We start from the raw sequence: 54,860 nt of genomic DNA on the forward strand, positions 1-54,860 counted from the left end.
TCAGCGCCGACCAGGGGGCAACCCTGGAAGAGGCGCTGGAGATCTTTTTGCGCTCCGGCTTCTCCCGCATCCCCGTGATCCGGGACAGCAGCGACCACATTCTGGGCGTGCTGTACCTCAAGGACGTCGTGGCCACACTGCACCGGCTGTCGGACCGCGACGAGCGGCCCACAGTCGAGCAGCTGGCCCGCAGCGTCCGCTACGTGCCCGAGTCCAAGACCGTCGCAGACCTGCTGAAGGAACTGCAACGCGAGTCCACGCACTTTGCGATCGTTGTGGACGAATACGGAGGAACGGCAGGGCTGGTCACGCTGGAGGACCTCATCGAGGAAATCGTCGGTGAAATTGCCGACGAGTACGACCAGGTGTCCCCGGACGCCCAGCTGCTCGCCGACGGAAGCTACCGCGTCAAGGCCCGCATGGCCATCGACGAACTGGGCGAACTGTTCGGCAAGGACATAGAAGACGACGAGGTGGACACGGCCGGCGGCCTGTTGGCCAAGCACCTGGGCAAGATACCCGCCGTCGGCAACAGCGTGGAGGTCAGCGGCATCCTGCTCGTGGCCGAAAGGATCGAGGGCTCACCCAACCGGGTCAGCCACCTCATTGCCAGCGCCGTGGAACCGGCCGAGAATGACACTACGGCCATCACGGCCCCCACCGAACAGCAACACAGGAGCGATTCATGAGCAAGAACAAGGGCAAGTCCGGCCTGGTTGAAACCAAGGGCGAGGGCTTCCGTGCCGGTTTTGCGGTTCTTGCCGGGCGCCCCAACGCCGGCAAGTCCACACTGACCAACGCACTGGTGGGGCAGAAGGTGGCCATCACCTCCGCCAAGCCGCAGACCACCCGGCACACCATCCGGGGGATTGTCCACCGCGACACCTTCCAGCTGGTCCTCGTGGACACTCCCGGGCTGCACCGGCCCCGGACCCTGCTGGGCAAGCGGCTCAACGATCTCGTGGCCGACACCCTGTCCGAGGTGGACGTGATCGGCTTCTGCCTGCCGGCCAACGAGAAGATCGGCCCCGGCGACCGCTACATTGCCGCCCAGCTGGGCAACGTCGGCAACAAGCCGGTCGTAGCCATCGTGACCAAGACCGACACCGTGGACCGCCAGGCCGTGACCGACCAGCTCATCGCCGTCGAGGCGCTGGGGCGCGAGGTCATCGGCGAAAAGGGGTTTGCCGCCGTCGTGCCGGTCTCCGCCGTGGAGGACTTCCAGGTGGAGACCCTGGCCAAGGTGTTTGCAGGGTACCTGCCGCTCTCGCCGGCGCTGTACCCCGACGGCGAACTGACGGATGAGCCGGAAGCCGTCATGGTTGCCGAACTGATCCGCGAGGCCGCACTGGAGGGCGTCCGCGACGAACTGCCGCACTCGCTCGCCGTGGTGGTGGAGGAGATTGTGCCGCGCGAGGGGCGCAGCGACGACAACCCGCTCCTTGACGTGCGCGTGAACCTTTACGTGGAGCGGCCTTCCCAGAAGGCCATCATCATTGGCAAGGGCGGGGCCAGGCTCCGCGAGGTGGGCACCAACGCCCGCAAGGGCATCGAGGCGCTGCTTGGCACCAAGATATACCTGGACCTGCACGTGAAGGTGGCCAAGGACTGGCAGCGCGATCCCAAGCAGCTGGTGAAGCTGGGATTCTAGGGCGGCTCCCCTGCGGCCAGCGCGCCGTGGGGGAACTTCCCAGTTTTGCTCGCTACACTCTTGAAAGTCATTATCCGCTGCGAAAGGTACGTTTATGGGGAGTCGTCGTGTCGACCACGGCATGGAGAACATCTCCGGCGTCCCCGGCAGCGGACCCCTTGGCACTTCTGAACCGGCAGGCCGGCACTTCAAGACCGCCAAGAAGGCGCCGCTGTGGCTGCGGATTGCGGCGTTGACCCTCACCACTGCGCTGGTACTGGGGGTGGGCACCGCCGGGCTGCTGTTTTTCAAGCTGCAGTCCAACGTCAGCACCGCCAAGCTGAACGTCGGTGTGGGCAAGACCGGCGCCAGCCAGGGCCCCGCCGAGCAGACGGGCTCGCTGCAGATTCTCATCATCGGCACCGACACCCGAGACGGGGCGAACAGCGAATACGGCACCGCCGAGGATTCCACGGGCGAGGGCAACGCGGACGTGATGCTCCTGATGGACATCTCATCAGACAACAGCCACGTGTCCGTTACCAGCTTCCCGCGCGACCTGATGGTGCCCATCCCTGACTGCGAAACACCCAGCGGCATTGTCTACGGAGCGCCGGCGGGCCAGCTCAACGCAACGCTGCAGGCCGGCCCCGGCTGCACGGTGGCGGCCATCAACGACATCACCGGGCTCACCATCGACCACTTCATGCTGGCCGACTTCACGGCCGTGAAGGAACTGTCCACGGCCTTGGGCGGGGTGGAGGTCTGCATTGACCACGACCTCAACGACAACCCCGGCTCCGGGCTGATCCTGCCCGCCGGCACCAGCTGGATCTCGGGTGAACAGGCCCTGCAGTTCCTGCGCACCAGGCATTCCTTCGGCGACGCCAGCGACCTCGCCCGCATCCAGGCACAGCAGTATTTCCTCGGGTCCATGATTCGCAAGATCAAGAGCGAAGGCACCCTGACGAATCTCCCGAAGCTGTACACGCTGGCGGATGTTGTCACCAAGAACCTCACGATCGACGAGGGCCTGGCCAACATTCCTTCCATGGTGGGCATCGCCACGAGGCTGGCAAAGATTGACCTGGGCCAGGTGGCATTCGTCACTGTGCCCAACACCCAGTACGTTGGCAACGACAGCAAGGTGCAGCTGCTGGAACCGGATGCGGGGCAGTTCTTTGCCGCCCTGCGCAACGGCACCTCGCTGACGCCCGAGCCGGCGCCCGCGCCGACCGGGACGCCCACGCCCGGCGACACACCGTCGCCGGAAGAAAGCACCGGCGAAGCTGCCGGTCCGGAAACCACGGACCCCGAAGCTGCGCCGTCGGCGTACGACAAGGGGATCCAGCCGATTTCCGTGGCGAACGCATCCACGCTGGCGGGCCGGACCACCGAGCTCATCCAGGCGCTGGCCGCCGACGGCTTCGCCAGCACCTGGCCCGCCGGAGACCTGGCAGCCCAGACGGAGACGAAGGTGCTGTACGGCACCAACATGGCTGACGTGGCGCACGACGTCGCGGCCCTCTTCAAGCTGCCGGACACGGCGCTCGTCGAGGACCCTGCCATCACCGGGGTGCAGCTGGTTGTCGGCACCGACTGGGTGTCCGGCACGGACTACGGCACCGTGGTGGTTCCGGACAACATCGTGCAGAGCACCGCCGACCAAACCGGCCAGTGCCTGACTGTCAACCCCGACATGTACCTGCGGTAGGCGGCACGCAAAAGGCGGCCCGGACAATGTCCGGGCCGCCTTTTGCGGCTTTACCTGCAGCTCTACCAGATGCTCACGCGCTCTGCGGGCTCGCGCCACATCGCGTCGCTGGGCTGCGTGCCGAAGGCCTCATGGAAGGCGTCGAGGTTGCTGACCACGGCGTTGCAACGCAACTCGGCGGGGGAGTGCGGGTCCACCGTGAGGCGCCGCAGGGCCTCCTCGGGCCGGATTTTGGTGCGCCAGCACTCTGCCCATGAGTAGAAGAACCGCTGTGCGCCGGTGAGGCCGTCAATGACGGGCGGTTCTGCGCCGTCGAGGCTCAGCAGGTAGGCCTTGTAGCCGATCGCCAGGCCGCCGAGGTCTCCAATGTTCTCGCCGAGGGTCAGTTCGCCGTTGACAAACTCACCCGGGGCCGCCGTGGGGGAGAGGGCGTTGTACTGGTCCACCAGCTTCGCCGTCAGGGATTCAAAGGCGGCTCGGTCGTCGTCGCTCCACCAATTGCGCAGGGCGCCGGTTCCGTCGAATTGGGATCCCTGGTCGTCAAAGCCGTGGCCGATCTCGTGCCCGATCACGGCGCCGATGCCGCCGTAATTGGCGGCGTCGTCGGCCTCGGCGTCGAAGAAGGGCGGCTGCAGGATCGCCGCCGGGAAGACCACCTCGTTCATGGTGGGGTTGTAGTACGCGTTGACCGTCTGCGGGGTCATGAGCCATTCGTCGCGGTCGATCGGGGCGCCGATCTTGGCAAGCTGGCGCGCAAGTTCAAACTCGTTGCTGCGTTCAATGTTGCCGAGCAGGTCGCCGGCCAGGATCTCAAGGGAGGAGTAGTCCCGCCATTTGGCCGGGTAGCCGATTTTTGGGATGAAGGCGGCCAGCTTCTCCAGGGCCTTCTCCTTGGTGTCGGCTCCCATCCAGTCCAGCTCGGTGATGCTGTTGCGGTAGGCCTCAATCAGCTTGGCCACGAGGGCCTCCATGCGGGCTTTGTGGGTTTCCGGGAAGTGTTCGGCAACATAGAGCTGCCCCACGGCCTCGCCGAGCACGCCCTCAACCAGCGCAACGCCGCGCTTCCAGCGTTCCCGGATGGCGGGGGTGCCGCTGAGCGTGGTCCCGTAGAAGGCAAAGTTGGTGTCGACAAAGTCCTTGGAGAGGTAGGCGGCGAGGCTGGAGATGGTGCGCATGGCCAGCCACGCCTGCCAGTCCGCGCAGCGTTCCTGCACCAACAGCGCCCGCTGGCCGCTGAAGAACTCCGGCGTTGCCACCACAAGTTCCGCGCCCTGCGCCTCCGTGACGCCCAGGGCGTCGAGCCAGGTGCCCACCTCGGGCAGGAGTGCCTGGGCCTCGGCCCGGCCCATGAGGTTGTACGTCTTCTGCGGGTCCCTCAGGGACACCTTGTCCAGGTGGGTTGCGGCAATTTCGGTTTCCAGGGCCATGATGCGCGGCGCCTTGGCGGCTGCGTCGGGAACCCCTGCCAGCTCAAGCATTGCCTGCACATGCGCCACGTAGGCGGTGCGCACCGCGTCGAACTTATCCTCGCGGTAGTACGACTCGTCGGGGAGCCCCAGCCCGGACTGGAAAAGGTGCAGCAGCGCGCGGTCCGGATTGCCGGCGTCGTTGTTGACATACGCGCCAAACAGGGTGCTGCCGCCCGTTCGGTCAAGATCGCCCATCAGGCGCACCAGGGCGTCGATGCTGTCCGCGGCGTCGATGGCGGCCAGCTTGTCGGCCAGCGGGCCTGCTCCGGCCGCCTCGATGGAATCCTCGTCCATGAAGTCCGCGTAGAGTGCGCCGATCTTTGCGGAGAGCACGGGGTTGGCGGCCCCGGGGTTCTGCGCCTCCGTTGCGGCGTGTTCGATGATGGCCCGGACGGCGGCCTCTGAATCGTCCCGCAGGGTGATGAAGGAACCCGTCACGGCGCGGTCCTCCGGAATCACCTCCGCCTCCAGCCAGGCTCCGTTGACATGGTCAAACAGGTTGTCCTGCGGCCGGGTGCTCGGGTCGATGTAGCTGAGATTGATACCGGAATGGCTCAAGTGAATCAGGTCCCCTTCTTGGGTCGGCGGTCGATGGCTCACCCTGCACAAACACACGCCAGGTGAGTTGGTTCACCATCATCCTACGTGCCGTGCTAGGGTAAAAATGTGCGCACTGGAATGCTTCTTCTTAGCTGCCGCGGCGAGGCCTAGCCCCTGTTGAACTGTTCGACACGGACCATGGCCGCCCTCGCTGCGGTGTTTGTGTTGCCCGGCCGGCCTCCCATCGTTGAACAAAAGTAAGGTCACACTTCCATGCGAAATGCGCAACAGCCCTCCGGTATGCCCGTCGAGCGCTACATCCCCTTCCAGGACCAGATCACCGTCAGCCTGCCGGACCGCACCTGGCCGGACAAGGTCATCACCGAGGCCCCGCGCTGGTGCGCCGTGGACCTGCGCGACGGCAACCAGGCACTGATCGACCCCATGAGCCCGGGCCGGAAGATGAAAATGTTCCAGCTGCTCGTCAAGATGGGCTTCAAGGAGATCGAGGTGGGTTTCCCCTCGGCATCGCAGACCGACTTCGACTTTGTGCGCCAGCTGATCGAAGGCGGCCACATCCCCGACGACGTCACGATCCAGGTCCTGACCCAGGCCCGCGAACACCTGATTGAGCGGACCTACGAGTCCCTGGTCGGGGCCAAGCAGGCCATCGTCCACCTGTACAACTCAACCTCCGTGCTGCAGCGCCGCGTCGTGTTCAACCAGGACGAGGACGGCATCCTGGACATCGCCCTGCAGGGTGCGCGGCTGTGCAAGAAGTACGAGGAAACCCTGGTCGACACCAAGATCACCTACGAATACTCGCCGGAGTCGTTCACCGGCACCGAACCCGAGTATGCGCTGCGCGTCTGCAACGCCATCGCCGACATCTTTGAGGCCTCGGCCGAGAACCAGGTCATCATCAACCTGCCCGCCACGGTGGAAATGGCCACACCCAACGTGTACGCCGACTCCATTGAATGGATGAGCCGCAACCTGCACCCGCGCGAAGGCATCGCGCTGTCCCTACACCCGCACAACGACCGCGGCACCGGTGTTGCCGCCGCCGAGCTGGGCTACCTGGCCGGCGCGGACCGCATCGAGGGCTGCCTGTTCGGCAACGGTGAGCGCACCGGCAACGTGGACCTGGTCACCCTGGGCCTGAACCTGTTCACCCAGGGCATCGACCCCATGCTCGACTTCTCAGACATCGATGAGATCCGCCGCACGGTGGAGTACTGCAACCAGCTGCCCGTCCCCGAGCGTTCCCCCTACGGTGGCGACCTCGTGTTCACCGCCTTCTCCGGCTCGCACCAGGACGCCATCAAGAAGGGCTTCGAGGCCATGGAGGCTGACGCGGCCGCCGCCGGGGTTGAGGTCGACGCACACACCTGGGCCGTCCCCTACCTGCCCATCGACCCCAAGGACCTCGGCCGCAGCTACGAGGCCGTCATCCGCGTCAACTCCCAGTCCGGCAAGGGCGGAGTGGCCTACCTGCTCAAGAACGAGCACAGCCTGGACCTGCCGCGACGCGCCCAGATCGAGTTCTCCGGCGTCATCCAGCAGCGCACCGACACCGTGGGCGGCGAGGTCAGCGCGGCCGAGCTGTGGACCATCTTCAAGGACGAGTACCTGCCGGCCGAGGAGTCCGGGGAGCAGTGGGGCCGCTACCGTGTCGGCGCGTTCACCACGTCCACGGACGACGACGGCGAGCTCACCCTGACTGCCAAGCTGACGATCGACGGCACGGCACACACCCGCACCGGCACCGGGAACGGGCCCATTGCGGCGCTGCTGGCGATCCTGGCCGAGGACGGCATGGACGTCCGGGTCCTGGACTACTCCGAGCACGCACTGTCCGAGGGCGGCGACGCCCGCGCCGCCGCATTCGTGGAATGCGCCGTGGGCGAGCGCGTCCTGTGGGGTGTGGGGATTGACCCCAACACCTCAACCTCGTCACTGAAGGCCGTCATCTCCGCAGTGAACCGGGCCATCAGGGACGCGCAGGCCGCTTAGCCGGCACGGTCCGGGGCCGCCTGCCCGCGACGTGCCCTGCCTGTTCCATCACGAACACCCCGGCAGCGTTCCATCACTGGTCCGCCGCCGGGGTGTTCGGCGTCACGGGCCAATTCCTGCGGTGTGCCAGCGCCGCACGCGCGGTCAAAGATGGGACAATGGAGGGGTGTCCAACCAATCCTTTGCCGCCCGCACCTTCCGTGACGATGCGGTGGTGCTGCGCACCCACAAGCTGGGTGAGGCTGACAGGATCATCATCCTGCTCTCCCGGCACCACGGGCAGCTGCGTGCCGTGGCCCGCGGCGTGCGCCGGACCAGCAGCAAGTTTGGCGCCCGCCTGGAACCGTTCATGGTCGCGGACCTGCAACTGCTGAAGGGCCGTTCGCTGGACATCGTCACGCAGGCGGTGGCCCGGGCCAGCTACGGCGGCGCCATTGCCGCCAACTACGACAAATACGTGGTGGCGGCTGCCATGACGGAAACGGCGGAGCGGCTGACGGATGTCGACGGGGAGACGTCCAACGCCCACTACCAGTTGCTGGTGGGTGCCCTGGCTGCGCTGAGCCGCGGTGCGCACGCCCCGGAACTGATACTCGATTCCTACCTGCTGCGCGCCGTCTCGATCGCGGGCTGGGCCCCCAGCTTCACCGAGTGCGCCCGCTGCGGCGAGCCCGGTCCCCACGGGGCATTCAACGCGGCCCTGGGCGGGGCGGTCTGCCACGACTGCCGGCCGCCGGGCTCACCCGCGCCGGCACCGGAAACCATGGCGCTGCTGGGCGCCCTGCTGAGCGGAAACTGGCCCGGTGCCGACGCCTCGGCGCCCCTCCACCGCCGGGAGGCCGCAGGATTGGTGGCAGGATATGTGCAATGGCATTTGGAGCGCACGGTGCGCTCCCTGAAACTCGTGGAGCGTGTGTAAACAACAATGGCCGTCAAACGCAGCAGTCGCAGCAAATCCAAGCCGCCCGTGGTGGCGCCCTGGCCGCACGCCTCGGGTGCCACCGTCCCCGCCATCCCGGGCGAGTTTGTTCCCCGGCACGTGGCCATCGTCATGGACGGCAACGGCAGGTGGGCCAACCAGCGCGGCCTGCCGCGGGTGGAGGGGCACAAGGCGGGCGAACCCGCACTGCTGGACGTCATGGCCGGGGCCATCGAGATGGGCATCAAGTACGTCAGCGTCTACGCTTTCTCCACCGAAAACTGGAAGCGCTCACCTGAGGAAATCCGCTTTCTCATGGGCTTCAACAAGGACGTGCTGCGCCGGCAGCGGGATCAGCTGGACGCCTGGGGCGTGCGCATCCGCTGGGCAGGGCGCCGTCCCAAGCTTTGGGGATCCGTCATCCGCGAGCTGGAGGAAGCGCAGGAACGCACCAAGGACAATGACGTCATCACCTTGACCATGTGCGTCAACTATGGCGGGAGGGCGGAGATTGCCGACGCCGTCACCGCCCTGGCTGCCGACGTCGCCGCCGGGCGCCTGAGCCCCAAGTCGGTTTCGGAGAAGACCATCCAAAAGTACCTCTACGTCTCCGAGGCTCCCGACGTCGACCTCTTCCTGCGCTCCAGCGGCGAGCAGCGGCTGTCCAACTTCCTGCTGTGGCAGTCCGCCTACGCAGAATTCGTCTTCATGGACACCCTGTGGCCCGACGTCGACCGGCGCACGCTGTGGCAGGCAGTGGAGGAATATGCCAGCCGCGACCGCCGATACGGCGGGGCCGTTGACGCTGCAGCCAAGCCCTCATAACGCCCCGCCCCGTTGACCCTGTCGCAGCAATGGCGGCTTTTCCCTGGACCCTGTCGCAGCAGTGGCCGGTTCTTGTTCGTCCCTGTCGCAACCATGGCTGCCGGGCGGCGTCATGCCGGCGGATCGACGTAGCCGCGCATCCACCGCTCCAGCCGTGCATAGGCCTCGTGCCTGACGGGACCGAGGCTCAGGAACACCTCGTGCAGCGCACCCTCGATGCGTTCCAGGCTCACGCTGTCGCCCAGCGACAGCGTCCGCAGTGCCAGCGAACGAACATCCAGCACCACGTCCGCATGCAGCATGGCGTCGCTCCAGACGGGGCCCAGCATGCTTTTGGCCGAGAGCAGGACCAATATGGGCATGGGCAGCTTGAGGCCGGAGGCCACTTCTTGCTGCGCTGCCAGGATCGCCTTCATCCAGCCGGCGCGGACCGGGAAGGCCTGCGGGGGGCGCAGCGACTTGTCCACGGGCCATTCTCCGTACGCCTGGTCGCTGATGCCGCGCCAGTAAAACGACCGCTCGGGGACGCGCATGCGCATGAGGGGGCGCAGGTCAGCAAGCTGCACCAGGGGAGTGGCCGCCCGCCTGATCGCGGCCCCGCCCTGGATCTCCAGCCACGGGCTGTTCAGGATCAGGTTGCCCACCAGCCCCGGGTGGTGGTGCGCCCACAGCGTGGCGATCAGCCCGCCCGTGGAGTGGCCTACGAGGACCACAGGCGTTGGAACGCCCGTGCGATCCGCCAACTGTTCCGCAGGCCGGTGCTCGGCCGCGTCCACCGGATGCGCGCCGGCGATGAGTTGGTGGGCAGCAAGGATTTCAGCATCGTAGTCGGCCAGGTCCGCCACATACCCGCCCAGCTCCACCGAGTCGAGGCTGCGGCCGTGGTTGTGCAGGTCGATGGCATAGAACGGGTGGCCCCGTGAGGTGAAGAACTCCGCCAGTGCAGTGTTGTAGAAGTAGTCGCTCCAGCCGTGGATGAACAGCACCGGCGGCAGCACCTGCCGTCCACCGGCACCCGCCTCACGTGGCGGCCACGCCCCGCCGGTCCGGGCCGGCGCCGATCCGCTGCCGGCGGGCCGGTGGCGGACCAGAGTTGAGCGGTAGTCACCGGTCCCGTCACGGGCCGGCACCCGCAGGGTCGTGGACTGGTAGTCCGGGCCCAGGATGTCCTGGACCCACTCGGGGCCAGCTGCCATCATAAGACGGTGGCACCTGCCGCGTGCCGTCCCGCCGTCCGTCCGGAGAACAGGCAGCCGCCCAGAAACGTTCCTTCCAACGACCGGTAGCCATGCATGCCGCCGCCGCCAAAGCCGGCAGCCTCGCCGGCGGCGTAGAGGCCGGGAATGGGGGAGCCGCCACCGTCGAGAACCCGGGACTGCAGGTCCGTGGCCAGCCCGCCCAGGCTCTTGCGCGTCAGCGTGCTCAGCCGCACGGCAAACAGCGGCCCGTGCTCCGGCGCCAGCATGGGGTGCGGGGGGACGACGCGCATCAGCTTGTCCGTGGCGAAGCGGCGCGCCTCCCGGACCGCGTTGAGCTGCATGTCCTTGCCGAGCCCGCTGACCACCTGCCGGTCCCGCGCCTCGAGCGTCTCCTGCAGCCCGGCAGGGTCGATGAGCTCACTGCCCACAAGCGCGTTCATTTTCGCGGCCAGCTCGGGCGCCGTGGCGGCCTGCAGGAAGTCCACGCCCCGGTCGATGAAGTTCTGGATCGGCCCCGGGGCGCCCGGCAGGGCACGCTTGGCCAGCAGCTTCATGTCCTTGCCGGTCAAGTCCGGATTCTGCTCGGAGCCCGAGAGCGCAAACTCCTTCTCAATGATGGTCTTGTTCAGGATGAACCACGAATGGTCGTGCCCCGTGGTCTCCAGGTGCCGCAGCGTGCCAATCGAGTCAAAGCCGGGAAACAGCGGCACCGGCAGCCGCCTGCCCGTGGCGTCCAGCCACAGCGGCGACGGCCCTGACAGGATCCGGATGCCGTGGTTGGGCCACACTGGATCCGTGTTGTGGATGCCTTCCGGGTAGTGCCACATGCGGTCGGTGTTGATCAGGGCCCCGCCCGCCCCGGCCACCGCCTGCTGGAATTCGCCGTCCACTGACGCCGGGACCCCCGTCAGCATGTAGCCGGGACCGTTGCCGCCCGGCCACTGGTCGCGGACCATGGGGTGGTTGCCGCCGATCCCGCCGGTCGTCACCACCACGGCACCGGCCCCCACGCTGAAGTCGCCGGCCACCGCGCGGCTGCTCGCCTCTCCCCGGCCGACGGCGGATGCCTTCAGCAGCTGCCCGCCCACCCCGGCGACCCGGGCGCCGTCGAACACCAGCTCCGTGGCGCGGTGGCGGAAGCCGAACTGCACCTTCCCGGCCGCGACGCCTTCCTGCACCTTGGCCAGGAACGGGGCCAGGATGCCGGGGCCGGTGCCCCACACCACATGGAAGCGGGGCACCGAGTTGCCGTGGCCCTGGGCATCGTAGCCGCCGCGCTCGGCCCACTGCACGAGCGGGAAGAAGCGGACACCGAGCGAATGCAGCCAGGTGCGCTTCTCGCCGGCGGCGAAGTTGACGTAGGCTTCGGCCCACTGGCGCGGCAGGGCGTCCTCAGGGCGGTCAAAGGAGGCCGAACCCATCCAGTCGGACAGCGCCAGCTCGGCGGAATCCTTCACGCCCAGGCGCCGCTGCTCGGGTGAGTCCACCAGGAACAGCCCGCCGAAGGACCAGTGCGCCTGCCCGCCCAGGGATGCCTCGGGCTCCTGGTCGAGAATGATGACGGTGCGCCCGGCGTTGTAGGCCTCCGCCGCAGCCACCAGCCCGGACAGCCCGGCCCCCACCACAACTACGTCTGCCTGTGTCCATGTGCGCGCACCATTGCTCTCCATGAGGACATGCTAACGCCCCGCCGTGCCGGGATGCGTCACAATTCGGGTGCGGGCGTTTTGCACAAGCGCAGCGGAACCGGAAAACTAGGGGTATGCGAATATATCCCACAGTTTTCCGGCTTTGTTTCTCCTGGATGGATGCCGAAAAGGCTCACAAAATCGGCTTCACCATGATCAAGACCATCCATGCTGTGGGAGCCGGCGCTGTGCTGCGGCGCATGTTCACCCCGGATCCCGCCCTGCAGACCGAAGCGCTGGGCATGACCTTCCCCACCCCGTTCGGCCTGGCCGCCGGTTTCGACAAGGAGGGCCAGGGCATCAACGCGCTCGCCAACCTGGGCTTCGGCCACGTTGAGGTGGGCACCATCACCGGCCAGGCCCAGGACGGGAACCCGCAGCCGCGACTCTTCCGCCTGGTGGAGGACCGTGCCGTCATCAACCGCATGGGCTTCAACAACGACGGCGCCGCCGCCGTCGCGCCGCGCCTCAAGCAGGCGCTGGCCGGCCTGCGCAAGACCTACCCGGGGGTGCGCCCGGTCATTGGCGTCAACATTGGCAAGACCAAGGTGGTGGAGCTCGAGGACGCACTGGGCGACTACCTGGTCAGCGCCAGCACGCTGGCCCCTTCGGCCGACTACATGGTGGTCAATGTCAGTTCCCCCAACACGCCGGGCCTGCGCCTCCTCCAGGACGTCGCCACGCTCCGCCCGCTGCTGACAGGGGTCCGCGAGGCCGCTGACGCCGCGGCAGGCCGCCATGTGCCGCTGCTGGTGAAGATCGCCCCGGACCTGGCCGATGAGGACGTGGCCGAGGTCGCCGCCCTCGCCCTGGAGCTGAAGCTCGACGGCATCATCGCCACCAACACCACCATCAGCCGCGACGGCTTGAAGAGCCCGGCCGCCCAGGTTGAGGAAAAGGGCGCCGGCGGCCTCTCCGGCGCGCCGCTGAAGGCCCGCTCGCTTGCCGTGTTGAAGCAGCTGAAGGCCATCGTGGGCGAGGATCTCACCCTGGTTTCCGTGGGCGGCGTGGAAAGCGGCGCCGACGTCCAGCAGCGCCTCGACGCCGGCGCCACGCTGGTCCAGGGCTACACGGCCTTCCTCTACGAGGGTCCCTTCTGGGCTGCCCGCATCAACAAGGAATTGGCAGCCCTGCGCAAATAGGCCGGAGCCGGGGTCCTCTCGCGGGCGGTAAGCCTTCTCGCCCGTTCCTCGTTCCTCGGATCGTGCGGGGAAAACCATCCCCGCTCCGACAACCTCGGATCCCGCTGGTCCGCCACCGTCGGACACGAAAAAGCCGGGCACCCATCGATCGGGGTGCCCGGCTTCGTCGTACCTTGCTACGCCACGCGCGTGGGCGGGCTGACCGTCTTGGCGGGGTCGTTCACAACGGACGGGGCCAGGGCGGTGTCGATCGCGGCCATGAGCTCGGCCGGGATCTTCACCCCGGAGGCCTTGACGTTCTCGGCAACCTGCTCGGGTCGCGAGGCGCCCACGAGTGCGGTGGCCACATTCTCGTTTTGCAGGACCCAGGCGATGGCGAGCTGCGCCATGGAAAGGCCCAGCTCGTCGGCCACGGGCCGCAGCTTCTGCACATTGGTGAGGATCTGGTCATCGAGGTAGTCCTTGATGGTGTTCTTCCCGCCATGCTCGTCCGTGGCGCGCGAGCCGGCCGGCAGGGGAGCGCCGGGCAGGTACTTGCCGGAGAGCACGCCCTGCGCCATGGGCGACCAGACCACCTGGGACATCCCCAGCTCTATCGACGCCGGGATCACCTCGGGCTCAATGACCCGCCACAGGGCGGAGTATTGCGGCTGGTTGGACACCAGCGAGAAGCCGTTCGCACGGGCCAGGGCCTGCCCGTCGCGCAGCTGCTGCGCGTTCCATTCCGACACGCCGATGTACAGCGCCTTGCCCGCCCGGACCACGTCGCCAAACGCCGCAATCGTCTCCTCCAGCGGAGTTTCGTAGTCGAAGCGGTGCGCCTGGTACAGGTCCACGTAGTCCATGTTCAGGCGGCGCAGTGAGTTGTTGATGCCCTCCATGATGTGCTTGCGCGAGAGCCCGGTGTCGTTGGGCCCCTTCGGGCCGACCGGCCAGTACACCTTTGTGAACACTTCCAGGGACTCGCGGCGTTCGGAGGCCAGCGCCGCACCCAGGACCTCCTCGGCAGCGCCGTTCGCGTAGGCGTCGGCCGTGTCGAAGGTCGTGATGCCGGCGTCGAGCGCGGCACGCACGCACGCCGTGGCGACGTCGTTCTCCACCTGCGAGCCGTGGGTCAGCCAGTTGCCATAGGTGATTTCAGTGATTTTCAGGCCTGAACGGCCAAGGTAGCGGTATTCCATTCCTTTAGCTTAGGTCACATTTAAAGTGCGACGCCGGCCGCTTCCGTTGGGAGGCGGCCGGCGTGTTGCGCATCGGCTGGGGTGGGTGACGGCCGTGTCAGGAGGGCCATTCCCCGCGGCGGACCATCGGCTTGGGCAGGCGCAGGCGGCGGAACTGCATGGAGCGCATGCAGGCGTACCAGACCACGCCGGGGTCGATCGTGCGGAACTTGGCGACCAAGGCCTTCTTGAGCCTGCGCGACATGAGCCAAACATCCACGGCGACGAAGGCCACCATGACCCAGAAGAGGCCGAAGATGATCAGCTGGGAGTCGTTGGAGGAGCCGTCGGCATTGCGCACGGGCACCACGAGCGTCAGCAGCACAATGGCCAGCGCGGCAAACATGACAAACTCGCCAAGGCTGAAGCGTGCGTCGACGTAGTCGCGCGCAAAGCGCTTCTGCGGGCCCTTGTCGCGGGCCGGCAGGAACCTCTCCTCCCCGGTGTCCAGGGCGCGGCGCATGCGGGCCTGCTCTTCACGGCGGGAGTCGCGGGCCGCCACCTTGGCGGCTGCCCTGTCGTTGGGCACGAGGGGGCGCTTGCGGGCTTCCTCCTGCTCCTTCCGGGAAGGGGTGGGCACACCCTTGGCGGACTGCGGGTCCTTGGACCGGGCAGGCTGCACGTCGGAGACAGGCGTTACCTGCGGGTCGGGGGCTTGATCTTTCTTACGTCCAAACACCCATAAAGGATACCCCGAACAGCGGTGCGGCTTTGCCGCGCCCAAATTCGGGGCCGGTAGGCTGGGGCACATGACCCATCATGAACCGCAAAACCCAGCAACAGCCCCCGACCTGGCGGCCCGCGTGCCCGTCGCGGAGCTGCGCGGCAGCGTTGCCGCAGCCTTCAGCACCACCGTTTCGGAGCTCATCGACCTCGTCGCCATCCCCGGCATCGCCTGGGACGCCTTCGATGCGGCCCAGCTGGAGCGCAGCGCCGAAGCCGTCGCCGCCCTGATCCGCTCCGCAGGCATCGACGACGTGCAGATCCTGCGCGTCCCCAAGGACGACGGCACCCCCGGCGGCCCCGCCGTCGTCGCACGCAAAAAAGCAGCCCCGGGCAAGCCCACCGTTGTCCTCTATGCCCACCACGACGTGCAGCCCCCGGGCGACGAAGCCCTGTGGGACAGCACGCCGTTCACGGCGCAGGAACGCAACGGCCGCCTGTACGGACGCGGCGCCGCCGACGACAAGGCCGGCATCATGGCCCACATCGCGGCGTTCCGCGCGCTCACCGCAACGCTGGGCGACTCGTTCGGCATCGGGGTCACGTTCTTCATCGAGGGCGAGGAGGAGGCGGGTTCTCCCACCTTCGCCGCATTCCTGAAGGAACACAACGCACTGCTTGCCGGCGACGTCATCGTCGTGGCCGACTCCGCGAACTGGCAGGTGGGCATCCCGGCCCTGACCACAAGCCTGCGCGGGCTGGTCGACGGCACCGTGGAGGTGCGCGTCAGCAAGCACGCCGTCCACTCCGGCATGTTCGGAGGGCCCCTGCTGGATGCCCCCACCCTCCTGGCACGGCTTATCGCCACCTTCCATGACGATCGCGGCTCCGTGGCCGTCAAGGGGCTGCAAAGCTCCGACACCGCTGCCCTTGACTACCCGGAAGAGCTGTTCCGTGCCGATGCTGGCGTGCTCGACGGCGTGGAGCTGGCCGGGACGGGAAGCCTCGCCTCCCGCCTGTGGACCCAGCCCGCCCTGTCCGTCATTGGCATGGACATCACCGGCGTGGATATGAGTTCAAACACACTGATCCCCATGGCCCGGGCCAAGGTCAGCCTGCGCATCGCGCCGGGCCAGGACCCTGCCCAAGCGATGGCCTCCCTGGAGGAGCATGTGGTGGCGCATGCCCCCTTCGGCGCCCAGGTTTCCTTTGTTCCCGGCGAGGGCGGACAGCCCTTCGCCACGGACACAGCCGCCCCGGCAGCCCAGGCGGCGCTGTGGGCCATGGGGGAGTCGTGGGGAGTGCCGGCAGTGGAGACGGGAATGGGTGGGTCAATTCCGTTCATTGCCGACCTGAAGGAGAGCTTTCCGGATGCCCAAATCCTGGTCACCGGCGTCGAAGATCCAGACTCGCGGGCGCACAGCGCCAACGAGTCACTGCACCTGGCCGAATTTGAAAAGGCGATCGTTTCCCAGTCCCTGATGCTGGCGGCCATCAACGCCGGGGCGCTGGGGGAACATTAGGACCCGGAAACCGGTTGTCCTTAGTTAGCGCCCCTGCCGGGCTCGACGTAGCATGTAGTAGTAGTACCCTCACGTAAGGAAAAGCCATGACAGCAAATGTCCAAGAAGATTCTTCAGCCACCACGGCCACTGAAGCCGAACTGCCCACCCACGGTGTGCTTATCAGTGATGTGGCAGCCGGCAAGGTCCGCAGCCTCCTCGAGCAGGAAGGCCGGACGGACCTGCGCTTGCGCGTGGCCGTGCAGCCGGGAGGCTGCTCAGGCCTGATCTACCAGCTGTACTTCGACGAGCGCATGCTCGACGGGGACGCGGTCCGGGATTTTGACGGCGTTGAAGTTGTCATCGACAAGATGAGCGTGCCGTACCTTGACGGCGCCAGCATTGACTTTGAAGACACCATCTCAAAGCAGGGGTTCACCATTGACAACCCCAACGCCGGCGGCTCATGCGCCTGTGGCGATTCCTTCCACTAACCCACACTTCCGCTCGATGCAGGGCGTTCGGAATAAGTTTCTTCATGGACATCCGACGCACGGAGGGTTTGGTGCGCATTTTGCGCGCCATAGCGGTAAGCTCTACATCGAGTAGTAAACCCATTTAGCTCTGGCGGACTGAAAACCGCTGCAGGGCGCAGTAACAAGAGGAAGGGCCGTCTGTGAGTTCGCAGGACCGAACCGGCAGCCGACGCGCAAAAGTCATCCCCATAGCAGGGCTGGCTATTGCCGGAGCGTTAGCTTTGTCAGGATGCACGGCAGAGAATAAGAACGGCTGGATGCCAGCCGAACGTGATACCACCAATCACACGGCTGGGATCATCGATCTGTGGGTCAACACATGGATCACCATCTTGATCATTGGTTTGATCACCTGGGGCCTGATCATCTGGTGCATCATTGCCTACCGTCGTCGCAAGGGTGCCACCGGCTTCCCGCGTCAGACGAGTTACAACCTCCCGTTGGAGGTTTTTTATGTGTTGGTGCCGTTGTTCATGGTGCTGGTCTTCTTCCACTTCACCGATGTGGAGCAGAAGTCCATCAACGCCCGTGACGACAACCCGGACGTGACAATTGACGTCCGAGCCAAGCAGTGGTCTTTTGACTTCAACTACTTGGCAGGCAACGACGTCAAGGAGTCCGTGTACTCCGTGGGTGTCCAGGCCGAGCTGGACGGCAAGCCGTTCGACAAGTCGACCTTGCCCACGCTGTACCTGCCCGTCAACCGATCGGTTGAGCTCCAGCTGAACTCCCGTGAAGTGATCCACTCCTTCTGGGTCCCGGCATTCCTTGACAAGAAGGACATGCTTCCCGGCAAGACCAACTACATGACCCTGACGCCCACGGCGCTGGGCACGTACGACGGCAAGTGTGCCGAGCTCTGTGGCGAGTACCACTCCGAGATGCTGTTCAACGTCAAGGTTGTCACGCAGGAAGAGTTTGATGCACACCTGGAAGAGTTGAAGGCCAAGGGCCAGACCGGCGAGCTGACCGAGAAGTACGACCGCAACCCGGACACAGTTAACTCTGTGAACGCGAATAAGTAGGGGGGAAGAGGAAAGTGGCTACGCTCGAGTACTCGGCAACCGAAGTGAATTCGGCTGCTCCTAGGGTCGTTCCGGTCTCCAAGGGACGCATTGTCGTCAACTGGATCACCTCAACGGACCACAAGACGATCGGGTACATGTACCTGATTTCGTCCTTTGTTTTCTTCTGCCTCGGCGGCGTCATGGCGCTGATCATTCGTGCAGAACTGTTTGAACCTGGCATGCAGATCCTGCAGACCAAGGACCAGTACAACCAGTTGTTCACCATGCACGGCACGATCATGCTGCTCATGTTTGCAACTCCGCTGTTCGCCGGCTTCGCCAACGTCATCATGCCCTTGCAGATCGGTGCGCCTGACGTTGCCTTCCCGCGGCTGAACGCACTCGCCTTCTGGTTCTTCAGCTTTGGTTCCACCATTGCGATCGCCGGCTTCATCACCCCCCAGGGTGCTGCAGCCTTCGGTTGGTTCGCCTACGCACCGCTGTCGAACACCACTTTCAGCCCCGGCGTCGGCGGCGACTTGTGGGTCTTCGGCCTGGCATTGAGCGGTTTCGGCACCATCCTTGGTTCCGTCAACTTCATCACCACGATCATCTGCCTTCGTGCCCCCGGCATGACCATGTGGCGCATGCCGATCTTCACCTGGAACACCCTCATCACGGGTATCCTCGTCCTGATGGCCTTCCCGCCGCTGGCCGCTGCCCTGTTCGCACTGGGTGCCGACCGACGTTTCGGCGCCCACATCTTCGATGCCGAATACGGTGGGGCCATGCTGTGGCAGCACCTGTTCTGGTTCTTCGGCCACCCCGAGGTTTACATCATTGCCCTGCCGTTCTTCGGCATCGTCTCTGAAATCTTCCCCGTGTTCAGCCGCAAGCCGATCTTCGGATACAAGGGCCTGGTCTTCGCGACCATCTCGATTGCCGCCCTGTCCGTGACCGTGTGGGCACACCACATGTACGTCACCGGCCAGGTCATGCTGCCGTTCTTCTCCTTCATGACAATGCTTATTGCAGTTCCTACAGGTGTGAAGTTCTTCAACTGGATCGGCACCATGTGGCGCGGATCGCTGACATTCGAAACACCCATGCTGTGGAGCCTCGGCTTCATCGTGACGTTCCTGTTCGGTGGCCTGACGGGCATCATCCTGGCTTCGCCGCCGCTGGACTTCCACGTCTCTGACACCTACTTCGTGGTGGCGCACTTCCACTACGTCGTGTTCGGCACGGTTGTGTTCGCCATGTTCGCAGGCTTCTACTTCTGGTGGCCCAAGTTCACCGGCAAGATGCTCAACGAACGCCTCGGCAAGATCCACTTCTGGCTCCTGTTCCTGGGCTTCCACGGCACCTTCCTCATCCAGCACTGGCTGGGTGTCCTGGGCATGCCGCGCCGCTACGCGGACTACATGGTTGAAGACAACTTCACCTGGATGAACCAGTTCTCCACGATCTCGTCCTTCGTCCTCGGCGCCTCGATGATTCCCTGGTTCTGGAATGTCTACGTCACCTGGCGCAGTGGCAAGAAGGTTGAAGTTGACGATCCCTGGGGCTTCGGTGCCTCGCTGGAGTGGGCAACTTCCTGCCCGCCGCCGCGTCACAACTTCACCTCGCTGCCCCGCATCCGCTCGGAGCGCCCGGCACTGGATCTTCACCATCCTGAGCTGGCGCCGCACTACCAGCCGGCCCAGCCGGTTGGTGCATCCTCGAAGGGAGACGCCCAGTGAAGATAGAAGCTGGACTATTCAACTTGGTGGGACTGTTCTTCATCCCCGTGGCAACCGTTTACGGTTTCATGGTGGATTGGAATGAGCCCGTGGGCTTCCTGGCCCTGTACCTGCTGGCAGCACTGTGCCTGATGATCGGCATCTACCTGCGCATGACGGGCAAGCGCATTGGCGCCCGCCCCGAAGACCGCGTTGATGCTGAAATTCACGAAGGCTCCGGCGAGCAGGGGCACTTCAGCCCCTGGAGCTGGTGGCCGCTGGTGCTCGGCCTCGCCTGTGCAGGCGGATTCCTCGGCCTCGCCGTGGGCTGGTGGGTCTTCCTGTTCGGTGCCGGCCTTGCCGTCATCGCACTGGTTGGCTGGGTCTACGAGTACAGCCGCGGAGACCACGCACACTAGGCATCATTCGTTCCCGGATAGCAGCGCACTAAGTCGCAGTACCGGAACGCCTCGTTATAAGGGAATTGCCCCGCACCGCTTGGTGCGGGGCAATTCCCTTTAAATCCCAGTTCGCGACACTTGGGGCATGCGCCGCGGCGGACTCCAACTGTGCGCAGCCATCATGGTGGCGCAACGCTGGTAGCCGGCGCAGCGCATGCCCCAAGCCCGCCACGGATGTACGCAACGACGGCAGCCGGCGCAGCGCATGCCCCAAGCCCGCCACGGATGTACGCAACGACGGCAGCCGGCGCAGCGCATGCCCCAAGCCCGCCACGGATGTACGCAACGACGGCAGCCGGCGCAGCGCATGCCCCAAGCCCGCCACGGATGTACGCAACGACGGCAGCCGGCGCAGCGCATGCCCCAAGTCGGAGGGGCATGCCGGGTCCTTAAGCCGCAGAAACGCCCCCCGGCAGGGGAGCGTTTCTGCGAAATTGTGTCTGTGGCAGTCGCCGGCGGTGTGTCTAGGACGCATCCGTCAGGTCGGTCTGCAGGAGCTCGGCGAGCAGGTCCACGGCAGCCTGGATGTCGGCGGGGGAGGCGTCACACGGCCCCACGGCAATCTCCACCTCTGCGCCGTGCTCGAAGTCCGCGCTCATGACCTCCAGGAGCGACCTGCCGTCCACAGCCGCCATGCCTTCCTTGGCAAGCGTGACAGGCAGTCCGGTCCGGTTGACGGCTCGCACAAAAACGGCGGCTGGACGGGCGTGCAGGCCAACGCTGGCCGCAACGGCGGCTTTGCGGGTGTACATGGGTGGCTCCTTGAACAGGTGGGGCGAACGATTGTTTCTGTATTGAGAGTAGTCGTGTTTTAGGCTGGAGGGTGTCAACGTAAGGAGAACCATGGGGTACATGGTGCCGCCGGCACGAGAAATACCGGGGGAGCTGGACCGGGACTCGGCCATTTCCGTGCACATCCAGTTGCGCGAGGTGCTGCGCAACTACGTCCTGAACCACAGCAAGGCCGGCCGCCAGCTTCCTTCCGAGCGGGACATGGCCGCCCACTTCAACGTGGCCCGCATGACCCTGCGACAGGCGATCGAAGCCCTGGTCGAGGAAGAACTGCTGGAACGGGTGGTGGGGGTCGGCACGTTCGTGGCCCGCGCCAAGCTCGACGTCACCCTCAAGCTCACCTCCTACTCCGAGGAAATGGCCCGTCGCGGCATGCGCCCTTCCGCACGGACCCTGGCCTTCGAGCAGATCCCGGCCACGGCGCGCCTGGCAAAGGAGCTCCAGCTCGAGGAGGGGCAGGGGGTCATCCGCCTCAGGCGCCTGCTTTTGGCAGACGAACAGCCCATGAGCGTCGACGAGAACTTCATCCCCGCCTGGCGTGTGCCGGGCATCCTTGAGGCCGGTCCGCCGCCCTCCCTGTACAACGTGCTGGGGGAGCGGTACGGGCTGATCATCGAGTGGGGCGAGGACACCATCGAGGCCAATGCGGCCACGCCGTCCATCGCGCGCCTGCTCCAGGTGGACATTGGCGCCCCCGTGCTCCGGACCGAGCGGCACGCCTTTGTTTCCCGTTCCACCGTGGACTATTCGGTGTCCTTCTACCGGGCCGACCGCTACAAGCTGCGGGTGCCCCTGCAGCGTCCCGGCGTCCGGGCCCGGCGCATGTACTAGCGCGCGGCCTGTGCGGCCCTTGACGCGCCTGCTGTGCCCCTCCCAGTGATGCCCGACGGCGCCGCCCGCCCCGGCATGCGCCGCCCGGTCCGCGTGTGGGCGCCAAGCAACGCAAAAAGCCAGGAGGCGCCTCCCCGTGGGGGAGACGCCTCCTGGCTTTTGTTTTCAACGGGCTCTCACACGACTAGTGCGTGATCGCCTTGTCGTCGTCGCCGGCTTCGATGGCCTCGTGGTGGTGGCCTGCCTCCAGCTCCGAAGGCGTTGCCGGGGCAACACGGTCCTCGAAGAAGAATCCGCTGAGCTTGCCGCGCAGCTTCTCCTTCCGCGTGACGATCCCGTTTTCATTCGGGATGCCCTCTTCGGGAACGGGGGACTCGTAGCCAACCAGCTTGTAGCGCTTGTAGTCGTCGAGCTGGGCGTGGATCTCCTGGAACTCACCGTGCGGCAGGCGCACGATGCGTCCGGTCTCCCGGCCGTGCAGGGCGATCTCGCGGTCCTTGCGCTGCAGCGCCAGGGCGACACGCTTGGTGACGATGAAGCCAAGGATCGGGCCGATGAAGAACAGTGCACGCAACCAGTACGTCACGTCGTTGAGGGAGACCTCAAAGTGCGTGGCGACCAGGTCGGAGCTGGCTGCTGCCCACATGACGCAGTAGAAGATGAAGCCTGCAACACCAATGGCGGTGCGGGTCGGTGCGTTGCGGGGGCGGTCAAGCACGTGGTGCTCGCGGTCGTCGCGGGTCACCCAGCGTTCGATCCACGGGTACATGAACAGCAGGGTGAAGACAATGCCTGCCGGGATCAGTGCCGGGCCCAGCACGTTGAAGGACAACGTGTTGGTGCCCCACGGGAACGGGATGTTCCATTCCATCGGGATGTTGAACACCCAGCCCGGCATGAGGCGCAGGGCGCCGTCAACCCAACCGATGTACCAGTCAGGCTGGGTGCCTGCGGAAACGGGGGAGGGGTCGTACGGGCCGTAGTTCCAGACCGGGTTGATCTGGAAGAACGCCGAGATGAAGGCGATGATGCCGAACACGATGAAGAAGAAGCCGCCAGCCTTGGCTGCGTAGACCGGGCCAAGCGGGTAGCCGACGACGTTGCGGTCGTTGCGGCCCGGGCCGGGGTACTGCGTGTGCTTGTGGATGACCACCATGAACAGGTGGATGGCAACCATGAGCAGGATCAGCGCGGGCACCAGCATGATGTGCATCATGTAGAGGCGGCTGACGATGACGGTGCCGGGGAACTCCCCGCCGAACAGGAAGAACGAGATGTACGTGCCAATGACCGGGATGGACTTGACCACGCCGTCGATGATGCGCAGGCCGTTGCCGGAGAGCAGGTCATCGGGGAGCGAGTAGCCGGTGAAGCCTGCAGCCATCGAGAGGATGAGCAGGACGCCGCCCACAACCCAGTTCAGTTCGCGGGGCTTGCGGAACGCCCCGGTGAAGAAGACGCGGAGCATGTGCACGGAGACGGCAGCCACAAAGAGCAGTGCCGACCAGTGGTGCACCTGGCGCATGAACAGGCCGCCGCGGACCTCAAAGGAGATCTGCAGGGTGGAGTTGTAGGCCACTGACATTTCCACGCCCTTGAGCGGGACGTACGGGCCGTTGTAGTGGGTCTCCGCCATGGACGGATCGAAGAAGAACGTCAGGAAGGTGCCGGAGAGCAGCAGGATGACGAAGGAGTACAGGGCCACTTCGCCGAACATGAATGACCAGTGGTCGGGGAAGACCTTCCGGCCAAATTCACGAAGGATGCCCGATCCGCCAACACGCTCATCAACAAAGTTGGTGATGCGTCCGGTGGTCGTCTTGGGCTCAAACGGTGTTTGCGTCGCAGTAGACATAATTAGCCACGCTCCCAGTAGCTCGGTCCAACAGGTTCATGGAAGTCGCTCTGTGCAACCAGGTAGCCATCGGAGTCAACCGTGATGGGCAGCTGGGGCAGCGGGCGAACGGCCGGGCCAAAGATGACCTTGCATTCCTGCGTCAGGTCGAAGGTCGACTGGTGGCAGGGGCACAGCAGGTGGTGCGTCTGCTGCTCGTAGAGTGCAACCGGGCAACCGACGTGGGTGCAGATCTTGGAGTAGGCAACGATGCCGTTGTAGCCCCAGTCCTCGCGGCCCTCCGACGGGTGCAGGTCTTCCGGGTTCAGGCGCATCAGCAGGACGACGGCCTTGGCCTTCGCAGCGATCTTGCCTTCGTGGAGGTCGTTCAGTGATTCGGGAATCACGTGGAACGCGCTGCCGATGGTGACATCGGATGCCTTGATGGGTGTTCCGTCGGGATCGCGGGCGAGACGTTCGCCTTCCTTCCAGAGCGTGTGCCGGAGTACATCGCCCGGCAGTGGGCCCAAGTCGCGGAAGATCGCGATGGCCGGCAGCGGCGCCAGGGCCACAGCACCGATGAGGGTGTTGCGGATCAGCGGGCGGCGCTTGATGCCGGTCTCCTCGACGATGTCGTCGATGATCTGGACCGCCGCCTGGCGGTCTTCCTCGGTGCGCAGCGGGTGGCGTTCTTCGGCCACTTCGTGGTCCGGCATGAGGGCGCGTGCCCAGTGCACAATGCCCGTGCCAATGCCGAGCATGGCAAACGCCACGCCGGCACCCAGGAGGGTGTTCTGGATGCGCAGGGTCCCGATGGTGTCATCGAGGCGCACGCCGAAGTATCCAACAAAGAACACCAGGGTGCCAATGATGGAAATGATAAACAGCCATGCCACCTGGCGCTCGGCGCGCTTTGCTGCCTTGGGGTCTGTGTCGGCCAGTCGCAAACGATGCGGAGGTAGTCCCGGGTCTTGGAACACATCCACCTCTTGGTGACCAGCCTTAGCTACGGCGTCCGCGCCTGTCGGCGTGCCGTCACTATGGTTGCCCATAATCCCCTCATCCTTCTCTTATCCCGGTACGTTCCCGGGGTTGTCATGTATGTTTCTTGCGGCTGCCGTCCGGCAGCCAAATGCTTGTGGCTTCTTGCAGCCTATGAAGTGCGTGAGGTCAGCCAGATGGTGAAGCCGATGATGACACCCAGGACGGCCGTCCAGAGGAACAAGCCCTCGGATACCGGACCCAGTGAGCCAAGCTTGGCTCCGCCAGGTGAGCCCTGGTTCTCAATGGTCTTCAAGAAGGTGATGATGTCGCGCTTGCCGTCGGGGCTGATGTTCGCGTCGCTGAAGACGGGCATGTTCTGAGGTCCCGTGACCATGGCGCTGTAGATGTGGCTTTCGGACACGCCGGCCAGCGGCGGTGCGAACTTGCCGCGGGTCAGCGCGCCGCCGGCAGCGGCAGCGTTGTGGCACATGGCGCAGTTGACACGGAAGAGCTCGCCGCCGACAGCAGCGTCGCCGCCGCCGTCAAGGTACTGCTCTTCGGGGAGTGCCGGGCCGTCACCCAAAGTGGCAACATAGGCTGCCATTTCGCGGGTCTGCTCGGTGGTGAACTGCTTCGGCTTCTGCTTGGCCTGGGGGCCCTGCATCTGCATGGGCATGCGGCCCGTGCCGACCTGGAAGTCGACTGCGGCAGCGCCGACGCCGGCCAGGGACGGTCCTGCGTCCGTGCCGCTGGCGCCAAGGCCATGGCAGGTGGCGCAGTTGGCGACAAAGAGCTTCTCGCCCTCTTCGACCTGCTGCGCGGTAAAGGTGGTGGTATCGGCCTTGGCCTCATTCACTGTTGTGACAACGGCGTACAGCCCACCGGTCAGCATGAGCCCCAGCACCAGCAGTGCCAGTGCAGCCAGCGGATGTCGTCGCTTCTGCGAGAGTGCCTTCACTTGGTGGTTCCTTTGATCTATATTCAGCAGCCCCTGTGTGGGGGCCGCAAATGCTTGTTCTTACCTTGGGTCGAAGAAAGCCGGGAGCCAGCTTACTTCAGGACGTAGATGACCAGGAAGAGGCCGATCCACACGACGTCCACGAAGTGCCAGTAGTAAGAAGTCACGATCGCGCTGGTGGCTTCGAAGTGTCCAAACTTCTTGGCTGCGTACGCGCGTCCAATGATGAGGAGGAATGCAATGAGTCCGCCGATCACGTGCAGGCCGTGGAAACCTGTGGTGATGTAGAAGGCGGAGCCATATGGGTTGGAATTAAGGGTCACGTACTCGGACGTCAGCATGGCGTATTCGGTCGTCTGACCGGCAACGAACACTGCACCGAGAACGAAGGTCAACAGGAACCACTCCGTCATTCCCCACTTGGAGAACTGGAAGAGGCGTCCGGTGCGGCGAGGCCGAAGGTTCTCCGCAGTGAAGACACCCATCTGGCAGCTGAAGGAGCTGGAAACCAGGATCAGGGTGTTCACCAGGGCGAACGGGAAGTTCAGCTTGGCCGTTTCTTCCGCCCACATCCCACCGGTGGTGGAACGCAGCGTGAAGTACATGGCAAAAAGGCCGGCAAAGAACATCAGCTCACTGGACAACCAAACAACGGTTCCTACAGAAACCATGTTGGGTCGGTTCAGCGTCGGATGCGCCGGGGTACTGGGGGCATGGGTCGCAGTTGTCACATAGACATTATGTCTATAAAACGCCGCAGAACCCAATGCGAAACCCCGTTTCGCGGATCTTTTTCTACAAACCTGCGAAATTCCGGTGTATTCACAGCTTAAACCCAGTTCCGTATGCACAACACACTGACCGTGTCAATGGTCACAAAGCGGGGGATGGGGTCGATTTCGTCTAACATCTGGAGAGTGAATCCTCTGCAAAACGCCTTCGCCGTCACCCCCACATGGCCAAACCTGATCGCGGCGCTCATCGCCCGGGAGGACCTGGACCAGGCCTCAACCCAGTGGGCGATGAACCAGATCATGGGCGGAAATGCCACCGACGTGCAGATCGCCGGCTTCCTCGTGGCACTGCGTGCCAAGGGCGAAACGGTGGCCGAGGTGACGGGCCTCGTGGAGGCGATGCTCTCCAACGCCCGCCCCCTGAGCATCTCCGGGGATGCCCTCGACATCGTGGGCACCGGAGGCGACCGCCTCAACACGGTCAACATTTCCACCATGGCCGCGCTGGTGTGTGCCGGTGCCGGTGCCGTCGTCGTCAAGCACGGCAACAGGGCCTCGTCCTCGGCTGCCGGTTCCGCGGACGTGCTCGAAAAGCTGGGCGTGCGCCTGGACCTGCCCGTGGAGGCCGTGGCCCGTGCCGCAACCGAAGTTGGCATCACCTTCTGCTTTGCAAACCTCTTCCACCCCTCCATGCGTTACGCGGCCGTCGCCCGCCGCGAAATCGGAGTGCCCACAGCCTTCAACTTTCTTGGCCCCCTGACGAACCCCGCCCGGGTGGTGGCCTCTGCCATCGGTGTCGCCGACGCCCGCATGGCCCCGCTCATGGCCGGGGTACTCGCCGCCCGCAGCATCCGCGCGCTCGTCTTCCGCGGCAGCGACGGTCTGGATGAACTGACGACGACGGGCACCTCCACCATCTGGGAGGTCCGGGACAACCAGGTCACCGAAAGCAGTTTTGACCCACTGGACCTGGGCATTCCGCGCGCCACGATCGAGTCGCTGCGCGGGGAGAACGCCGATTTCAATGCCGGCGTCGTCCGCCGGGTCCTTGACGGGGAGCGCGGGCCAGTCCGCGACGCCGTCCTGCTCAACGCGGCCGCCGGCCTCGTCGCCCATGACCGTTCCAGCTCCGGACCACTGCTGGAGCGATTGAGGTTCGCCATGGCGCGGGCAGAAGCTGCGGTCGACGGCGGCGCCGCGGCCAATGCGCTCAAAAGCTGGGTTGCGCTGTCCGCCTCTGCGCAGGCGGACAGCTGAGCAGGCGCGAACGGCCGGCTTCGAACGGCGGCACCGTGCCTGCGGCTGCGGCCGCGACAACGGCTGTTCGCGCAGGCGGCTCCCCGTAGTTGGCATGACAATGGCCCCCACCGGATGGTGGGGGCCATTGTCATGCCGGGGTGCCCGCCGGAGCCTGCCTAGGCCAATGCCGCCACCGTGCCGGCGGCGAGTTCCACCACCGACTCGTCGGTCGCGAAGTAACTGTGGTCCTCCGCCAGTGCGGATTCCGTGAGCGGCGCCGGAGGGACTTGGTTGACGACCCGCTTGGCGGACAGGTGCACATCGCGCAGCCCTGCCGCATGGAACGGTGCGAAGTCGGAAATTTCCACGCCGCCGCCGGCCATGACGGCCAGCCTGCCGCCCGCCGCCTGGTGCATGGCTGTCAATTGGGCCAGCCCCTGTCCGGCGCGTGCGGCACCTCCGGAACTCAATATGCGCGACACCCCAAGGTCGGCCAGGTGGGGAACGGCGGCGACGGCGTCGTCAAGGGACAGGTGGTCCACGGCGCGGTGGAAGGTGACATGCATGGTTCCGGCGGCGGCCACCATGGTCTCCACGGCGGCGTAGTCAATGGTGTCCCCGGATGTCAGGGCGCCGATGACCACTCCGGCGGCACCGCCGTCGGCCATGGCCTTGATTTCCGCGACCATGAGGGCCAGGGCTGCGGCGTCGTAGACATAGTCGCCGGGCCGCGGGCGGATGAGCGCGTGGACGGGCAGGGCCGGTTCGGCAGCGCGGACACTGTTGAGCAGGCCCTGCGACGGCGTCAGGCCGCCGAGCTGCAGTCCGCAGCAGAGTTCAATGCGGTCGGCACCATGGGCGCCGGCAAGGTGGGCGCCGGGGACGTCCTGGACGGCAATTTCAAGGTGCATCCGGGGGCTCAGTGGTCGAAACCGAGGGAGAACGCCGCGTCCAGGTCATGCTGGGAGTAGGCGCGGAAAGAAATCTGCGTGGTGGTGGAGACCACGGACTTCACCTTGGAAAGCTTGTCGGCGATGACGTCGGCCAGGTCTTCGTGCTTCTGGACTCGGGCGATGGCGATCAGGTCCCACTCGCCCGTCACGGAGTAGACCTCGCTGATGCCCTCGAGCTCGGAGATTTCCTGGGCGGACTCGGGGATCCGCGTGGCGTCAGTCTTGATCAAGACAAAGGCGGTGATCAAAGGTGTGGTCCTTGTCGTCTGGAAGTTCAGTGGAAAGTGGGCCAAACAAGGCGCGGGGCACCGTTTTGTCCAAGTCGATCGTAACGCAATTGAGACTAATCGCGGCCTTGTTGAGTGCGCCGCGTAACAAGGCTTGCCAGGAGGCGGTGTCCCAGCAGGAACAGGGCCAGGACGAGGGTGGCGACGATGACAAACGGCAGTTCCGCGGTGCTGCCCGACACGATGCGCAGCAGCATTCCGCCGGCCACGGTGATGAGCCACAGGCACACGGCCTGCGGCCAGATGCGCAGCGGGTTCTGCCAGGCGCGCACGATGAGCCATCCTGCAGTGAGGGCGGCCAGGAACGGCCAGGCCGTTTCCAGCACGCCGGCGGCCGTCATGCTTTCGCTGTGGGAGCTGCGGCCGGAGAGTGCGAACAAAAGCACGAGCACGATGTCGGCGGCGGCAGCGTAGAGGATGGTTCCGGGGGAGGTCTTTGACTGTGTCACACTGTGGAGTTTAGTCGTAAACTGGCAATCGTTCCGGCGCCGGTTTGCTGAACAGCGTGCCGTCCGTCCGGGGCCCGGGGGCCGGCCCGCGCACCGGTGCCGCACCATCCGCCCCCGCCGCCGGCCGCATCATCAAACGGCTGCATCCGCCCCATCACGCCAGGAGGTCCCGGTCCATGCCGCATTCAGTGTTCCGCCGCCTTGCGCGCCGGATGGCGGGCTGGGTTTTTGGCCTGGGCGGCGCGGCCCTGTTCTTCTACGGCACGGCCGCGATGGCCGGCGGCGCCTTGCTCGCCCTGCCGCCGGTGTTGGCAGTTTGCGCCGGGGCGCTCTCCTTTACTGCCTGGTTTGTGCTTCACCTCTCCGCTCCCGACGCCGTGAAGGCACGGCCCCGGCGCCGCCGCTGACGCGCCGGGACTTGCCCGTTCCCGCAGGCGGGTGGGGGGACACCCGGGCCCGCCAGGGAGGCCAGCTGCGCCGCCCATGAAATTACCGTCCGGTAGGCCCTGTTGCGCGCGGGCTGCCCGACCTAGGCTTTTTGTCAGGCCCGCGGGAGTCCCCGGCGGGCAAAAACCTAAGGAGCGGTTCACATGAGCATAGGTACGTGCCTGTGGTTCAACGGGCAGGCAGAGGAAGCAGCAAACTTTTATGTGGGGCTTTTCCCCAATTCACGCATCGGGGACATTGCGCGCTGGGGCGAGGGCGGGCCGGGTGAGCCGGGATCGGTGCTGACCGTCGCGTTCGAGCTCGACGGGCGTTCATTCACGGGGCTGAACGGCGGGCCCGAATTCACGTTCAGCGAGGCAATCTCCTTTGAGCTGTATTTTGACAGCCAGGAGGAGCTGGATGAAAAGTGGGACGCCCTGACGTCCGACGGCGGACAGGAGAGCCAGTGCGGCTGGCTCAAGGACAAGTTCGGCGTGTCCTGGCAGCTGGTCCCCTCGATGATGCCGAAAGTGCTCAGCGGACCCAACACAGAGGGCGCCCAGCGCGCCATGCAGGCCATGCTGGGCATGAAGAAGCTGGTGATCGCCGAGCTGCAGGCAGCCTACGACGGCGCCTGAGGGAGGCCACGTTGGATGCCGGACCTTCCCCTCGCGCCCGCCGCCCCGTCCGGCTCAGAGGTATTTGTGGAACCGTTCCGGGGCGTCAAGGAACGAGCGCCAGCTTTGCACCAACTCCAGGTTCTCCCAGTCGTTGTGCCGCAAACCCCACGGGCCGACCTCGCAAATGTCGGCACCGGGCAGGGAGGCCAGCAGCGGCGAGTGGGTCGAAAGGATCACTTGCGAATCGCCGTCGTCCATCAAGTCCGTGAGCACGCTCAGCAGCGAGAGGCAGCCGGAGAAGGACAGCGCGGACTCGGGCTCGTCGAGGATCCAGAGCCCGCCGCCGCGGAACTGGTCCGTGATCAATGCCAGGAACGATTCCCCGTGCGACACGCGGCGCACGCCCAGTCCGCTGTGGAGCCCGGATTCGGTGGTGCGGCTGTGGTGCAAGGCGCCGGTGGAGCCGCCCTCCGGGTTCACGCCGTACGCCATGGCGAACACCTCGACGAGGGTTGATTTGCCGGAGCCGTTCACGCCCACGTGGTTCAGCGGTGTGGTGCCGAACATCATGGCAGCGGCCGGGATGCTGCCGGTGCCGGTGCGGGGGTGGCCAGCCCTTCAATCAGCACGACGGCGGGCAGCTTGCGCAGTTCGCCCGGCACCAGCCGGAGCTTGCTGGTGCGGTTGCCGCCGCCCATGACTATGTGGTCCTGTTCCAGGACGGCGCTGTCCACATAGACCGGGAGTGTTCCGGCTTCAGTGCTGGGGAGGCCGAACGGGGTGACGCCGCCGATCTGCATGCCCGTGAGCCGGGTGGTCAATTCTGCGTCGGCAAAGGACGCCCGTTTTGCACCGAGAAGTTCACGGACCTTCCTGTTGACATCCAGCCGGGTGGAGCCGAGAACAACGCACACAGCCTGGACTGCGGGCTCCGTTTTGCGGGAGGTGACGACGATGGTGTTCGCCGCCTGGCTCAGCGGGACGTTGTGGTGCGCGCAGAAGGCGGCAGTGTCGGAGAGTTCGTCGGGGCAGGGGAGCACCTCGTGGACTATGCCGTGGTGGGCCAGGGCGGCGCGCACTTCCGGCATGGGCAACGCTGCAGGGTCAACATGGGTCATGCTGCCATCCTGCCAGCTGATGTGTGGCACGATGGCCCAAAGGTGCCGCAACATTGACGTTTTGGGGGAAGCCATGAACCATCGCCGGACACGACTTGCCGTTTTTCTTGCCGCCGGGGTGCTGCTGCTCAGTGCCTGTGGCGGCAGCCCGGGGCTGGCCGCGCTGGACCGTGCGGCCACTGCGCAGGATGAGCTGCCTGCAGACGTGGAATTTTCGCCCGGCTTTGAGGCCGCAAGCGTGCGCCTGCTCGCCACCGAGAACGGCCTGAAATTTTATGCGGCCCAGGGTGCCGACCGCAGGACGGTATGTTTGGCTGTCGTCTCCGTTGAGGGTCCCGGCGGGTGGACTGCCGGCTGCGGCACCCTCGCAACCGCCGGCACACTTGTCGACGTGGGGTCGGGGCCCTTGGAGGTGTCGGCGGCATTGACAGCCGACGGCACAACGGCGGAACTCATGGAGTCCGACGGCTGGACCAAGGTGCACGAGAACGTCTACATCCGGGAATTCACCGCAGGATAGGCGGGGCTGGCATCAGGGCCGCTGCGGGACTGCCGCTGCGCAGCGGCCCTGCACAAGCGGCCCGGGTGGGCGTATATTTCCAAACTAGGAGCATGGGACGTGCCAGATGTCCCACCACAATGCAACCCAGCACCAGCACCAGCCAGGCCCGGGCCGGCGAAACAAGTGCGCTTCCTGCTTCCAGCCGGCGTCGAAAGTTCCCGTTCCCAATGGCCCGGTGCTGCAGCCCCGGGTGCGCGTATCTCGTGTTGCGTTCCCGGCCCGAAGGAAGGAACCGCCCGTGGACGGACAAAAAATCGGCAGAAGCAGCCGGGTGCTGGTCGCCGGCGCGACAGGCTACCTTGGCAGCCGGATTGTCACCCGGCTGAAGGAACGCGGCTACTGGGTGCGGGTCCTCGTGCGGCGGCCCGAACAGGCAGCGGCGCTTGCGGAAGCGGACGATGCGGTCGTGGCCCGGGTAACCGAGCCTGATTCCCTGGCCGGCATCTGCGACGGCGTGGGCACGCTGTATTCCAGCCTTGGCATCACGCGCCAGTATGACGGGGTGGGCTACCGGCAGGTTGACTACGGAGGCAACGCCGCCCTGCTGCGGGAGGCCGAACGTGCCGGTGTGCGGCGCTTCGCCTATGTCTCGGTGCTGCACGGTCCGGAAATGCGCGGCCGGGTGCGGCTTGCGGCGGCCAAGGAACAGTTTGTGGATGAGTTGCGCGCGTCGCCGATCCCATCGACCATCATCAGGCCCACGGCCTACTTCTCGGACATGGTGGCCTTCCTGGACATGGCCCGCAAAGGCTGGGTGTTCGTCATCGGGGACGGAACCCGCAGCATGAACCCGATGTCGGGAGAGGACCTGGCGGTTGCCTGCGTCGAGGGCGTCGAGTCCGGCGCGCGTGAACTTGAAGTCGGCGGGCCGGACGTGCTGAGCCACAATGAGATTGTGCGCCTCGCCTTTGACGCGGCAGGCAGAAAGCCCCGCATGATCCGCATCCCCACATGGGCCGCGGCCGGACTGGGCAGGGCCCTGGCCCGGACAACCCCTGAACGCGTCTACGGCCCCGTGCAGTTCTTCCTCGCGGTCATGGCCAGGGACATGGTGGCCCCGGCGCACGGAAGTGACCACCTGGAAAGCTTCTTTGCAGGGCCGCGTCCGTCATGAGGTGGCGGCGCCTTGCCGCGCTCCTTGTCGACTGGTGCTGCATGCTCGGATGGGCGGGCGCCGTCGCAGCCGTGGGTGTGCCCCTCTACCTGCTGGGGGAGGTGCGCCTGGACGGGCTCCTGGCGGAAAACCTGGTGGGGCTGACCATGGTGGCACCCGTGGTTGCAGGCGCGGCCTGGTTTGAATCCCGCGCCCGGGCGGCGACGCCGGGCAAAAGGGTTCTGGGCCTGCGGGTGGAGCACGACGGCGCTCCGCCCGCCTTCCGCCGGGCCCTGTTGCGCAACACCGTGAAAATCGGTGCGCCGTGGCTGCTGGGGCACGCGGCCACCTTCGCCGTGCTCGCCACATTGGCGAATGAAACGGTGCCGGCCTGGGTCGCGGCACTGGCCGTGTTTGCCAACCTTGTGCCACTGGTGTGGCTTGCGTCCCTGTTCACTCCGGGCGGGCGAACCATCCACGACAGGCTCAGCGGCACTCGGGTTGCTGCCGCCACCGCGCCGCCGACACCAACCCGGGCGTGACCCCTGGTGGGGCTGCGCAGTGGAAGACTTGTGCCATGAGACTGCCCGACCATTTTGAACTTGTCGATGAACCGCCCGCGCTCGCAGGCTACCTGCGGCTGCGCAAGGATGCGGGGTTGTCGCAGAAGACACCAGAACAGGCCGCCGGGGCATTGTCCGGCAGTTGGTTCTTCTGCCACGTCCGCGAGAAATCCTCCGGGCGTGCCGTGGCCATGGGCCGGGTCATCGGCGACGGCGGCTGGTACTTCCACATCGCCGACATGGCCACCTTGCCGCAGTTCCAGGGCCGCGGCCTGGGCAGGGCCGTGATTGACGCCCTGGTAGCACGCATCCGCGAGCGCGCCCCGGAGAATCCCTACATCACGCTGGTTGCCGACCCGCCCGGCTGGCCGCTCTACGAAAAAGCCGGTTTCAGCACCATCACCCCCTCACGCGGCATGGAACTGCCGTGGGTGCGGAACTGACGCTGCACCACCCCACCCGGAAGGAAGGGAAACCCATGGACCTTGAAGGCAACCCCCAGCGGGCATCCGAGTTGTGCCGTGAGGCGCAGGCGCGGCTCACGAAGCGGACTGCGGGCCTGTCCGACGCCGACATGCGCTCGCCAAGTGCCCTGCCGGGCTGGAGTGTGGGGCACGTCCTGACACATTTGGCCCGCAATGCCGATGCGCATGCGCGTCGCCTGGCCGGCGCGCTGGCGGGTGCGGACGTGCCGAAGTATGGGCGCGGGCAGGAACAGCGTGCGGCCGAGATCGAGTCAGGTGCCGGCCGCTCCGCAGCGGCGGTCCTTGCGGACCTGGCGGCCAGCCAGTCGAAATTGGAAGACATGTTCGATCGCAGCTCGGCGGCCGGATGGCCCAATGGACACTTCCTGGGCGGCGGCGACTATGGCGTCTCAGGGTGCCCGGCGCACCGGCTGCGGGAGGTGGAGATGCACCACGTGGACCTTGGGCTGGGGTACACGCCGCTGGACTGGCCGGAGGAGTAAGTGGCCTGGGACCTGCCGGTGCTGCTGGCCGGCGCCGCCGCCCGGTTGGAGTCCCCTGCGGCGCGGCGCGGGTTCATGGCCTGGCTTGCGGGGCGCGGGCCCTTGAGCCCCAAAACCGCCCTGGCGCCGTGGTGACGCAGCGGTCCCACCCTTGACGGCAATTCCTCCGGGTGCCACGCTGAAACCAACCGCCAATGCCGGCGGCGCAGATCGGGAGGATGTTTCAATGAAGATCGCCACGATGAAAACAGTTGCCGCCGGCGCGGCCTTGCTGCTGACAATGGGGGTCCTGGCCGGGTGTTCCAACGGGGCCCAAAACTCCTCCGGCACAAGCTCCGAGAATGCCGCCACCGCCCAGATTGGTCTCCTCCTGCCGGATTCGGTCACTGCCCGGTATGAAAGTGCCGACAAGCCCTACTTCGAAGCCAAGGTCAAGGAGCTCTGCCCCGACTGCAAGGTGCTCTATGCCAATGCCGACGGCGACGCGGCCAAGCAGCAGCAGCAGGCCGAGTCGATGCTGACCCAGGGCGTGAAGGTCCTGGTCCTGGACCCCTTCGACGGTGAGGCCGCGGCCGCGGTCGTCGCCGAGGCGAAGGCAAAGAACGTCCCCGTCATCTCCTACGACCGCCTGATCAACAGTGCCGACCTCAGCTACTACATCTCCTTCGACAATGAAAAGGTGGGCGAACTGCAGGCCACTGCGCTCGTCGACAAGCTCAAGGCTGACGGGGTGGCGCCCGGCGACGGCGGCATCCTCATGGTCAACGGTTCGCCAACAGACAACAACGCCAGCCAGTTCAAGTCAGGCGCCCACAAGATCATTGACGCCAGCGGCTACAAGGTTCTCGCCGAGTTTGACACGCCAGGGTGGGAGCCCGCCAAGGCCCAGGACTGGGTGGCGGGCCAGCTGACCCAGTTCAAGGGCCAGATCAAGGGTGTCTATGCAGCCAACGACGGTGTCGGCGGTGCTGCGATCGCAGCCATGAAGGGTGCCGGCGTTTCACCGCTTCCCCCTGTCACCGGCCAGGACGCAGAGCTGGCAGGCATTCAGCGGATTCTCGCCGGGGACCAGTACATGACCGTCTACAAGGCGCTCAAGCCGGAAGCTGAGAAGGCTGCCGAGCTCGCCATCGACCTGACCAAGGGAAGCTCGCCCAAGGGTGATGTCACGGTGAAGACCAAGGGCGGTGCTGACATCCAGTCGTTCCTGCTGACCCCGGTCGCCGTCACGGTCGACACGATTGAGTCCACGGTGGTGAAGGACGGGTTCTACACGGTGGCCCAAATCTGCACCGCGGACTACAAGGAAGCCTGCGACAAGGCCGGCATCAAGTAGCCCCACCACCAAGTCGGCGCTGCTGCGAGGCGGCGCCGACTTGGCACTTTTCGGCCCGTCCGGGCCATCCGCCGATCCAAAGGAGTTGCACGTGAGCCTGCAAGCACACCCGGTTGGCCACGCCGGGCCGGTGCGAGACCCGGTGATCAGCCTGCGCGGGATCTCCAAAAGCTTTGGTGCCGTCAGGGCCCTGGATGCTGTGGACCTGGACATCTTCCGCGGCGAGGTGGTTGCGATCGTCGGAGACAACGGTGCCGGCAAATCCACGCTCGTCAAAATTCTGGCAGGGGTGCACCCCCAGGATTCGGGCACCATCAGCTTCGACGGCAGCGAAGTCTCCATACCGTCACCAGCGGAATCGCGAACCCTGGGCCTGGCCACCGTGTTTCAGGACTTGGCACTGTGCGACAATCTGGACGTCGTGTCGAACCTTTTCCTGGGGCGCGAAATGGGAGGGCTGACGCTCGACGAGGAAGAGATGGAAAAGCGTTCCTGGGAACTCCTCCAGCAGCTGTCCGCGAAAATCCCCTCGGTGCGGACCGCCGTCGCCTCGCTGTCCGGAGGGCAGCGCCAGACGGTGGCCATTGCCAGGTCCCTGATTGGCGAACCGTCGGTGGTCATCCTCGACGAGCCGACGGCGGCACTCGGCGTCGCCCAGACCGCGGAAGTGCTGAACCTCATTGAGCGGCTGCGCGAACGCGGCCTCGGCGTGGTGCTGATCAGCCACAACATGGCCGACGTGCAGGCCGTCGCCGACCGCGTCGCGGTGCTGCGGCTGGGACGCAACAACGGTGACTTCATGGTGGCCGACGTCAGCTACGAGGACATCATCGCCGCCATCACCGGTGCCAGCGACAATGCCGTCACCCGGCGGGCGAGCGCCCAGGCCACGGGCAGCCGGGCCGACGGCGGCCGCAACCCGGAGGAGGGGCTTCGACCATGAAAACCCCCACAAGCCCGCCGACACCCCCGACGCCCGGAGCCCCCGCCGGGGTGGCAGCCGACCGGCAGGATGAGCGGCTCGCCAACGACGAGGGCATCGGCGGTGCCATCGCATCCTTCCGCCGCCGCGTGGCCGGTGGCGACCTCGGCTCCCTTCCAGTGGTGATCGGCCTGGTCATCATCTGGGCGATCTTCCAAATCCTGAACCCCAACTTTCTGTCCGCCAACAACCTGGTGAACCTGTCGCTGCAGTGCGCCGCCACCGGAACCATCGCGATCGGCGTGGTGCTGGTGCTGCTGGTGGCACAGATCGACCTGTCGATCGGCTCCGTCAGCGGCCTGTCCGCTGCGATCCTGGGCGTGGGCATCACCGTTGCCGGCTGGCCCATCTGGCTTGCCATCGTCGTCGCCGTCGCTGTGGGCCTGCTCATCGGACTCGTCTACGGTCTCCTTTTCACCAAGTTTGGTGTGCCGACGTTTGTGATCACGCTGGCCGGCCTGCTGGCGTTCCTCGGCCTGCAGCTGCGGGTGCTGGGGCCGAACGGATCGATCAACCTTCCGTACGACTCATGGATTGTGCAGTTCGCACAGGCATGGTTTCTGCCGCCGTGGCTGGCGATCCTGCTGGCGGTTGCGGCTGCCGCGGGCATGTTCGCCTCGGACTGGATGCGTGCCAGGCGGCGCCGCGCGGCCGGGCTGTCCACCGGGCCGGTGTCGCTGATGGTCATCAAGAGCGCGGCGCTGCTGGTTGTCCTGATAGCCGCCGTCGCCTACCTGGCCACCGACCGCGGGGTCGGGATGATGTTCCTCCTGTTCGTGGTCCTGGTCGTGGTCATGAACTTCTTCCTCAGCCGCACCCGCTGGGGACGCGCCATCTACGCCGTCGGCGGCAACGTCGAGGCCGCACGCCGCGCCGGCATCAAGGTCAACCGCATCTACATCTCGGCGCTCATGTTCGGCACATTCTTCGCAACGATCGGCGGCCTGCTCGCCTCGGCCCGGCTGACCTCGGCCAGCCTTTCCAGCGGCGGCGGCGACACCAACCTCGTGGCCATTGCCGCAGCCGTCATTGGCGGAACCAGCCTGTTCGGCGGACGCGGCAGCGCCTACTCTGCACTGCTGGGCATCCTGGTGATCCAGTCCATCTCCAATGGGCTGACCCTGTTGAACCTGGATTCCTCCATCCGCTACATGATCACCGGTGCAGTGCTGCTGCTGGCTGTCATCATTGACTCCCTGTCACGCCGCTCGCGTGCCAGCCACGGCCAGGCGTAGCTGCGCCCGCGGCGGCCGCGAAGATTCGCAGCAGTTTCCCAGCTCCTTTGCCCACCAGCGCGACTACGATTATTAGTTAGCAGAGGTAGCCATATTCCCCTGCCCCGGTCAATGTGCAAAGGGGCTGGCGCGCGTGCTTCAGGCAAAGCTGCAAAATTCGAACAAAGATTCGAGCAAAGGTTCGTTTCGGGGCTCCGGCAAGGGGCAGGCCCGCAGCGCCCGCGACCTGGCCAAGCCGCACTACAAGTGGATCGCCCTCTCCAACACCACCCTCGGCGTGCTTATGGCCTCCATCAACGCCTCGATCCTGCTGATCGCGCTGCCGGACATCTTCCGCGGCGTCGGCATCAACCCCCTCGCGCCCGGCAACACCAGCCTGCTGCTGTGGCTGATCATGGGCTACATGGTGGTCACCGCCGTGCTGGTGGTCAGCTTCGGCCGGATGGGGGGACATGTACGGCCGCGTGAAAATGTACAACGCAGGCTTCGCCATCTTCACCATCTTCTCCATCCTGCTGGCCGCGACCTGGATGCAGGGCACGCAAGCCGTGATGTGGCTGATCGTCATGCGCATCCTGCAGGGTGTGGGCGGGGCCATGCTGATGGCAAACTCCAATGCCATCATCACCGACGCCTTTCCCGTGGACCAGCGCGGACTGGCCCTGGGGCTGAACCAGGTGGCGGGCATTGCAGGCTCGTTCCTGGGCCTGGTCATTGGCGGCCTGCTGGGCCCCATTGACTGGCGCCTGGTCTTCCTGGTGTCGGTCCCCGTGGGCGTCTTCGGCACCGTCTGGGCCTACCTGAGATTGCATGAGACGGGGGTGCGCCAGCCGGCCCGCCTCGACTGGTGGGGCAACGCGACATTCGCCGTGGGCCTGATCGCCGTCCTGGTGGGCATCACCTGCGGCATCCAGCCCTACGGCGCCCACACCATGGGCTGGACCAACCCCTGGGTGCTGGGTGCGCTCGCAGGCGGTGCGGCCGTTCTTGCGCTCTTCGTCGCCGTCGAGTTGCGCGCGCCCGACCCCATGTTCGAACTCTCCCTGTTCCGCCTCCGCGCCTTCACGGCCGGCAACCTCGCCAGCCTGCTCTCCGCCATTGGCCGCGGCGGGCTGATGTTCATCCTGATCATCTGGCTGCAGGGCATCTGGCTCCCGCGCCACGGCTACAGCTTCGCCGACACCCCTCTCTGGGCCGGCATCTGCATGCTGCCCCTGACGGCCGGATTCCTCGTGGCCGGGCCCATTTCCGGCGCCATCTCGGACATGCGCGGTGCCCGCCTGCTCGCCACCGGCGGCATGGTCGTGGCCGCGCTGAGCTTCGGCTGGCTGCTGCTGCTGCCGGTGAACTTCGCCTACTGGACGTTCGCCCTGGCCCTGCTGCTCAACGGGATCGGGATGGGCCTGTTCGCCGCCCCCAACCGCGCCGGCATCATGAACGCCCTGCCGCCCAACCGCCGCGGCGTGGGCGCCGGCATGAGCACCACCTTCCAAAACTCGGCGATGGTGCTCTCGATCGGCATCTTCTTCTCCCTCATGGTCACCGGCCTGGCCCGCACCCTGCCCGCCACCCTGGGCGCCGGGCTCACGGCACACGGGGTCGGCGCGGTTGACGCCGCACATGTCGCCAACCTGCCCCCGGTCTCCGTGCTGTTTGCCTCACTGCTGGGCTACAATCCCGTCCAGACGCTGCTGGGCCCGGCCGCCCTCTCGCAGCTTCCGCCGTCCGACGCCGGATACCTCACCGGCCGCGGCTTCTTCCCGGCACTGATTTCGGGCCCCTTTGCAGACGGGCTCACCGTGGCTTTTGGCTTCGCGATCGTTGCCTGCCTGGTCGCTGCCGTGGCCTCGGCCCTGCGCGGCGGCAAGTACGCGTATGGGGATGGCCCCGGCGCAACGGGACGTTCGAACACTAATTCGAGCACTGGGTCGAACATGGCTGGACAGGGCTCAGCACAGCGCCCGCAGATAGCGCCTGCGCACCCGCCGCTGCACCACCTTCAACACCGGAAACAAGGCCCGCCACGGCTGCTGCGGCGCGGCGCGCGTCAATGAGCGGATGGTCAGGTGCACCTCGTCGCCAACGCGGTGGACAATGAACGCCTCCTCGCCGCTGACCGGATGCCCCGGCAGTGTCCGGTAGGCAAATCCCGCACGGTCCGCCTCATCCACCACCGCAACCACCTCCACCGGCTCCAGCACCCTCACGCCCAGGAACGCGGCCGTGACATTCAACCGCTGCCCCTCAGCCACAGGGCCCGGCGTGTCCACGGTGAATCCGCTGCGGGTCTTCACCTTCCACTGGAGCACATCGCTGCGGACGCGCTGCCACAACTCCTCGCCCGCACCCAGCCGCACGGACTCGGACCAGCCCTCCCTGTCCCACGTCCAGCTGCTGCGGGCCGGGGCGGTGAGGCTGCGCGGCCCGGCGCCAAGGGGCGACCAGGCCGGATCGTCTTGGACCCGCGCCCACCGCTGCACCGACTCTGCCTCTGCGGCGACGTCCCGGAACCAGAAGGTGGCATCCGGGTCCCAGCCGGCCAGGACGCTCGAGCATGCCCCATCCACCGGGATGGCAACACCTGCCGTTGCGAGGTAGCCGCCCACGGTGAGGTGCACGCCGTCGTACTTGTCCTTGAAGGCGGACCAGTCCGGCATGGCCCAGTCGCCAATCCTTCCTGTGGCCTGGTACCAGTCGTGCCGCCTGGAGGCCGTAACATCGAGGGGGTGTTCGCGGCACAGCTGCGCCCAGTCGCCGGGGGAGTTGATCTCGAAGATGCGGGCGCCGTCGGGAATGGTGAGCCGCTGCGCCACTGCCTCCTCCTCATTCATCCGGTCCTCCACGAGGTATAGCCCAAGTGCTCCCTGGCCAGGCATTTCGCGGGTGCTTTTGGGCAGCTCCCAAGGCGGCCGCGACCACCAGGTGCCGCCGAAGTTCGCCGTCGGGTCGCTGGGCCGGTCCGTAGCCGCACTGCGTTCCTCGGCGATGATGCCTGCGCGCCACTCGTCCAAGGCCTGGGCCGCGGTCTTGGGTTGGGCGGCAGGGCGGGGCGGGTCCATGGTGAATTCCACGCTCCATTGGGCGTCCGTGTCCATGGGGGCGTTCCACCATTGGGTGAGCGGAGAGGCTGCGAGCGCCTGGGCGAACCGGCGCAGTGCGCGGCTCATGGGCGCGCTCGCAGCCAGCATGTCATCGCCGTCCGGCGGCTGCCAGTAGCGGGCGTTGTCCACCGTGGCGCCGAGTGCCGTCAGGAGCTCGGCCTCCGTGAACTCCGGGAGCGGCACGGTGTCGAGCAAGGAAGCCACCTCGTCGGGCGATGGGGTGGGAAGCCCGGCATCCGAGCCGGGGCCAAACACCTTCACGGACTGCCCGCGGCCGGGGTCAAGGTTGTAGGAGGCGTAAAAGCGGGCAGTGCCAAAATCGCTCTGGTCCGGATCGGCGGAGGCGGCCAGCGCAGCCATGCCTGCAAGTTCCAGGCACAGGCGCCGCCCGCGCGGCCCGGCAAGCAGGGCGTCGGCGTTCAGGGCTGCGGGATCGGGCCGGGCGGGGGTCTGCGTCATGGGGCCAGCCTACCGGGGAGCGGCTGGCGCCCCGGTGCCGTGTGTTGCAAAGGCGTGGCGGTACTGGCTGGGGGTCAGGGAGGTGGATTTCTTGAAGACTTGGCGGAAATTGGCGCCGCTGCCAAGCCCAACTGCCGCGGAAATCCTGTCAATCGGGGAGGTTGTCGTCTCCAGGAGCTCCTTGGCACGTTCCACCCGTTGCATGGCAAGCCATTTCATCGGCGTGAGGCCCACATGCGCCTCGAAGCGGCGCGCCAACGTTCGTTCGCTGAGTGCCGTGGCTTCTGCGATGTCTGCGGCCGCCAGGGGGTGGTGCAGGTGCCTGATGGCCCACTCCATGGCAAGTGCGACGTCGGCCGGCTGCACCGCGCCGCCGTGCGGGGTCCGGTGCTCGATGAACTGCGACTGGGTCCCTGCGCGCCGGGGTGCGGCGACCGTTGACTTGGCGGCGCGGTTTGCTGCGGCGGAGCCCCAGTCGGTCCGGACAAGGTGCAGGCAGAGGTCGATGCCGGCTGCAACGCCCGCCGAGGTCATCACCAGGCCGTTGTCGACAAAGAGCACATTCTCGTCCACCAGGACATTTGGATGGAGCAGGGAGAGGGCTGCGGTTGATTCCCAGTGGGTTGTTGCCCGCAGCCCGTCCAGGATTCCGGCCTGGGCCAGGGCAAAGGCGCCGGTGCAGATGGAGACCATGCGTGCTCCGCGCTGATGTGCCGCGGACAGGGCCGAGGCAACTTCGGGTGGCAGGGGCTCCCTGCAGGTGGTGTAGCCGGGGACGATCACCGTGTGGACCTCCGAAAGCAGGTCCAGGTCCCTGTCAGGGGCAACTGTGAACCCGCCGATGGAAGGAACAGGGATCCGCCCAGCTGAGCACGTTGCCACGTCGTACAGGCCGGTGGTGTTCCGCCCCAGAATTTGCACGGGGATGCCGAAGTCCAGGGGCAGCACGTCCGGCAGTGCCAGGACCGCCACCTTGATGGGGGCCGCACCTTCCGCTTTGCCCTGTGGGGGAGCTGGGGCTGGAGAGGCCTTGGCTGGATTCTTTCGCATAGTGGCTATCTTGCCACTGTCGGGGTCCTGTGTCCCGATGAAACGGTGGAGTCATGATGAACAAAGATTCCCGATTCCGCAGCCTGCTCGCACGGCTCGTGCTCGCCCAGGCCTGCTACTTCATGATTGTCAGCATCGACCTGACTCTGACCGGACTGGTGGGCATGTCGCTTGCGCCGGCCCCGGTGCTGACCACGCTGCCACTGAGCCTCATAGTTGTGGTTGGGACGGCCTGCTCGTTCCTTGCCGGGCATGCAGCCGCACGGTTTGGCTACCGGCCGGTCATGGTTGCGGGAGCGCTGACCGCCGTCATGGGAGGTGCGCTCTCCGCAGTGGCGGTGGCAACCCAGTCATTCGCCCTGTTCTGCATCGGCACGGCCATCACCGGCGGCTACCGTGCAGTCGGAGGCTTCCTTCGCTTCGTCGCTTCCGAATATGCGCCGGCGGCCAGGAGGGAGCGCGCCCTGGCTTTGGTGATGTACGGGGGAGTCATCGCTGCTGCACTGGGACCGTTCGCGGCAGTTGCCTCCTCCCGGGCAGCCTTCATCCCCTATCTTGGTTCGTGCCTGCTCATCGTGGCCCTGGGTGTTGTTGCGGTGGCCCTTGCCATGACCATGCCGGCCGCCGCTGCCGGCGGGGTTGAGTTGAGGGAGCCTGCGATCCGGGTGCGGGAGCGCGCAGGGCACCTGCCGTTCCTGCGGGCCGTCGTGGTGCTGGCTGGATCCGGACTCGTGATGACCCTGGTCATGGCCGCAGGCCCCCTGGCCAATGCCCATGCAGGACATTCATCTCAGCTGGGTGCTTCGATGATCCAGTGGCACTTGGTTGGCATGTTTGCACCTTCCGTGGTCAGCGCACAGCTTCTCAAGCGGACGGGCATGTCTGCAACCATTGCCCTGGGATGCATGGTCATGGCCGGAGGGTGTGCCTTCGGCGTCTTGAGCGACGCGGGCTGGGTCATGGTGCTGGCGCTGGCCCTGGTGGGAGTTGGCTGGAACCTTCTGTTCGTGGCGGGATCGGCACTGCTGCTGCAGTCCTACCCCCAGGGCCGGGGGGCAAGGCTGCAGGGCTTCGCCGACGGGGCAACGGCGGCCATCTCGGCGTCAGGCTCATTCGCGGCTGCCGGGTTGCTCCACGGTGTGGGATGGGGAGGCGTCAACCTGATCGCATTCGCCGCAACCGCCGCGGTATTGGCTGCATCGGGCTGGCTGGCCGTGCGCCACAAACGCATGGCAGCATCAGATGCAGCCGCGGCCATGCAGGCCGGGACAGAGGCAGCGGAGAGTCTCGCGGTCTCGCACTAGGGGTGCAAGCTCAGCCCAGCTGCACCCGGACGCTCTTGCCCGTCGGCACCCCGTCGACGGTGAACTCGATGCTCAGGTGCTTCACGCCTGCCGGCGGTTCGGGAACGAACGCCCAGGAGCCGTCCCATTCGCTGCCGGTGCCCGCCAGCTGTCCTCCAACCCAGCGGTAGTCGGTGTCGTGGTTGTCGGTGATGACCGCGTTCACGGCACTGAGCACCGCAACGCCCGGCATGACGGGAAACTGGTGCACGTTCTCCGGGCCGACGCGCTTGCGTTCCTCCGCCCAGGCCTCGACTTCCTGCAGGTGCCGGTTGTCCAGGTCCATGGTCAGCGGGCTGGTGACACCGGCAACGTGCACCCTGATCCCGCGCTCGCCGGCAGGCCGGCCCAGGTGGTGGGGGATGTCCGCGGTGATCTCCACACCGGCCAGCCGCACATCCACGCCTTCACTGTTCGCAACCACCAGGTCGCCGGGCGCCCACACAATAGTCGTCATGGTTCGAGCCTAGCCACGGTGTGCATGCAAGGCCAGGGCTTCGGGCCGGCAGCGGGGACGCCGCGCCTACAGCTTGCGCGCCGCCCACCCGGTCCGGTGCCCGCGCACCACAAGGCCCCCGCGGCGCTCCAGCGACTCCGGCCCGTCGCCCAGCAGCAACGCCAGCGAGGCAAGGTCGGCAGGGGAGGCGGACCCCTCCAGCGCCGAGGCCATCCTTCCCAGAAAGGCGCGGCCATAGCGCGCCGCAAGCTCCGGCGTCGTGCTCCCCTCAGAGGGGAAGTGCCGGCGCTCGACGGCGAACCCCGCACCTTCCAGCCCCGCCGTCCAGTCGGGGTGGTGGTTCCATCCCCTGGCGGCGAGCACTGCATGGAGCCGCCCCTCCAGGCCTGGTTCAATTGCGGAGTCCTCTGCAAGTATGTCGGGCAGGAAGCTGGGCAGGGCATCCATCTCCACGACCAGCAGCACGCCCCCGCGGTTCAACGCAGCAAACATCTCCGCCATGGTCCGCTCCGGATCCGCCAGCTCGTGCAGGGACGAGGAGGCCCACAACAGATCAGCCGCTGCGCTCGCAGGCCAGCCCCCGTCGAGGTCCGCCTGCAGGCCGGCGGTGCGGGCGCCGAATCCGCCCTCTGTGGCGGCCGCCAGCGTGCGCTCCAGCATGTCGGCGGACTTGTCGAGGGCGGTGAGCTGCGCCTCGGGGAAGCGGCGGGCGAGGGCGAGGGTTCCGGCGCCGGATCCTGCGCCGACGTCGATGATGGTGGCGGGCGCTTCCGGCATGAGTTCGGCCGCCCATGCACTTGCCTCCTCGAGGTAGGAGCCCAGGATGAGGGCGTCCAGCTCAAGGGTGTCGGCGAGCTCGGCGTCGGTGGTGTGCGCGTGGCCGCCCGCCGAGTGGCCCGAATGGCTGGCGTGTCCGCCGCCGTGCCCCTGTGCGTGGCCGGGTGCGCCGCCGTGTTGGTGATTTTCGTGTTCCGTCATGCCTCCACGGTAGTCAGGTGGTGCGCCGCGCGCATAGACTTTTGCGCATGACGCAAGAATCCGATGTTGATGGGCTGATCCGCCAACGCATCCGCAGCCTCCGCCTGGCCCGCAGCTGGTCCCTCGACAACCTCGCGTCCCGATGCGGCCTCAGCCCATCCACGCTCAGCCGCCTTGAAACCGGGCACCGCCGCATTGCCCTGGACCAGCTCGTGCCCATTGCGCGCGCATTCGGCAGCACTCTCGATGAACTGGTGGAACCGGCCGGCGACGGCGACGTCGTCATCCGCCCGCAACCGGGCCATTCGCAGGGCCTGACCACCTGGATCCTCTCCACGGGTGACGGCCTCCACGGCAAGACCGTCGCCAAAATGCGCATCACCGCCGACCGGCCCGCGGGGTTGGGCGTGCATCCCGGCCGAGACTGGTTCACCGTGCTGAGCGGCATCGTCCGGCTCGAACTGGGGGAGCGCACCATACTGGTCCATCCCGGCGAGGTGGCTGAGTTCTCCACCATGGTCCCGCACGCCATCGCAGCCCACGGCGGACCGGTGGAGATTCTTTCCATTTTCAACCACGACGGCGAATTGGCCCACCTCCACGGCGGGGAACCCGCGGCGTAGGGACGCCTGCCGGCCTGCCCTAAGCATGCAGTTTCAGGGCCCTTTATCCACGGAGGAGCGACTCCGCGCCCGCACAACTTTGGTCTTGGGCCACGCCATCTGCACGTCCCCAATCATTGTGATGATACATTGATACATAACTCAATCAAAGGACGGGCATGAACTTTGACACAGCACTGAACTGGACCGCCATCGGGCTGCTTGCCGTCGCCTTCACCGCACGCTTGGTGATGGTCCAAACGCACCGGCACCAGGAAAAGATGGTGTTTACCTTTTCGCAGCGTGTTGGCCTGCCGGTGGGCAGCGAGCAGATCCATGCCACGCTGGTCCGCCGGCTTCGCAGCAGCGCCAATGCAGCCCTGCTCGGGGGGATGGCCGGCGCCCTCGCCGCATCCGGATGGTACGTGGCAGCGGGCATATCCGGGTTGCCGCTGACCTTTGTGTGGCTGGTTGCCATGCCTGCCATCCTGGTGGGCGTTACAGCCTTCGACGTGGCCCTGGCCGTGCGGGATTCACTTTTTGGCCGCCAAGCGGATGGCCTGCGCATCGCCCGCCTGGAAGTCGTCGGCCGCGGCGACTACCTCAGCCCGGTGCGGTTGTGGACCGCACCGGTGCTCCTAGGTCTCGCAGCGGCGCTGGTCGTGGCGGACCTTGTCCTCGGCGGGTCCCTGGAGGGTGGCGCGGCCGGATTCGTGCGAGGCGCGGTGCTGCCACTTCTTGTCGCTGCCGCGATCCTCGTCGTGCTCTGTGCAGTGGTGGCCGGCAAGATTCTGGAACGGCCCCAACGTGCCGCCAACAAGTTGGAGCTTGCCTGGGATGACGCTGCCCGTGCCGACGCGCTCCGCAAGCTGGGGCTGCTGGCATCCGTCGTGGCCTGGCTCGCCGCCTCAGGGGCAGTCCTGTCCATGCTGAACGGCATCGACGCTGCCCGGCCCGGTACAACGGGCAATTCGGTGGGCGAATGGGTGTCGGTGTGGGGCTACTACGTGATCGTCTTCCTCTACAGCTATGGAGGTGCCTACACGTGGTTCCGCAGGCGGCTTTGGCCGAACCCTGCCGAGCTGGGCCGCGGCAGTCTCGCAGCGGGGCCGGCCCTGCCGTGATGTTGGTCGTGGATCCCCGGTCGGCGGTTCCGCCGTTCGAGCAGATACGGGTGCAGGTGCTGGCGCTCATCCGGCAGGGGCAGCTGGAACCGGAAACGCGGCTGCCCACGGTGCGGAAGCTGGCTGCCGACTTGGGGCTGGCCCCGAACACGGTAGCCCGCGCGTACCGGGAACTGGAGCTCAACGGAGCCATCGAAACGCGGGGGCGGCACGGGACCTTTGTGTCCGGGCATGACGACCCGATACAGCGGCAGGCCCAGAAGGCCGCGGAGGAGTATGCCGGACACATCCGGGCGTTGGGACTGGGGCACAGTGAGGCGGCGGCGTTCCTGGACACCGCCTTTGGTGCTGGCGCCAAAGCACCGTAGGCGCCGGTCGGTTCGCACGCGCGGCCCGCAATCCGTTGGGTTGGGGGCCGCGCGCAGATCCCGGACTTGCCGGCCTGCTGCAGGCGGGCGCCGCTAAGCGCCCTGGGCCAGCCTCAGGTAGGCCCCGCGCAGTGAGGTGGGCACCGTCGTGATGTCGGGTATGTCTGCATCCTCAACATGGGTGGCCTTGTGCTCCAAAAGGAGGGCGCCGCCGTCGCGCTCCCATACAAATTCCGGCAGGGAGAAGGCAATCCGGTAGGCCTGGTCAACGGTGTCCGGGAACTGGGAGGCGAAGTCCTCGATGACATGCAGCGGAACGGACTCGTCGTGGATGTACTCGCGCAGGCGCACGGCGGCCGGATCGGCGGCGGTGGCAGGCGGGGTGCGGTGGGCCTCGCGTGCCTCCCGGTAGCCCACCAGGAATGACGTCGACTTCACCGGATGGTGGAACAACGCCACATCGCGGGCATCGCGCAACTCCGCAGGAAAATTGCCGTCGGGAGCCAGCTCAAGCCCGGAGCGTGGGGTGCGCTGCTGTTGCGGCGCCCTCGCCGCGGCGTCGGCATCCACGGCCTCCATGAAGGACCGGTAGGCCTCAATGGCCTCCGACCCGCTGCCCAGCACCACGGGCGTGCCGAGCGTTTCCATAAAGATCCGGTGCTGCTCGCCCACCATGTCGCGGGCGCGCTCGAGCTTGTCGGGGTTGCGGAACGGCATGCGCGGGAATTGCCGGAGCAGGTTGATCGCGTACTCCTCAACAAACTCGCGCTCCTGCGGCTTGAAGAAGTGGACGTTGCCGCTGATGGTCCAGACGTTGTGGGTGGGCACCACACGGACCGTCGCGTAGCCGCCACTGGGCACGGGGTGGGAGGCATCCACCCCCGCGGTGGCATGGGTGCGGTAGTCCATCTCGTCAATGAGGTTGTGCAGCAGCAGCTCGGGGCCGTTCTGCTCCTCAACGCGGAAGGCGCCAAACACGTTGCGGCCAAGCCAGCCCTCATACACGGCGCGGTCCGCCGGGTCCAGGGCCTTGTTGGTGCGGATGTAGCGGGCCAGAAGCGGCTCCTTGTCCGCGCTGCCCTCAAACAGCAGCGACTCCACGGCCTCCACAGTGTTCTCCACCGAGTCCGCGTGCAGTCCCAGGCGCCCGCGGGTCTCCTCCAGCCGCTTGGCGAAGCCCGGCGACAGTGCGTAGTCCACTGCGGCCCGCTTCAGCCGCTCCACCAAATCCAACGTTGCGTCAATGTCCATCCCGCCATTGTTCCGCAAGTGACTGCCCTACCAGAAAATCACGACGGCGCAGCCGCGTCATGTGGGCGCGGCCGCCTGCCGCCGGGCTGCTTGGGCCGTCCGGGCCCGGTCCGGCCGGGACGTTCACCTTGAGTTTGGGTGCAGGTCTCCCTGAGTAGGCCCAGCCGTCAAGGTGGCCCCCTACGCTCTTTCAGGACCGCAGCCCACGAGGGGCCGGCGCCAGTTTTGAGAGGCAGCAATGACGGAGAACATGAGCCAGTCCGGGATGAGCCGCAGGGCGGCACTGGCGGCGGCGGGAACACTGGGTGCATTGGGGCTCACGGTGGCATCGGGTGTGGGCGCCAACGCCGCCCCCGGCGCAAAGGCGCCGAAACCCACACTGGAATTCCGTGAGGACGGCACGTTCAAGGTGGTCCAGTTCAACGACACGCAGGACGACGAGCAGACGGACCGCCGCACCATCGAGCTGATGGAAAAGACCCTGGATGCGGAGAAGCCTGACTTTGTGGTCATCAACGGAGATGTCATCAACGGCGGCTGCGACAGCGAGCTGGAAGTCCAGCAGGCCCTCAACCACGTGGTGGGCCCCATGGAAAGCCGCCAGATCCCCTGGGCCGTCACCTTTGGCAACCACGACGAGGACTCGGCTGCCCGCAGCGGCATGACCGAGGCGAAGATGCTGGCCTTCCTGCAGGGCTACGCACACAACGTCAATGCCGACAACATCGAGGGCCTGACCGGCACCTCCAACACGCAGCTGCTCATCCAGTCCTCCCGGGCCAAGGGAAAGTCGCCGGCCTTCGGCCTGTGGCTGATCGACTCCGGCCGCTACGCGCCTGGGAACATCGAAGGCCAGGACTTCTCCGGCTACCCCACCTGGGACTGGATCCGCATGGACCAGGTCAGCTGGTACCGCGAACAGTCCATCGCCACGGAGAAGAAGTACGGCGCCAAGATCCCCTCCCTTATGTGGGGCCACATCGCCCTGCACGAGCACCGCGCCATGTGGTTCGACAGCATCGACTCCCGCACGGCCGCCGACCATACCCGCGCCGTCGCCAAGCACGGCATCGTGGGAGAGCGGAACGAGGCCGAGTGCCCCGGTCCGTTCAACTCCGGCCTGTTCAACGCCTTCCTGGAACGCGGGGACGTCAAGGGCTACTTTGTGGGCCACGACCACGTCAACACCTACGTCGGCAACTACTTCGGCGTCCAGCTGGGCTACGCGCCGGGCACTGGCTTCGGCGCGTACGGGCTGAACGGTGCGGAGCGCAACCGCCTCCGCGGCGCCCGCGTCTTTGAGTTGGACGAGAACCACCCCGGCATCTACAAGGACACCCGCCTGGTCTTCGCCAAGGACTTCGGCATCGACCTGGCGGCCAACCGCCAGACCACCGTTCCGCCGCTGCCCATCGACAAGGGCGGCAAGGGCAAGAAGTAGCCTGTTGCGCCGGTGCGCCCGCTCGGACAGTTGTTCCGGGCGGGCGCCAGGGGAAGTCGCGAGCCTTTCCACCTGAGGCGCGCGCCCCATGTCGCGAGCCTTTCCCACAAGAGGCATGCGCCCCCTCGCCTGGGCACCTGGCACGAGTCTCGTCTGGGTGTGGGGTGTTCCGTCGGCGACCGGTCCGGCGTAGTGTTTTATGCGGCACCACCCACACCCGCCCGAACCACGATCGGACCGTGCGCAATGACAACGCTCCAAGACCGCCCCGCGACAGCACTGCTTGTCATTGACGTGCAGAACGACGTCATGGCAGAGGCGTGGAACCCGGCACCCGTCATCGCCAACATCGTGGACCTTGTGGACCGGGCCCGCGCCGCCGGCACTCCGCTTGTCTGGGTCCAGCACAACGACGAAGGCCTCCCGCTGGGCAGCAGGGAATGGGAGTACGTCCCCGAACTCGTCCGGGCCGAAGGGGAGCCGGTGGTTCACAAGACCTTTGGCGACGCGTTCGAGGGCACCGGACTGGAAGAAATCCTGGCCGGAAGCGGCGTGGGCCGGCTCGTGGTTGCCGGGGCCGAGACTGACATGTGCATCCGCTCCACCATCCACGGCGCCCTGGCCCGCGGCTACGACGTCACCCTGGTCGGCGACGCCCACACTGCCGGGGACAAAAGCGAGTGGGGCGCCCCGCCTGTAGAGCAGGTTATTGCCCACACGAACCTGTACTGGCAGTTCCAGCGGGCACCGGGCCGCACCGCCGCCGTGGTCGAGACCGAGGCGGTCGATTTCTCAGCGTAGTGCTGCGGCTGCGGAACAACACGGTCAGCTACATCCGCGGCCTGCCCTCTGATGAGGAGCGGAAGAATTCTTTTGCCGGTGGAAGCTCGCGAAGCTGTTGGATGTGTTCCGGGATGTGATTGGTGGACAGTCCGCTGATGAGCCCGGAGAGTGGCACCGGTTCGTCGACGACGACTTCGTCGTGAGAGAGAAGGAATGCCGGCACCAGTACGGAAGATGACTCGTCGCTGAGCTGATCGGCGATGCCCGCGTCGACGCTGAGGAGATGCGCCAGTATGTGCAGGGCATCCCAGCCTCCGTCTGCAGGTTGGCCTGTGGAGGCGGTGGCGGCTGCCTGGGCCAGTGTGCCGTAGGCATCGCGGAGTGCTGTTGTATCCAAGGATCTTGCCTTTTGCGATTGAACTGGGATCACATGCAGCAGATGCGACGCAATCCTGTTGAGCCTATGGCCGTGGGGCTATGACAGTGACTCACCGGTTGTGCGGAGCCGCTCAAGCAGTGATGTCCACCCTGCAAGTTGGTCGGCGCGCAGCTCGTCGGGGAGGTCGGTGTGCATGAGATCCACAACCGTCTGGTCCCCGTCGGCAGTCAGCACGATCTCGACGGTCGAGCTGCCCGGCAAAAGCGCCTCGTTTCCGGGCAGGCCCCACGTGAAGACAACCCGGTGCGGCGGCTCAACCACCACGTAGGTGCCGAGCACCGGCTGATCGCCGAGGCGGACGGAAAACTTCCCGCCGGGTGTTGGTTCGACGTCCACCCATGAAGCCATCCATTTCGTGAGCAGTGCCGGTTCCGTGAGATAGGGGAAAACCTCTGCCGGAGTGGCGTTGATTCGGATGGATGCGTCGACTGAATGCTGGCTCATTGCGGATTCTGCTTTCGGTTGGAGGCGAGGTCGGCTTCAACAGTGCTCTTGAGGCGTCCAAGGGCATCGGGCCACAGGTCATCGAGGAGCGCGTCCACGAGTTGGAAGGGTTCGGGATTGAGCGAGTACATCCGCTTGGCACCCTTCCTGGTCTTATGGAGCAGGCCTGCATGTCGAAGCACCTGCAGATGCAGGCTGACTGCCTGCTGAGTCATGTCGAAATGCCTGGCGACGTCGCCAGATGCCATGGCTTCACGACGAACGAGCCGCAGGATTTGGCGGCGAGTGGGATCAGCAAGCGCGCGAAGGACCCTGTCCGGCCCGGCAGTGGGCCTGGTGTTTACGGCAGTGGTCATCTTGGCAATTCCCCGAATCTCTGTGTTTTTGCACTTCCCAGTTAGTACTTGTACAAGCATGCGCTTGTACGTCGATTTACGCAATCTATTTCTTGTACAAGTGTTTGCTTGTATTCGAATATTCTTGATCTTCCGGCACCGGTTCCATTTCCGGTGACGGCGCATCTCCCCGGGGCGGGGCAGCGGCGTCTCCCACGTGCGCTGCCGAACGAACGGGCCCACCGTGGCCAAGCGAGCGACAGTACCCTTCCTGCCGGGCCGGGGGAGCGGCACATCCCCAAAACTGTGCATCCCCTAAAATGGGATGAATGGTGCAACTACCGCGCAGGCCGCGCGCCCTTTCGCTGAGCCGTCCCGAACTGGCCTTGCTCGCCATCACCGCGTTGTGGGGCGCCACGTACCTGGTCATCCACCTGGCCATGCGCTACAGCGGACCCATGTTCTTCGTCGGGCTGCGCTTTGCCGTGGCAGGGCTGGCGGCAGCCGTGCTCTTCCACCGGTCCATGCGCGGCATGTCCCGCACCGACCTGGGTGCCGGTGCAGCGATCGGCGTCATGATCTTTTTTGGCTATGGTCTGCAAACCGTTGGCCTGCAGACCATCAGCAGCAGCACCTCCGCATTTCTCACCGCCCTGTTTGTCCCCATGGTTCCGTTCATGCAGTGGGCCGTCTTCCGCAAGCGCCCGCACATCATGGCCTTTGCCGGAGCCGGCCTGGCCTTTGCCGGGCTCGTTCTGCTGGCCGGGCCCGGCGCCCTGCAGGTGGGCCTGGGCAGGGGAGAGGTTGTGACGCTGGTGAGCACTGTGGCCATCGCCGGGGAGATCATCCTCATCAGCCTCTTTGCGGCCAAGGTCCACCTGGGCCGGGTGACAGTGGTGCAGCTGCTTGTCTGCAGCATTCTTGCGTTCATTGCCATGCCCGCCACCGGCGAGTCCGTCCCCGCATTTTCGTGGGTGTGGCTCGCCGCGGGCGTGGGGCTCGGGCTGGCCAGTTGCCTCATCCAGCTGACCATGAACTGGGCACAAAAGTCGGTGGACCCCACCCGGGCCACCATCATCTACACGGGCGAACCGGTCTGGGCCGGCGTCATTGGCCGGATCGCGGGGGACCGGCTGCCGCCGCTGGCGCTGCTCGGCGCGGGGCTGATTGTGGTGAGCGTGCTCGTCAGCGAACTCAAGCCCCACGGGCGCCCGCCCAAGGGAAACCCGAGCACCGCCGTCGACCTTTCAATGGCGCGGCCTGCAGAACCGGTGGATGCGGATCCGGCAGGCGACGGCGATGGCGCCGGCGCCTGCCGGTAGGGAAGACAGTCCGGTCCTGGGCGGGGTGGTCTGGCCGGGAACGGCGGCGCGGGTCAACCAGCGTCAGCCAGGTTGAGGGCCGCGAGCCGCAGGGGATCCGCCAGCACGTCAACCGCGAAGACTCGTCCTCCCACCACGGTGAAGGCCGTGATGGACACGACGTGTCCGTCCTGGGCGGTGATGACCCCCGCGGCGCCATTGACCACGACGTGCCGGTAAGGCGGCGAGCCTGGCCCGAACATGTGTGCGTTTCCGGCCACCGTGGGGCCGCCGCGCAGGACCAGCGGCTTTGCCGTCAGCCCGCTCGCGCGGAACACCGCGTCGGGATGGAGGATGGCGATGAGCGCCCCCAAGTCGCCGTTCCGCGCGGCCGCGAAAAAGGCGTCCACCACCTCCCTCTGGGCGGCCAATCCTGCGTCGGGCGCGGGTGCCTGGCTGCGCACCCTGCGGCGGGCCCGGCTGGCCAGCTGCCGGGCTGCCTCGGGTGTGCTGGCAATGACCGGGGCGATGTCGTTGAAGGGCACTGCGAAGAGGTCATGCAGGACGAACGCGAGCCGTTCATCCGGATCCAGTGACTCCAGCACCACCTGCAGGGCCATGCCAACGTGGTCGCTGAGGATGGCCTGACCCTCGGGGTCTCCTGCCTCCGGCCGGGGGAAGCCGCTGCCGGACGGGATTCCGGACGCCCTGCCGTGCTCCCTGCCTGCGGGACTGCTGGCGGGCCCCCCAGCAGCAATGCCGACGATGGGGTCGGGCATGGCGTATTCCAGCGGGTCTTCCCGCAACCTGGTCCGGGTTCGCAGCGCATTGAGACTGGTGCGCGCCACGATCGTGGTCAGCCAGGCCGTGAGGTTTTCAACTTTCGACCGGTCCGTCCCGCTGGCCCGCAGCCACGTGTCCTGAACGGCGTCCTCGGCTTCGCTGAGGGATCCCAGCATGCGGTAGGCGACGGACCGCAGCCTGGTGCGCTGAGCCTCGAATTCGGTGGTGAAAAAGTCGGGCCGGTCCATGCGGTCACATTCTTCCAACGTGCGGTGTCTATTAAGCAGACCCCGTTGCGGGGCCCAAATGACGGCAGGAACGTCCCGGCCGTCCCATAAGGAAATGGAGTACATCATGGAACTTCCCATCTTACTCACGGGCGGAAC

Annotated in this window: 59 protein-coding genes (2 of these 59 cut by a window edge); 34 read left to right on the forward strand and 25 right to left on the reverse strand. The window is 66.2% G+C overall.

Annotation, left to right across the window (positions count from 1 at the left end):
- The 3 genes from JOF48_RS16265 to JOF48_RS16275 form a co-directional block, all read left to right on the forward strand.
- Nucleotides 1-689, forward strand: the 3' portion of a protein-coding gene (locus JOF48_RS16265) for a hemolysin family protein (RefSeq protein WP_425353724.1). The gene continues 628 nt to the left of window position 1, outside the view; the window shows 689 of its 1,317 coding nt (coding positions 629-1,317); its start codon lies beyond the left edge, outside the window; the stop codon is at nucleotides 687-689.
- Nucleotides 686-1,651, forward strand: coding sequence for a GTPase Era (gene era, locus JOF48_RS16270; RefSeq protein ID WP_209682325.1), 966 nt, complete (start codon nucleotides 686-688; stop codon nucleotides 1,649-1,651). Before JOF48_RS16265 ends, era begins: the two co-directional genes overlap by 4 nt.
- Nucleotides 1,652-1,745: 94 nt before the next feature.
- Nucleotides 1,746-3,344 (forward strand): LCP family protein, encoded by a 1,599-nt coding sequence (locus tag JOF48_RS16275; RefSeq protein ID WP_245346579.1) that lies wholly within the window; start codon nucleotides 1,746-1,748, stop codon nucleotides 3,342-3,344.
- A 62-nt stretch (nucleotides 3,345-3,406) separates the two neighbouring features.
- Here JOF48_RS16275 and JOF48_RS16280 read toward each other — a convergent pair whose 3' ends face one another.
- The gene (locus JOF48_RS16280; RefSeq protein WP_209682328.1) at nucleotides 3,407-5,371 is read right to left on the reverse strand and encodes a M13 family metallopeptidase; all 1,965 of its coding nucleotides are present in this window, start codon (nucleotides 5,369-5,371) and stop codon (nucleotides 3,407-3,409) included.
- Between the two features lie 255 nt (nucleotides 5,372-5,626).
- On the opposite strand from JOF48_RS16280, the gene leuA reads away from it, so the two are divergent.
- From leuA to JOF48_RS16295, 3 genes are all read left to right on the forward strand, one after another.
- Nucleotides 5,627-7,369, forward strand: a complete 1,743-nt coding sequence (gene leuA / locus JOF48_RS16285; protein WP_209682331.1) for a 2-isopropylmalate synthase — start codon at nucleotides 5,627-5,629, stop codon at nucleotides 7,367-7,369.
- 166 nt (nucleotides 7,370-7,535) lie between these two features.
- Nucleotides 7,536-8,288 carry a DNA repair protein RecO gene (gene recO, locus JOF48_RS16290; RefSeq protein WP_209682334.1) on the forward strand — a complete coding sequence of 251 codons (753 nt, stop codon included), beginning with the start codon at nucleotides 7,536-7,538 and terminating at the stop codon, nucleotides 8,286-8,288.
- A 6-nt stretch (nucleotides 8,289-8,294) separates the two neighbouring features.
- Nucleotides 8,295-9,113 (forward strand): isoprenyl transferase, encoded by an 819-nt coding sequence (locus JOF48_RS16295; protein ID WP_209682337.1) that lies wholly within the window; start codon nucleotides 8,295-8,297, stop codon nucleotides 9,111-9,113.
- A gap of 110 nt (nucleotides 9,114-9,223) precedes the next feature.
- Here the strand turns inward: JOF48_RS16295 and JOF48_RS16300 are convergent, their stop codons facing one another.
- Nucleotides 9,224-10,312: an alpha/beta hydrolase gene (locus tag JOF48_RS16300; RefSeq protein ID WP_245346580.1), complete on the reverse strand. Its 1,089-nt coding sequence runs from the start codon at nucleotides 10,310-10,312 to the stop codon at nucleotides 9,224-9,226.
- Nucleotides 10,309-11,982 carry an FAD-binding dehydrogenase gene (locus tag JOF48_RS16305; protein WP_209682340.1) on the reverse strand — a complete coding sequence of 558 codons (1,674 nt, stop codon included), beginning with the start codon at nucleotides 11,980-11,982 and terminating at the stop codon, nucleotides 10,309-10,311. The genes JOF48_RS16300 and JOF48_RS16305 overlap by 4 nt, the downstream gene beginning before the upstream one ends.
- A gap of 92 nt (nucleotides 11,983-12,074) precedes the next feature.
- Between JOF48_RS16305 and JOF48_RS16310 the strand changes: the two genes are divergently transcribed.
- Nucleotides 12,075-13,142: a quinone-dependent dihydroorotate dehydrogenase gene (locus JOF48_RS16310; protein ID WP_209682342.1), complete on the forward strand. Its 1,068-nt coding sequence runs from the start codon at nucleotides 12,075-12,077 to the stop codon at nucleotides 13,140-13,142.
- A gap of 176 nt (nucleotides 13,143-13,318) precedes the next feature.
- Here the strand turns inward: JOF48_RS16310 and JOF48_RS16315 are convergent, their stop codons facing one another.
- Nucleotides 13,319-14,323, reverse strand: a complete 1,005-nt coding sequence (locus JOF48_RS16315; protein WP_209682345.1) for an aldo/keto reductase family protein — start codon at nucleotides 14,321-14,323, stop codon at nucleotides 13,319-13,321.
- 97 nt (nucleotides 14,324-14,420) lie between these two features.
- On the reverse strand, nucleotides 14,421-15,041 hold the full coding sequence (locus tag JOF48_RS16320) for a DUF3043 domain-containing protein (protein WP_342591278.1): 621 nt from the start codon (nucleotides 15,039-15,041) through the stop codon (nucleotides 14,421-14,423).
- Nucleotides 15,042-15,111: 70 nt separating this feature from the next.
- Between JOF48_RS16320 and JOF48_RS16325 the strand changes: the two genes are divergently transcribed.
- The 5 genes from JOF48_RS16325 (at nucleotide 15,112) to JOF48_RS16345 (ending at nucleotide 20,210) form a co-directional block, all read left to right on the forward strand.
- Nucleotides 15,112-16,548, forward strand: a complete 1,437-nt coding sequence (locus JOF48_RS16325) for a dipeptidase (protein WP_209682351.1) — start codon at nucleotides 15,112-15,114, stop codon at nucleotides 16,546-16,548.
- A gap of 86 nt (nucleotides 16,549-16,634) precedes the next feature.
- The gene (locus JOF48_RS16330) at nucleotides 16,635-17,021 is read left to right on the forward strand and encodes a HesB/IscA family protein (RefSeq protein ID WP_209682354.1); all 387 of its coding nucleotides are present in this window, start codon (nucleotides 16,635-16,637) and stop codon (nucleotides 17,019-17,021) included.
- Between the two features lie 182 nt (nucleotides 17,022-17,203).
- Nucleotides 17,204-18,088: an aa3-type cytochrome oxidase subunit II gene (gene ctaC / locus JOF48_RS16335; RefSeq protein ID WP_209682357.1), complete on the forward strand. Its 885-nt coding sequence runs from the start codon at nucleotides 17,204-17,206 to the stop codon at nucleotides 18,086-18,088.
- A 14-nt stretch (nucleotides 18,089-18,102) separates the two neighbouring features.
- Nucleotides 18,103-19,812: an aa3-type cytochrome oxidase subunit I gene (gene ctaD / locus JOF48_RS16340; RefSeq protein WP_209682360.1), complete on the forward strand. Its 1,710-nt coding sequence runs from the start codon at nucleotides 18,103-18,105 to the stop codon at nucleotides 19,810-19,812.
- Entirely contained in the window at nucleotides 19,809-20,210 is a 402-nt protein-coding gene (locus tag JOF48_RS16345) for a cytochrome c oxidase subunit 4 (RefSeq protein WP_209682362.1), read from the forward strand. The genes ctaD and JOF48_RS16345 overlap by 4 nt, the downstream gene beginning before the upstream one ends.
- Nucleotides 20,211-20,716: 506 nt before the next feature.
- Here JOF48_RS16345 and JOF48_RS16350 read toward each other — a convergent pair.
- On the reverse strand, nucleotides 20,717-21,004 hold the full coding sequence (locus JOF48_RS16350) for an HPr family phosphocarrier protein (RefSeq protein ID WP_209682365.1): 288 nt from the start codon (nucleotides 21,002-21,004) through the stop codon (nucleotides 20,717-20,719).
- 100 nt (nucleotides 21,005-21,104) lie between these two features.
- Here JOF48_RS16350 and JOF48_RS16355 point away from each other — a divergent pair, with 100 nt between their 5' ends.
- The gene (locus tag JOF48_RS16355; RefSeq protein WP_209684685.1) at nucleotides 21,105-21,875 is read left to right on the forward strand and encodes a GntR family transcriptional regulator; all 771 of its coding nucleotides are present in this window, start codon (nucleotides 21,105-21,107) and stop codon (nucleotides 21,873-21,875) included.
- 184 nt (nucleotides 21,876-22,059) lie between these two features.
- On the opposite strand, the gene qcrB is transcribed toward JOF48_RS16355, so the two are convergent.
- The 4 genes from qcrB to ctaE form a co-directional block, all read right to left on the reverse strand.
- On the reverse strand, nucleotides 22,060-23,730 hold the full coding sequence (qcrB, locus tag JOF48_RS16360) for a cytochrome bc1 complex cytochrome b subunit (RefSeq protein WP_209682367.1): 1,671 nt from the start codon (nucleotides 23,728-23,730) through the stop codon (nucleotides 22,060-22,062).
- Nucleotides 23,731-23,732: 2 nt separating this feature from the next.
- Entirely contained in the window at nucleotides 23,733-24,761 is a 1,029-nt protein-coding gene (gene qcrA, locus JOF48_RS16365) for a cytochrome bc1 complex Rieske iron-sulfur subunit (protein ID WP_209682370.1), read from the reverse strand.
- Between the two features lie 101 nt (nucleotides 24,762-24,862).
- Entirely contained in the window at nucleotides 24,863-25,651 is a 789-nt protein-coding gene (qcrC, locus tag JOF48_RS16370) for a cytochrome bc1 complex diheme cytochrome c subunit (protein ID WP_209682372.1), read from the reverse strand.
- Nucleotides 25,652-25,743: 92 nt separating this feature from the next.
- Entirely contained in the window at nucleotides 25,744-26,382 is a 639-nt protein-coding gene (ctaE, locus tag JOF48_RS16375; RefSeq protein WP_209682375.1) for an aa3-type cytochrome oxidase subunit III, read from the reverse strand.
- Between the two features lie 186 nt (nucleotides 26,383-26,568).
- On the opposite strand from ctaE, the gene trpD reads away from it, so the two are divergent.
- Nucleotides 26,569-27,642, forward strand: a complete 1,074-nt coding sequence (gene trpD, locus JOF48_RS16380) for an anthranilate phosphoribosyltransferase (protein ID WP_342591279.1) — start codon at nucleotides 26,569-26,571, stop codon at nucleotides 27,640-27,642.
- Nucleotides 27,643-27,800: 158 nt separating this feature from the next.
- On the opposite strand, the gene JOF48_RS16385 is transcribed toward trpD, so the two are convergent.
- The 3 genes from JOF48_RS16385 to JOF48_RS16395 form a co-directional block, all read right to left on the reverse strand.
- Complete coding sequence (locus JOF48_RS16385; RefSeq protein ID WP_209682378.1) at nucleotides 27,801-28,535, reverse strand: copper homeostasis protein CutC; 735 nt, start codon at nucleotides 28,533-28,535, stop codon at nucleotides 27,801-27,803.
- Nucleotides 28,536-28,543: 8 nt separating this feature from the next.
- Entirely contained in the window at nucleotides 28,544-28,825 is a 282-nt protein-coding gene (locus tag JOF48_RS16390) for an Lrp/AsnC family transcriptional regulator (protein ID WP_203314389.1), read from the reverse strand.
- 95 nt (nucleotides 28,826-28,920) lie between these two features.
- Nucleotides 28,921-29,313, reverse strand: a complete 393-nt coding sequence (locus tag JOF48_RS16395; protein WP_342591280.1) for a DUF3054 domain-containing protein — start codon at nucleotides 29,311-29,313, stop codon at nucleotides 28,921-28,923.
- Nucleotides 29,314-29,489: 176 nt separating this feature from the next.
- Between JOF48_RS16395 and JOF48_RS16400 the strand changes: the two genes are divergently transcribed.
- Both JOF48_RS16400 and JOF48_RS16405 read left to right on the forward strand, forming a co-directional pair.
- Complete coding sequence (locus JOF48_RS16400; protein WP_209682383.1) at nucleotides 29,490-29,720, forward strand: hypothetical protein; 231 nt, start codon at nucleotides 29,490-29,492, stop codon at nucleotides 29,718-29,720.
- 183 nt (nucleotides 29,721-29,903) lie between these two features.
- On the forward strand, nucleotides 29,904-30,377 hold the full coding sequence (locus JOF48_RS16405) for a VOC family protein (RefSeq protein WP_209682386.1): 474 nt from the start codon (nucleotides 29,904-29,906) through the stop codon (nucleotides 30,375-30,377).
- A gap of 54 nt (nucleotides 30,378-30,431) precedes the next feature.
- On the opposite strand, the gene JOF48_RS16410 is transcribed toward JOF48_RS16405, so the two are convergent.
- Both JOF48_RS16410 and JOF48_RS16415 read right to left on the reverse strand, forming a co-directional pair.
- Nucleotides 30,432-30,929, reverse strand: a complete 498-nt coding sequence (locus tag JOF48_RS16410; protein ID WP_209682388.1) for an AAA family ATPase — start codon at nucleotides 30,927-30,929, stop codon at nucleotides 30,432-30,434.
- The gene (locus JOF48_RS16415; RefSeq protein ID WP_209682391.1) at nucleotides 30,926-31,477 is read right to left on the reverse strand and encodes a YbaK/EbsC family protein; all 552 of its coding nucleotides are present in this window, start codon (nucleotides 31,475-31,477) and stop codon (nucleotides 30,926-30,928) included. Before JOF48_RS16415 ends, JOF48_RS16410 begins: the two co-directional genes overlap by 4 nt.
- A gap of 73 nt (nucleotides 31,478-31,550) precedes the next feature.
- Here JOF48_RS16415 and JOF48_RS16420 point away from each other — a divergent pair, with 73 nt between their 5' ends.
- From JOF48_RS16420 to JOF48_RS16455, 9 genes are all read left to right on the forward strand, one after another.
- Nucleotides 31,551-31,997 (forward strand): hypothetical protein, encoded by a 447-nt coding sequence (locus JOF48_RS16420; RefSeq protein ID WP_209682394.1) that lies wholly within the window; start codon nucleotides 31,551-31,553, stop codon nucleotides 31,995-31,997.
- 280 nt (nucleotides 31,998-32,277) lie between these two features.
- The gene (locus JOF48_RS16425) at nucleotides 32,278-33,153 is read left to right on the forward strand and encodes an SDR family oxidoreductase (protein WP_209682396.1); all 876 of its coding nucleotides are present in this window, start codon (nucleotides 32,278-32,280) and stop codon (nucleotides 33,151-33,153) included.
- On the forward strand, nucleotides 33,150-33,674 hold the full coding sequence (locus JOF48_RS16430) for an RDD family protein (RefSeq protein WP_209682398.1): 525 nt from the start codon (nucleotides 33,150-33,152) through the stop codon (nucleotides 33,672-33,674). The genes JOF48_RS16425 and JOF48_RS16430 overlap by 4 nt, the downstream gene beginning before the upstream one ends.
- A gap of 35 nt (nucleotides 33,675-33,709) precedes the next feature.
- A complete protein-coding gene (locus JOF48_RS16435; protein WP_209682400.1) occupies nucleotides 33,710-34,138 on the forward strand; it encodes a GNAT family N-acetyltransferase in 429 nt (142 codons plus the stop codon).
- Entirely contained in the window at nucleotides 34,123-34,662 is a 540-nt protein-coding gene (locus JOF48_RS16440; RefSeq protein WP_209682402.1) for a maleylpyruvate isomerase N-terminal domain-containing protein, read from the forward strand. Before JOF48_RS16435 ends, JOF48_RS16440 begins: the two co-directional genes overlap by 16 nt.
- Complete coding sequence (locus tag JOF48_RS19930; protein WP_281067987.1) at nucleotides 34,663-34,797, forward strand: hypothetical protein; 135 nt, start codon at nucleotides 34,663-34,665, stop codon at nucleotides 34,795-34,797.
- 91 nt (nucleotides 34,798-34,888) lie between these two features.
- Nucleotides 34,889-35,998, forward strand: a complete 1,110-nt coding sequence (locus JOF48_RS16445; RefSeq protein WP_209682404.1) for an ABC transporter substrate-binding protein — start codon at nucleotides 34,889-34,891, stop codon at nucleotides 35,996-35,998.
- 91 nt (nucleotides 35,999-36,089) lie between these two features.
- Nucleotides 36,090-36,941: an ATP-binding cassette domain-containing protein gene (locus JOF48_RS16450; protein ID WP_342591281.1), complete on the forward strand. Its 852-nt coding sequence runs from the start codon at nucleotides 36,090-36,092 to the stop codon at nucleotides 36,939-36,941.
- Nucleotides 36,938-38,215, forward strand: a complete 1,278-nt coding sequence (locus JOF48_RS16455) for a sugar ABC transporter permease (protein ID WP_209682407.1) — start codon at nucleotides 36,938-36,940, stop codon at nucleotides 38,213-38,215. Before JOF48_RS16450 ends, JOF48_RS16455 begins: the two co-directional genes overlap by 4 nt.
- A gap of 240 nt (nucleotides 38,216-38,455) precedes the next feature.
- Here the strand turns inward: JOF48_RS16455 and JOF48_RS19785 are convergent, their stop codons facing one another.
- Nucleotides 38,456-38,611 carry a hypothetical protein gene (locus JOF48_RS19785; RefSeq protein WP_245346583.1) on the reverse strand — a complete coding sequence of 52 codons (156 nt, stop codon included), beginning with the start codon at nucleotides 38,609-38,611 and terminating at the stop codon, nucleotides 38,456-38,458.
- Between the two features lie 74 nt (nucleotides 38,612-38,685).
- Between JOF48_RS19785 and JOF48_RS16460 the strand changes: the two genes are divergently transcribed.
- Nucleotides 38,686-40,269 carry an MFS transporter gene (locus JOF48_RS16460; RefSeq protein WP_245347049.1) on the forward strand — a complete coding sequence of 528 codons (1,584 nt, stop codon included), beginning with the start codon at nucleotides 38,686-38,688 and terminating at the stop codon, nucleotides 40,267-40,269.
- Here JOF48_RS16460 and JOF48_RS19790 read toward each other — a convergent pair.
- Both JOF48_RS19790 and JOF48_RS16470 read right to left on the reverse strand, forming a co-directional pair.
- On the reverse strand, nucleotides 40,165-41,775 hold the full coding sequence (locus tag JOF48_RS19790; protein ID WP_245346584.1) for a DUF1990 family protein: 1,611 nt from the start codon (nucleotides 41,773-41,775) through the stop codon (nucleotides 40,165-40,167). The genes JOF48_RS16460 and JOF48_RS19790 overlap by 105 nt on opposite strands.
- Before the next feature lie 9 nt (nucleotides 41,776-41,784).
- The gene (locus JOF48_RS16470; RefSeq protein WP_209682409.1) at nucleotides 41,785-42,825 is read right to left on the reverse strand and encodes a GlxA family transcriptional regulator; all 1,041 of its coding nucleotides are present in this window, start codon (nucleotides 42,823-42,825) and stop codon (nucleotides 41,785-41,787) included.
- Between the two features lie 53 nt (nucleotides 42,826-42,878).
- Between JOF48_RS16470 and JOF48_RS16475 the strand changes: the two genes are divergently transcribed.
- Entirely contained in the window at nucleotides 42,879-44,129 is a 1,251-nt protein-coding gene (locus tag JOF48_RS16475; RefSeq protein ID WP_209682412.1) for an MFS transporter, read from the forward strand.
- Between the two features lie 10 nt (nucleotides 44,130-44,139).
- Here JOF48_RS16475 and JOF48_RS16480 read toward each other — a convergent pair whose 3' ends face one another.
- Nucleotides 44,140-44,625, reverse strand: a complete 486-nt coding sequence (locus JOF48_RS16480; RefSeq protein ID WP_209682414.1) for a hypothetical protein — start codon at nucleotides 44,623-44,625, stop codon at nucleotides 44,140-44,142.
- A 66-nt stretch (nucleotides 44,626-44,691) separates the two neighbouring features.
- Nucleotides 44,692-45,603, reverse strand: coding sequence for a class I SAM-dependent methyltransferase (locus tag JOF48_RS16485; RefSeq protein WP_209682416.1), 912 nt, complete (start codon nucleotides 45,601-45,603; stop codon nucleotides 44,692-44,694).
- A gap of 47 nt (nucleotides 45,604-45,650) precedes the next feature.
- Between JOF48_RS16485 and JOF48_RS16490 the strand changes: the two genes are divergently transcribed.
- The 3 genes from JOF48_RS16490 to JOF48_RS16500 all read left to right on the forward strand — a co-directional run bounded on the left by JOF48_RS16490 (nucleotide 45,651) and on the right by JOF48_RS16500 (nucleotide 47,697).
- Nucleotides 45,651-46,226, forward strand: a complete 576-nt coding sequence (locus JOF48_RS16490; RefSeq protein WP_209682418.1) for a helix-turn-helix transcriptional regulator — start codon at nucleotides 45,651-45,653, stop codon at nucleotides 46,224-46,226.
- 158 nt (nucleotides 46,227-46,384) lie between these two features.
- A complete protein-coding gene (locus JOF48_RS16495) occupies nucleotides 46,385-47,329 on the forward strand; it encodes a hypothetical protein (protein ID WP_209682420.1) in 945 nt (314 codons plus the stop codon).
- Nucleotides 47,329-47,697, forward strand: a complete 369-nt coding sequence (locus tag JOF48_RS16500) for a GntR family transcriptional regulator (RefSeq protein ID WP_209682423.1) — start codon at nucleotides 47,329-47,331, stop codon at nucleotides 47,695-47,697. Before JOF48_RS16495 ends, JOF48_RS16500 begins: the two co-directional genes overlap by 1 nt.
- 93 nt (nucleotides 47,698-47,790) lie before the next feature.
- Here JOF48_RS16500 and JOF48_RS16505 read toward each other — a convergent pair whose 3' ends face one another.
- Nucleotides 47,791-48,948: a hypothetical protein gene (locus JOF48_RS16505; RefSeq protein WP_209682425.1), complete on the reverse strand. Its 1,158-nt coding sequence runs from the start codon at nucleotides 48,946-48,948 to the stop codon at nucleotides 47,791-47,793.
- Between the two features lie 238 nt (nucleotides 48,949-49,186).
- Between JOF48_RS16505 and JOF48_RS16510 the strand changes: the two genes are divergently transcribed.
- Both JOF48_RS16510 and JOF48_RS16515 read left to right on the forward strand, forming a co-directional pair.
- Complete coding sequence (locus JOF48_RS16510) at nucleotides 49,187-50,389, forward strand: metallophosphoesterase family protein (protein ID WP_209682428.1); 1,203 nt, start codon at nucleotides 49,187-49,189, stop codon at nucleotides 50,387-50,389.
- 246 nt (nucleotides 50,390-50,635) lie between these two features.
- A complete protein-coding gene (locus JOF48_RS16515) occupies nucleotides 50,636-51,190 on the forward strand; it encodes a cysteine hydrolase family protein (protein WP_209682431.1) in 555 nt (184 codons plus the stop codon).
- Nucleotides 51,191-51,218: 28 nt separating this feature from the next.
- On the opposite strand, the gene JOF48_RS16520 is transcribed toward JOF48_RS16515, so the two are convergent.
- The 3 genes from JOF48_RS16520 to JOF48_RS20090 form a co-directional block, all read right to left on the reverse strand.
- The gene (locus tag JOF48_RS16520; RefSeq protein ID WP_209682433.1) at nucleotides 51,219-51,569 is read right to left on the reverse strand and encodes a hypothetical protein; all 351 of its coding nucleotides are present in this window, start codon (nucleotides 51,567-51,569) and stop codon (nucleotides 51,219-51,221) included.
- A gap of 78 nt (nucleotides 51,570-51,647) precedes the next feature.
- Complete coding sequence (locus tag JOF48_RS16525; protein ID WP_209682436.1) at nucleotides 51,648-52,055, reverse strand: SRPBCC family protein; 408 nt, start codon at nucleotides 52,053-52,055, stop codon at nucleotides 51,648-51,650.
- Entirely contained in the window at nucleotides 52,052-52,702 is a 651-nt protein-coding gene (locus tag JOF48_RS20090; RefSeq protein WP_342591282.1) for a metalloregulator ArsR/SmtB family transcription factor, read from the reverse strand. The genes JOF48_RS16525 and JOF48_RS20090 overlap by 4 nt, the downstream gene beginning before the upstream one ends.
- 17 nt (nucleotides 52,703-52,719) lie before the next feature.
- On the opposite strand from JOF48_RS20090, the gene JOF48_RS16535 reads away from it, so the two are divergent.
- Nucleotides 52,720-53,712 carry a DMT family transporter gene (locus tag JOF48_RS16535; RefSeq protein WP_209682442.1) on the forward strand — a complete coding sequence of 331 codons (993 nt, stop codon included), beginning with the start codon at nucleotides 52,720-52,722 and terminating at the stop codon, nucleotides 53,710-53,712.
- 53 nt (nucleotides 53,713-53,765) lie between these two features.
- Here the strand turns inward: JOF48_RS16535 and JOF48_RS16540 are convergent, their stop codons facing one another.
- Nucleotides 53,766-54,722 carry a sigma-70 family RNA polymerase sigma factor gene (locus JOF48_RS16540; RefSeq protein WP_209682444.1) on the reverse strand — a complete coding sequence of 319 codons (957 nt, stop codon included), beginning with the start codon at nucleotides 54,720-54,722 and terminating at the stop codon, nucleotides 53,766-53,768.
- A gap of 106 nt (nucleotides 54,723-54,828) precedes the next feature.
- Between JOF48_RS16540 and JOF48_RS16545 the strand changes: the two genes are divergently transcribed.
- Nucleotides 54,829-54,860, forward strand: the 5' end (the start) of a protein-coding gene (locus tag JOF48_RS16545) for an SDR family oxidoreductase (RefSeq protein WP_209682447.1). Its footprint extends 820 nt past the window's final position; 32 of the gene's 852 nt are visible here — the first part of the coding sequence; its start codon is at nucleotides 54,829-54,831; its stop codon lies off the right edge, out of view.

Origin of the sequence: Arthrobacter stackebrandtii, from assembly GCF_017876675.1 — a bacterium.
GTDB lineage: Bacteria > Actinomycetota > Actinomycetes > Actinomycetales > Micrococcaceae > Specibacter > Specibacter stackebrandtii.

Coding starts and splice junctions, on each gene's coding strand:
- era (WP_209682325.1), top strand. CDS start 686: ATGAGCAAGAACAAGGGCAAGTCCGGCCTGGTTGAAACCAAGGGCGAG.
- JOF48_RS16275 (WP_245346579.1), top strand. CDS start 1,746: ATGGGGAGTCGTCGTGTCGACCACGGCATGGAGAACATCTCCGGCGTC.
- leuA (WP_209682331.1), top strand. CDS start 5,627: ATGCGAAATGCGCAACAGCCCTCCGGTATGCCCGTCGAGCGCTACATC.
- JOF48_RS16295 (WP_209682337.1), top strand. CDS start 8,295: ATGGCCGTCAAACGCAGCAGTCGCAGCAAATCCAAGCCGCCCGTGGTG.
- JOF48_RS16300 (WP_245346580.1), bottom strand. CDS start 10,312: ATGATGGCAGCTGGCCCCGAGTGGGTCCAGGACATCCTGGGCCCGGAC.
- JOF48_RS16305 (WP_209682340.1), bottom strand. CDS start 11,982: ATGGAGAGCAATGGTGCGCGCACATGGACACAGGCAGACGTAGTTGTG.
- JOF48_RS16310 (WP_209682342.1), top strand. CDS start 12,075: ATGCGAATATATCCCACAGTTTTCCGGCTTTGTTTCTCCTGGATGGAT.
- JOF48_RS16315 (WP_209682345.1), bottom strand. CDS start 14,323: ATGGAATACCGCTACCTTGGCCGTTCAGGCCTGAAAATCACTGAAATC.
- JOF48_RS16325 (WP_209682351.1), top strand. CDS start 15,112: ATGACCCATCATGAACCGCAAAACCCAGCAACAGCCCCCGACCTGGCG.
- JOF48_RS16330 (WP_209682354.1), top strand. CDS start 16,635: ATGACAGCAAATGTCCAAGAAGATTCTTCAGCCACCACGGCCACTGAA.
- JOF48_RS16350 (WP_209682365.1), bottom strand. CDS start 21,004: ATGTACACCCGCAAAGCCGCCGTTGCGGCCAGCGTTGGCCTGCACGCC.
- JOF48_RS16355 (WP_209684685.1), top strand. CDS start 21,105: ATGGTGCCGCCGGCACGAGAAATACCGGGGGAGCTGGACCGGGACTCG.
- qcrB (WP_209682367.1), bottom strand. CDS start 23,730: ATGTCTACTGCGACGCAAACACCGTTTGAGCCCAAGACGACCACCGGA.
- qcrA (WP_209682370.1), bottom strand. CDS start 24,761: ATGGGCAACCATAGTGACGGCACGCCGACAGGCGCGGACGCCGTAGCT.
- JOF48_RS16385 (WP_209682378.1), bottom strand. CDS start 28,535: ATGCACCTTGAAATTGCCGTCCAGGACGTCCCCGGCGCCCACCTTGCC.
- JOF48_RS16400 (WP_209682383.1), top strand. CDS start 29,490: ATGCCGCATTCAGTGTTCCGCCGCCTTGCGCGCCGGATGGCGGGCTGG.
- JOF48_RS16405 (WP_209682386.1), top strand. CDS start 29,904: ATGAGCATAGGTACGTGCCTGTGGTTCAACGGGCAGGCAGAGGAAGCA.
- JOF48_RS16410 (WP_209682388.1), bottom strand. CDS start 30,929: ATGATGTTCGGCACCACACCGCTGAACCACGTGGGCGTGAACGGCTCC.
- JOF48_RS16415 (WP_209682391.1), bottom strand. CDS start 31,477: ATGACCCATGTTGACCCTGCAGCGTTGCCCATGCCGGAAGTGCGCGCC.
- JOF48_RS16420 (WP_209682394.1), top strand. CDS start 31,551: ATGAACCATCGCCGGACACGACTTGCCGTTTTTCTTGCCGCCGGGGTG.
- JOF48_RS16430 (WP_209682398.1), top strand. CDS start 33,150: ATGAGGTGGCGGCGCCTTGCCGCGCTCCTTGTCGACTGGTGCTGCATG.
- JOF48_RS16435 (WP_209682400.1), top strand. CDS start 33,710: ATGAGACTGCCCGACCATTTTGAACTTGTCGATGAACCGCCCGCGCTC.
- JOF48_RS16445 (WP_209682404.1), top strand. CDS start 34,889: ATGAAGATCGCCACGATGAAAACAGTTGCCGCCGGCGCGGCCTTGCTG.
- JOF48_RS16455 (WP_209682407.1), top strand. CDS start 36,938: ATGAAAACCCCCACAAGCCCGCCGACACCCCCGACGCCCGGAGCCCCC.
- JOF48_RS19785 (WP_245346583.1), bottom strand. CDS start 38,611: ATGATCAGCCACAGCAGCAGGCTGGTGTTGCCGGGCGCGAGGGGGTTG.
- JOF48_RS16460 (WP_245347049.1), top strand. CDS start 38,686: ATGTACAACGCAGGCTTCGCCATCTTCACCATCTTCTCCATCCTGCTG.
- JOF48_RS19790 (WP_245346584.1), bottom strand. CDS start 41,775: ATGACGCAGACCCCCGCCCGGCCCGATCCCGCAGCCCTGAACGCCGAC.
- JOF48_RS16470 (WP_209682409.1), bottom strand. CDS start 42,825: ATGCGAAAGAATCCAGCCAAGGCCTCTCCAGCCCCAGCTCCCCCACAG.
- JOF48_RS16475 (WP_209682412.1), top strand. CDS start 42,879: ATGATGAACAAAGATTCCCGATTCCGCAGCCTGCTCGCACGGCTCGTG.
- JOF48_RS16480 (WP_209682414.1), bottom strand. CDS start 44,625: ATGACGACTATTGTGTGGGCGCCCGGCGACCTGGTGGTTGCGAACAGT.
- JOF48_RS16485 (WP_209682416.1), bottom strand. CDS start 45,603: ATGACGGAACACGAAAATCACCAACACGGCGGCGCACCCGGCCACGCA.
- JOF48_RS16490 (WP_209682418.1), top strand. CDS start 45,651: ATGACGCAAGAATCCGATGTTGATGGGCTGATCCGCCAACGCATCCGC.
- JOF48_RS16495 (WP_209682420.1), top strand. CDS start 46,385: ATGAACTTTGACACAGCACTGAACTGGACCGCCATCGGGCTGCTTGCC.
- JOF48_RS16500 (WP_209682423.1), top strand. CDS start 47,329: ATGTTGGTCGTGGATCCCCGGTCGGCGGTTCCGCCGTTCGAGCAGATA.
- JOF48_RS16505 (WP_209682425.1), bottom strand. CDS start 48,948: ATGGACATTGACGCAACGTTGGATTTGGTGGAGCGGCTGAAGCGGGCC.
- JOF48_RS16510 (WP_209682428.1), top strand. CDS start 49,187: ATGACGGAGAACATGAGCCAGTCCGGGATGAGCCGCAGGGCGGCACTG.
- JOF48_RS16515 (WP_209682431.1), top strand. CDS start 50,636: ATGACAACGCTCCAAGACCGCCCCGCGACAGCACTGCTTGTCATTGAC.
- JOF48_RS16525 (WP_209682436.1), bottom strand. CDS start 52,055: ATGAGCCAGCATTCAGTCGACGCATCCATCCGAATCAACGCCACTCCG.
- JOF48_RS20090 (WP_342591282.1), bottom strand. CDS start 52,702: ATGCACAGTTTTGGGGATGTGCCGCTCCCCCGGCCCGGCAGGAAGGGT.
- JOF48_RS16535 (WP_209682442.1), top strand. CDS start 52,720: ATGGTGCAACTACCGCGCAGGCCGCGCGCCCTTTCGCTGAGCCGTCCC.
- JOF48_RS16540 (WP_209682444.1), bottom strand. CDS start 54,722: ATGGACCGGCCCGACTTTTTCACCACCGAATTCGAGGCTCAGCGCACC.